The organism is Phyllobacterium calauticae (assembly GCF_019991125.1).
Taxonomy (GTDB): Bacteria; Pseudomonadota; Alphaproteobacteria; order Rhizobiales; family Rhizobiaceae; genus Phyllobacterium; species Phyllobacterium calauticae.
Window position 1 is genome coordinate 113,167 of sequence record NZ_JAGENB010000002.1, and the last position, 57,671, is coordinate 170,837.

The 57,671-nt window shown below is 59.8% G+C and carries 51 protein-coding genes and 2 pseudogenes (1 of these 53 running past the window's edge); 32 read left to right on the forward strand and 21 right to left on the reverse strand.

Features of this window, described 5'->3' with window-relative positions; all coding sequences use genetic code 11:
• Positions 1-134 precede the first annotated feature (134 nt).
• Both J1W56_RS06535 and J1W56_RS06540 read left to right on the forward strand, forming a co-directional pair.
• Positions 135-695 carry a DUF1134 domain-containing protein gene (locus tag J1W56_RS06535; RefSeq protein WP_223613446.1) on the forward strand — a complete coding sequence of 187 codons (561 nt, stop codon included), beginning with the start codon at positions 135-137 and terminating at the stop codon, positions 693-695.
• Between the two features lie 144 nt (positions 696-839).
• Entirely contained in the window at positions 840-1,901 is a 1,062-nt protein-coding gene (locus J1W56_RS06540) for a coiled-coil domain-containing protein (protein WP_223612526.1), read from the forward strand.
• Here J1W56_RS06540 and J1W56_RS06545 read toward each other — a convergent pair.
• The 3 genes from J1W56_RS06545 to J1W56_RS06555 all read right to left on the reverse strand — a co-directional run bounded on the left by J1W56_RS06545 (position 1,872) and on the right by J1W56_RS06555 (position 3,774).
• Positions 1,872-2,708, reverse strand: a complete 837-nt coding sequence (locus tag J1W56_RS06545) for a TrmH family RNA methyltransferase (RefSeq protein ID WP_223612527.1) — start codon at positions 2,706-2,708, stop codon at positions 1,872-1,874. The two genes, J1W56_RS06540 and J1W56_RS06545, sit on opposite strands and share 30 nt — an antisense overlap.
• A gap of 4 nt (positions 2,709-2,712) precedes the next feature.
• A complete protein-coding gene (locus J1W56_RS06550) occupies positions 2,713-3,492 on the reverse strand; it encodes a HugZ family pyridoxamine 5'-phosphate oxidase (RefSeq protein WP_223612528.1) in 780 nt (259 codons plus the stop codon).
• Between the two features lie 90 nt (positions 3,493-3,582).
• On the reverse strand, positions 3,583-3,774 hold the full coding sequence (locus tag J1W56_RS06555; RefSeq protein ID WP_223612529.1) for a hypothetical protein: 192 nt from the start codon (positions 3,772-3,774) through the stop codon (positions 3,583-3,585).
• Positions 3,775-4,013: 239 nt separating this feature from the next.
• Here J1W56_RS06555 and J1W56_RS06560 point away from each other — a divergent pair, with 239 nt between their 5' ends.
• Complete coding sequence (locus tag J1W56_RS06560) at positions 4,014-4,964, forward strand: cell wall hydrolase (RefSeq protein WP_223612530.1); 951 nt, start codon at positions 4,014-4,016, stop codon at positions 4,962-4,964.
• A 54-nt stretch (positions 4,965-5,018) separates the two neighbouring features.
• Here J1W56_RS06560 and J1W56_RS06565 read toward each other — a convergent pair whose 3' ends face one another.
• The 5 genes from J1W56_RS06565 to J1W56_RS06585 all read right to left on the reverse strand — a co-directional run bounded on the left by J1W56_RS06565 (position 5,019) and on the right by J1W56_RS06585 (position 8,975).
• Positions 5,019-5,408, reverse strand: a complete 390-nt coding sequence (locus J1W56_RS06565) for a DUF930 domain-containing protein (RefSeq protein ID WP_223612531.1) — start codon at positions 5,406-5,408, stop codon at positions 5,019-5,021.
• A gap of 108 nt (positions 5,409-5,516) precedes the next feature.
• Positions 5,517-6,200 (reverse strand): hypothetical protein, encoded by a 684-nt coding sequence (locus J1W56_RS06570; RefSeq protein WP_223612532.1) that lies wholly within the window; start codon positions 6,198-6,200, stop codon positions 5,517-5,519.
• 54 nt (positions 6,201-6,254) lie between these two features.
• A complete protein-coding gene (locus J1W56_RS06575; RefSeq protein ID WP_319025522.1) occupies positions 6,255-6,845 on the reverse strand; it encodes a protein-S-isoprenylcysteine O-methyltransferase in 591 nt (196 codons plus the stop codon).
• The gene (locus J1W56_RS06580; protein WP_223612533.1) at positions 6,842-8,035 is read right to left on the reverse strand and encodes a hypothetical protein; all 1,194 of its coding nucleotides are present in this window, start codon (positions 8,033-8,035) and stop codon (positions 6,842-6,844) included. The genes J1W56_RS06575 and J1W56_RS06580 overlap by 4 nt, the downstream gene beginning before the upstream one ends.
• Positions 8,036-8,213: 178 nt before the next feature.
• Positions 8,214-8,975 (reverse strand): 3-hydroxyacyl-CoA dehydrogenase, encoded by a 762-nt coding sequence (locus J1W56_RS06585; protein WP_223612534.1) that lies wholly within the window; start codon positions 8,973-8,975, stop codon positions 8,214-8,216.
• A 333-nt stretch (positions 8,976-9,308) separates the two neighbouring features.
• On the opposite strand from J1W56_RS06585, the gene J1W56_RS06590 reads away from it, so the two are divergent.
• From J1W56_RS06590 to J1W56_RS06615, 6 genes are all read left to right on the forward strand, one after another.
• Positions 9,309-10,913 (forward strand): ABC transporter substrate-binding protein, encoded by a 1,605-nt coding sequence (locus tag J1W56_RS06590; protein WP_223612535.1) that lies wholly within the window; start codon positions 9,309-9,311, stop codon positions 10,911-10,913.
• Between the two features lie 52 nt (positions 10,914-10,965).
• Complete coding sequence (locus J1W56_RS06595) at positions 10,966-11,973, forward strand: ABC transporter permease subunit (RefSeq protein ID WP_223612536.1); 1,008 nt, start codon at positions 10,966-10,968, stop codon at positions 11,971-11,973.
• A gap of 63 nt (positions 11,974-12,036) precedes the next feature.
• Positions 12,037-12,897 carry an ABC transporter permease subunit gene (locus J1W56_RS06600; protein WP_223612537.1) on the forward strand — a complete coding sequence of 287 codons (861 nt, stop codon included), beginning with the start codon at positions 12,037-12,039 and terminating at the stop codon, positions 12,895-12,897.
• Positions 12,898-12,901: 4 nt separating this feature from the next.
• Positions 12,902-13,756, forward strand: a complete 855-nt coding sequence (locus J1W56_RS06605) for an ABC transporter ATP-binding protein (protein ID WP_223612538.1) — start codon at positions 12,902-12,904, stop codon at positions 13,754-13,756.
• On the forward strand, positions 13,753-14,586 hold the full coding sequence (locus J1W56_RS06610) for an ABC transporter ATP-binding protein (protein WP_223612539.1): 834 nt from the start codon (positions 13,753-13,755) through the stop codon (positions 14,584-14,586). The genes J1W56_RS06605 and J1W56_RS06610 overlap by 4 nt, the downstream gene beginning before the upstream one ends.
• 183 nt (positions 14,587-14,769) lie before the next feature.
• The gene (locus tag J1W56_RS06615; protein ID WP_223612540.1) at positions 14,770-15,036 is read left to right on the forward strand and encodes a hypothetical protein; all 267 of its coding nucleotides are present in this window, start codon (positions 14,770-14,772) and stop codon (positions 15,034-15,036) included.
• An 18-nt stretch (positions 15,037-15,054) separates the two neighbouring features.
• Here the strand turns inward: J1W56_RS06615 and choV are convergent, their stop codons facing one another.
• The 3 genes from choV to J1W56_RS06630 all read right to left on the reverse strand — a co-directional run bounded on the left by choV (position 15,055) and on the right by J1W56_RS06630 (position 17,958).
• Entirely contained in the window at positions 15,055-16,098 is a 1,044-nt protein-coding gene (gene choV, locus J1W56_RS06620; RefSeq protein WP_223612541.1) for a choline ABC transporter ATP-binding protein, read from the reverse strand.
• A complete protein-coding gene (choW, locus tag J1W56_RS06625) occupies positions 16,095-16,937 on the reverse strand; it encodes a choline ABC transporter permease subunit (RefSeq protein WP_105731991.1) in 843 nt (280 codons plus the stop codon). The genes choV and choW overlap by 4 nt, the downstream gene beginning before the upstream one ends.
• 79 nt (positions 16,938-17,016) lie before the next feature.
• Positions 17,017-17,958: a choline ABC transporter substrate-binding protein gene (locus J1W56_RS06630; RefSeq protein WP_223612542.1), complete on the reverse strand. Its 942-nt coding sequence runs from the start codon at positions 17,956-17,958 to the stop codon at positions 17,017-17,019.
• A gap of 190 nt (positions 17,959-18,148) precedes the next feature.
• Between J1W56_RS06630 and J1W56_RS06635 the strand changes: the two genes are divergently transcribed.
• The 7 genes and pseudogenes from J1W56_RS06635 to J1W56_RS06665 all read left to right on the forward strand — a co-directional run.
• Complete coding sequence (locus tag J1W56_RS06635) at positions 18,149-18,739, forward strand: thymidine kinase (protein WP_223612543.1); 591 nt, start codon at positions 18,149-18,151, stop codon at positions 18,737-18,739.
• 123 nt (positions 18,740-18,862) lie between these two features.
• Positions 18,863-19,951 (forward strand): hypothetical protein, encoded by a 1,089-nt coding sequence (locus J1W56_RS06640; RefSeq protein ID WP_223612544.1) that lies wholly within the window; start codon positions 18,863-18,865, stop codon positions 19,949-19,951.
• A complete protein-coding gene (locus J1W56_RS06645; protein ID WP_223612545.1) occupies positions 19,951-21,102 on the forward strand; it encodes a hypothetical protein in 1,152 nt (383 codons plus the stop codon). The genes J1W56_RS06640 and J1W56_RS06645 overlap by 1 nt, the downstream gene beginning before the upstream one ends.
• A 12-nt stretch (positions 21,103-21,114) precedes the next feature.
• Complete coding sequence (locus J1W56_RS06650; protein WP_223612546.1) at positions 21,115-23,025, forward strand: AAA family ATPase; 1,911 nt, start codon at positions 21,115-21,117, stop codon at positions 23,023-23,025.
• Positions 23,025-24,311: a DUF6638 family protein gene (locus tag J1W56_RS06655; RefSeq protein WP_223612547.1), complete on the forward strand. Its 1,287-nt coding sequence runs from the start codon at positions 23,025-23,027 to the stop codon at positions 24,309-24,311. The genes J1W56_RS06650 and J1W56_RS06655 overlap by 1 nt, the downstream gene beginning before the upstream one ends.
• A 12-nt stretch (positions 24,312-24,323) precedes the next feature.
• A pseudogene (locus J1W56_RS06660) lies at positions 24,324-25,450 on the forward strand (DUF2333 family protein).
• Positions 25,451-25,848: 398 nt separating this feature from the next.
• Positions 25,849-25,935: pseudogene (locus J1W56_RS06665) on the forward strand (DUF2333 family protein); the annotation flags it as partial.
• 341 nt (positions 25,936-26,276) lie between these two features.
• Here J1W56_RS06665 and J1W56_RS06670 read toward each other — a convergent pair.
• A complete protein-coding gene (locus tag J1W56_RS06670; RefSeq protein ID WP_223612548.1) occupies positions 26,277-26,738 on the reverse strand; it encodes an Lrp/AsnC ligand binding domain-containing protein in 462 nt (153 codons plus the stop codon).
• A 110-nt stretch (positions 26,739-26,848) separates the two neighbouring features.
• On the opposite strand from J1W56_RS06670, the gene putA reads away from it, so the two are divergent.
• From putA to J1W56_RS06710, 8 genes are all read left to right on the forward strand, one after another.
• A complete protein-coding gene (gene putA, locus J1W56_RS06675) occupies positions 26,849-29,941 on the forward strand; it encodes a bifunctional proline dehydrogenase/L-glutamate gamma-semialdehyde dehydrogenase PutA (protein WP_223612549.1) in 3,093 nt (1,030 codons plus the stop codon).
• A gap of 277 nt (positions 29,942-30,218) precedes the next feature.
• Complete coding sequence (locus tag J1W56_RS06680) at positions 30,219-31,898, forward strand: formate--tetrahydrofolate ligase (protein WP_223612550.1); 1,680 nt, start codon at positions 30,219-30,221, stop codon at positions 31,896-31,898.
• Positions 31,899-32,134: 236 nt separating this feature from the next.
• Entirely contained in the window at positions 32,135-34,318 is a 2,184-nt protein-coding gene (locus tag J1W56_RS06685; RefSeq protein ID WP_223612551.1) for an anthranilate synthase, read from the forward strand.
• Positions 34,318-35,226 carry a cation diffusion facilitator family transporter gene (locus J1W56_RS06690; RefSeq protein ID WP_223612552.1) on the forward strand — a complete coding sequence of 303 codons (909 nt, stop codon included), beginning with the start codon at positions 34,318-34,320 and terminating at the stop codon, positions 35,224-35,226. The genes J1W56_RS06685 and J1W56_RS06690 overlap by 1 nt, the downstream gene beginning before the upstream one ends.
• Positions 35,227-35,529: 303 nt before the next feature.
• Positions 35,530-36,474 (forward strand): alpha/beta hydrolase, encoded by a 945-nt coding sequence (locus tag J1W56_RS06695; RefSeq protein ID WP_223612553.1) that lies wholly within the window; start codon positions 35,530-35,532, stop codon positions 36,472-36,474.
• 304 nt (positions 36,475-36,778) lie between these two features.
• On the forward strand, positions 36,779-38,479 hold the full coding sequence (gene leuA, locus J1W56_RS06700; protein ID WP_223612554.1) for a 2-isopropylmalate synthase: 1,701 nt from the start codon (positions 36,779-36,781) through the stop codon (positions 38,477-38,479).
• Positions 38,480-38,535: 56 nt separating this feature from the next.
• A complete protein-coding gene (locus J1W56_RS06705; RefSeq protein ID WP_223612555.1) occupies positions 38,536-39,300 on the forward strand; it encodes an alpha/beta fold hydrolase in 765 nt (254 codons plus the stop codon).
• 75 nt (positions 39,301-39,375) lie between these two features.
• A complete protein-coding gene (locus tag J1W56_RS06710; RefSeq protein WP_223612556.1) occupies positions 39,376-40,008 on the forward strand; it encodes a hypothetical protein in 633 nt (210 codons plus the stop codon).
• 3 nt (positions 40,009-40,011) lie between these two features.
• On the opposite strand, the gene J1W56_RS06715 is transcribed toward J1W56_RS06710, so the two are convergent.
• Positions 40,012-40,935 carry a metallophosphoesterase family protein gene (locus J1W56_RS06715; protein WP_223612557.1) on the reverse strand — a complete coding sequence of 308 codons (924 nt, stop codon included), beginning with the start codon at positions 40,933-40,935 and terminating at the stop codon, positions 40,012-40,014.
• Between the two features lie 85 nt (positions 40,936-41,020).
• Between J1W56_RS06715 and J1W56_RS06720 the strand changes: the two genes are divergently transcribed.
• A complete protein-coding gene (locus J1W56_RS06720) occupies positions 41,021-41,491 on the forward strand; it encodes an NUDIX domain-containing protein (RefSeq protein WP_226904612.1) in 471 nt (156 codons plus the stop codon).
• A 2-nt stretch (positions 41,492-41,493) separates the two neighbouring features.
• Here the strand turns inward: J1W56_RS06720 and J1W56_RS06725 are convergent, their stop codons facing one another.
• Positions 41,494-42,471, reverse strand: coding sequence for a glutathione S-transferase family protein (locus J1W56_RS06725; protein WP_223612558.1), 978 nt, complete (start codon positions 42,469-42,471; stop codon positions 41,494-41,496).
• A gap of 574 nt (positions 42,472-43,045) precedes the next feature.
• Between J1W56_RS06725 and J1W56_RS06730 the strand changes: the two genes are divergently transcribed.
• Positions 43,046-43,558 carry a GNAT family N-acetyltransferase gene (locus J1W56_RS06730; protein ID WP_223612559.1) on the forward strand — a complete coding sequence of 171 codons (513 nt, stop codon included), beginning with the start codon at positions 43,046-43,048 and terminating at the stop codon, positions 43,556-43,558.
• Between the two features lie 8 nt (positions 43,559-43,566).
• Here the strand turns inward: J1W56_RS06730 and J1W56_RS06735 are convergent, their stop codons facing one another.
• The 4 genes from J1W56_RS06735 to J1W56_RS06750 are packed head-to-tail and all read right to left on the reverse strand — an operon-like array spanning position 43,567 to position 50,402.
• Positions 43,567-45,648, reverse strand: a complete 2,082-nt coding sequence (locus J1W56_RS06735) for a hypothetical protein (protein WP_223612560.1) — start codon at positions 45,646-45,648, stop codon at positions 43,567-43,569.
• A gap of 1 nt (position 45,649) precedes the next feature.
• The gene (locus J1W56_RS06740; protein ID WP_223612561.1) at positions 45,650-48,481 is read right to left on the reverse strand and encodes a DUF4159 domain-containing protein; all 2,832 of its coding nucleotides are present in this window, start codon (positions 48,479-48,481) and stop codon (positions 45,650-45,652) included.
• On the reverse strand, positions 48,481-49,395 hold the full coding sequence (locus J1W56_RS06745; RefSeq protein WP_223612562.1) for a DUF58 domain-containing protein: 915 nt from the start codon (positions 49,393-49,395) through the stop codon (positions 48,481-48,483). The genes J1W56_RS06740 and J1W56_RS06745 overlap by 1 nt, the downstream gene beginning before the upstream one ends.
• Positions 49,395-50,402: an AAA family ATPase gene (locus tag J1W56_RS06750; RefSeq protein WP_223612563.1), complete on the reverse strand. Its 1,008-nt coding sequence runs from the start codon at positions 50,400-50,402 to the stop codon at positions 49,395-49,397. The genes J1W56_RS06745 and J1W56_RS06750 overlap by 1 nt, the downstream gene beginning before the upstream one ends.
• Positions 50,403-50,536: 134 nt before the next feature.
• Here J1W56_RS06750 and J1W56_RS06755 point away from each other — a divergent pair, with 134 nt between their 5' ends.
• Genes J1W56_RS06755 through J1W56_RS06765 form a run of 3 tightly spaced genes read left to right on the forward strand, consistent with a single transcriptional unit; the run spans position 50,537 to position 53,054 of the window.
• Positions 50,537-51,145 carry a DUF1285 domain-containing protein gene (locus tag J1W56_RS06755; RefSeq protein ID WP_223612564.1) on the forward strand — a complete coding sequence of 203 codons (609 nt, stop codon included), beginning with the start codon at positions 50,537-50,539 and terminating at the stop codon, positions 51,143-51,145.
• Positions 51,142-51,783, forward strand: a complete 642-nt coding sequence (locus J1W56_RS06760) for a CoA pyrophosphatase (RefSeq protein ID WP_223612565.1) — start codon at positions 51,142-51,144, stop codon at positions 51,781-51,783. Before J1W56_RS06755 ends, J1W56_RS06760 begins: the two co-directional genes overlap by 4 nt.
• Positions 51,784-51,785: 2 nt before the next feature.
• Positions 51,786-53,054 (forward strand): CCA tRNA nucleotidyltransferase, encoded by a 1,269-nt coding sequence (locus tag J1W56_RS06765; RefSeq protein ID WP_223613449.1) that lies wholly within the window; start codon positions 51,786-51,788, stop codon positions 53,052-53,054.
• Here J1W56_RS06765 and J1W56_RS06770 read toward each other — a convergent pair.
• Both J1W56_RS06770 and hemF read right to left on the reverse strand, forming a co-directional pair.
• On the reverse strand, positions 53,051-53,233 hold the full coding sequence (locus J1W56_RS06770) for a DUF1059 domain-containing protein (protein WP_105732019.1): 183 nt from the start codon (positions 53,231-53,233) through the stop codon (positions 53,051-53,053). The two genes, J1W56_RS06765 and J1W56_RS06770, sit on opposite strands and share 4 nt — an antisense overlap.
• Before the next feature lie 124 nt (positions 53,234-53,357).
• A complete protein-coding gene (hemF, locus tag J1W56_RS06775; RefSeq protein ID WP_223612566.1) occupies positions 53,358-54,272 on the reverse strand; it encodes an oxygen-dependent coproporphyrinogen oxidase in 915 nt (304 codons plus the stop codon).
• 147 nt (positions 54,273-54,419) lie between these two features.
• On the opposite strand from hemF, the gene J1W56_RS06780 reads away from it, so the two are divergent.
• On the forward strand, positions 54,420-54,692 hold the full coding sequence (locus J1W56_RS06780; RefSeq protein WP_223612567.1) for a hypothetical protein: 273 nt from the start codon (positions 54,420-54,422) through the stop codon (positions 54,690-54,692).
• A gap of 238 nt (positions 54,693-54,930) precedes the next feature.
• Positions 54,931-56,034: an ABC transporter substrate-binding protein gene (locus tag J1W56_RS06785; protein WP_223612568.1), complete on the forward strand. Its 1,104-nt coding sequence runs from the start codon at positions 54,931-54,933 to the stop codon at positions 56,032-56,034.
• Positions 56,035-56,083: 49 nt separating this feature from the next.
• On the opposite strand, the gene J1W56_RS06790 is transcribed toward J1W56_RS06785, so the two are convergent.
• Positions 56,084-56,557, reverse strand: coding sequence for a tRNA (cytidine(34)-2'-O)-methyltransferase (locus J1W56_RS06790; RefSeq protein ID WP_223613450.1), 474 nt, complete (start codon positions 56,555-56,557; stop codon positions 56,084-56,086).
• A 410-nt stretch (positions 56,558-56,967) separates the two neighbouring features.
• On the opposite strand from J1W56_RS06790, the gene J1W56_RS06795 reads away from it, so the two are divergent.
• On the forward strand, positions 56,968-57,671 hold the 5' end (the start) of the coding sequence (locus J1W56_RS06795) for an ABC transporter ATP-binding protein (RefSeq protein WP_223612569.1). 1,147 nt of this gene lie beyond the right edge of the window; only the first 704 of its 1,851 coding nucleotides appear in the window; the start codon lies at positions 56,968-56,970; its stop codon lies beyond the right edge, outside the window.

Below are 57,671 nucleotides of genomic sequence, written 5' to 3' on the forward strand. Positions count from 1 at the left end.
TTCATAAACTTTTATACAAGGTTTAGACCTTTAAATGGTGCTTCAATTACAAGGCGAACACAAGATTCGCATCTGGCGTCGGACAAAGAAGCGAACAGCCAAAAGGAATTATGATGGCGTCTCTATTCTTGTCTATGAACCGTTTTTTTCTCCTGATCCTGACAATGGTGTCACTGGTTGTCGCACAGCCGCATGCGGCCAATGCAGCGCAGGACCAGTTCTCCATGGACGAGATCGTCAATTCGGGGCAGAGATTCTTCGGATCGACGTCCGGTGGTTTGGCATCGGCGGTCGAGAAGATTTTCCAGAGCTACGGTCTGCCGAACGGCTATATCCTGGGTGAAGAGGGATCGGGCGCCATCATCGGGGGCCTCACCTATGGCGAGGGCACGCTCTATACGAAGAATGCCGGGGATCACAAAAGTTTCTGGCAGGGTCCATCGATCGGATGGGACTTCGGCGGCCAGGGTTCCCGTGTCATGATGCTCGTCTATAATCTCGACGATATACAAAATCTCTATGGCCGCTTTGTCGGCGTCGCAGGTTCAGCCTATCTCTTCGCAGGTGTCGGCTTCAATGTGCTCAAACGCAATCAGGTCTTGCTGGTCCCGATACGCACCGGCGTTGGCGCGCGGCTCGGCGTGAATGTCGGTTATCTCAAGATCACCCAGTCTCCGACCTGGAACCCGTTTTGATCTTTCTCCTTTGCTGACGTTTGGGCAAGACGCGGAAGCCGTTCCGCGTCTTTGCCGTTTGATGCCGGACCGGCATTGTGCCAGATTTGAAGCAGAGGACGTTCCGCTCTATCCTCTGCGCGATCTTCCAACAGGACCCTTATCGTGATCCAGACCGCACTTTATCTCGCCCTCGGATTTTTGAGTGCCGTCCTGCTGGTGCTGATCTTCGCGCCTCCGGTCTGGCGCCGCGCGATGCTGCTGACACGCAGGCGCGTCGAAGCGGAAACACCGCTGACGCTCAACGAAATCCAGGCGCAGCGCGACGGTCTGCGGGCAGAGCACGCCGTCAGTGAACGCAAGCTGGAAATGACCCTGGCAGGCATCAAGGAGAAATCGGCGCAGCAACTGCTGACATTCAGCGAGAAGGAGCGGCAGGTCCGCCTGCTCTCGGCCGATCTCGCTGCCCGCGATGCAACGATTGCTGAACTGCAGGCATCCCTTGCGCAACGCGACCAGGCACTGGAAAAATTGGCGGGGGAACTTGGCGGTACCGTGCAAACCCTCGAGCAGCGTTCGGCAGAGCTTGAACTCCTGCATCGCCGCCTGAACAGCACGGAGACGAAAGCCGACAGCCTGCAGATCGATGTGGCGGCACAGACCACCCGTATCGAGAACCTTTCGGACGAGCTGAAAGACGCACGCCGGGCCAAGCGGGACAGCGAAGAACAGAAACACAAGCTGGAAACCGAGCTCAAGGCATTGCAGCATTCGCTCGAACAGGAAACAAAGCGCGGCAATAGCGCGGAAACACGGGCAAGCGAACTGGTGACGAAATTATCGGACAACGAGGCCAAGCTTTTGCGGCGGGAAAAGGAAGTCGAGCGCCTCAACGAGCGGCTGCGCAGCATCATCGCCGAAGGCCGCAAGCAGGGCGTTGCTGCTGACCACGCGCCACGCGGCAAGCAGGCGCTTGTGCAGGCGGAGGAAAGCAAACGGTTGCGCGAGGAGATGAATGCGCTGGCGTCCCAGGTGGTCGCCATGGTTGCCCGTCTCGAAGGGCCGTCCTCCCAGGTGAACAAGCTCCTGGCAACCGCGGGCGGTGACGTATCGGCGGCCTATGACGAGAACGGCGAGGCAATCATCAGCCTGGCTGATCGCATCCGCGCGCTGCAAAAGGCAGCTTCTCCGGTGGAATCAAATACCGGAGAACCGGCTAAACCGTGACAGCGCTATGCCTGAGGCCGTGGCCACGTTCAGGCTGTCAAATGTTTCGGACATCGGGATTCTGATCGTCTTCAGCGTCTGCATCAGGGCTTTCGGCAAGCCTTCGCCCTCGGTTCCCAACAGCAGTGCCGTGCGCGATCCCGGTTGTGCGGCATAGAGACTTTCCGTGCCGGATGGGCTGAGCGCATAAATGTCGAATCTGGCCTGCTGCAATTTGGCGACGAGATCGTCGATCGAGCCCTCCCGCGCGAACGGAACCTTGAGCGCGGCACCCACCGAGACGCGGATCGCCTTGCGGTAGAGCGGATCGCAGCTGGTTTCGTCCATCAGGATGCAATCGGCTTCGAATGCCGCGGCATTGCGAAAGATCGATCCCATATTGTCATGGTTGGATATGCCGCACAGCACCACGGCAAGCGAGGCTGCCGGCAGGGCATCGATCAGCTGGTCGGCTGAACGGGGTGCGCTGCGCCGGCCGACGGCAAGTATGCCGCGATGCATGGGGAAACCGGCAATCGCATCCATGACGGCGCGCGATACGCAATAGACCGGCACGTCGTCCGGGCAGAGGGCTATTTGCTGCGCGAGGCCGGCAAGCCGGTTTTCCAGGACCAGAAGCGACTCGACCGCGAACGCGGCATTGGCAAGCAGCACGTTGAGCACAACCTTGCCCTCGGCTATGAAACGGCCTTCCCGCCCAACCAGATCGCGTTCGCGGACGTTGCGATAAGGGCTGAGCCGCCCGTCGTCGGCGTCATCGATGCGCGTGATGCGGTGTTCCAGCCAGCCTTCATCCTGTCGCGGCATCGTGTCAGACCGTTTCGCCTGCAGAGGCCAAGCCTGCCCGCGCTTCACCGGCCATGCGCACCAGGCTCATATGCATGTCCCTGGCCGAGGTCAGCGGTGCCGGAAACCAGATGCGCTGGACATCGTCGCCATCGGCGATATCGAAACCATCGGCGTCAATTCCGGTGATACGCCAGTTGCCTGCGGGAGCTTTGGCAAAGAAGCGGGCGTAGAGTGATATGGCGTTGGCATGATCGGCGTTCATGTGCTCGACCGCGGATTTTTCCGCCGCCGCCAGCTCGGCGTTGGCGGGGTTGCCGGTGAGCAAATCCTCGGCGGTCAAGTGATAGGCCTTGCCGAAGCCGCCGTTGAGGCTGGCGCCCGTGGGCTCCAGCCGGAAGAAACGGAAATCACCCAACCCGGCATAGAGTTTCGCCTTGGGTTGGTGCGAGAGGTAGCGCCATTCAATACGGGCGTGTTCCGCAGCGTCGCGGGGAATTTCCCTTGCCAGGGCAAACACGGTCACACGCGGATGGGCAAGAGGATCGCCCTTGCCGGTCTCTCCGGCAAGCAGGGAGCAGCGCGGATCGGCAAGCAGGGCGGGGGTGTGGGCGGAGAGCGCAGAGACCAGAATGACCGGTGTTCCGTCATGGTCGGTGGAGAGGCCGACGCGGGTGGCGATCGGACCGCCTGTCGCGGGATCGAGCGTCGCGATGACGGCATGGCGCGCCTTGCGAATCAATGTTTGCGCGAGCCTGACGGCTTCGGCATCGGTCTCGCGCAATACCTCTTTTTTCTGGGTCACAGCTCATCCCTCGCATTGCTGGTCTCGTGGTGCTGGGCGAGAGATAAGGACTTGGCGGGTGCCCGGCAAGCCATTTTCACGGGGGAGGAATTATGCGGCGATGGACCGGTTGTCGTTGAGGCCCACATCGTTCATGCAATCGGCAAGCAGGTCGAGATCGACCGGTCCGATCGTGCACAGCACGGGCGCAAACTCCTCGGCCGGTACCTCAAGCGCCATCAATTCGACGAGCGCTTCCATCAGTGCTTCACGCGTGTCATACCTTGCGGAATAGTGGGGCATGATTCTGTCTTTCGAGCCGGATCAGTTGCGTAAACCTTACTTCAAATACGGTAAACAAATTCTTAATTTTGCCATTTTTAGAAATTTTTTGCTTCTTTTGTGAATAAAATAACGTCATGATTTCAAACAGATGGTAGATTGTGATCACCCATTAGCTATATCTGCCATTGTTTGGCCCCAAATGACCTCAATCTGTGGGCAACTTCACCAGCAGGAAAAACAGCGATGAGAATTGCTTCGTGATCGGCGCAAGGAAGTGGAAAACCCCCTCGATTGTGGGTGTCATTGCCGCCATTGGCCTCGTCAGTGGCTGTACCACACAGAATGCCCAGCATGCCGGTAAGGTGAAGGCAAATCTGACAAGCAGCAACACGACCGTCTCCAAGACGTCGACCTATGCCTATACGCCGAAGGACAAGGAATGCCTGGAACGGGCAATGTTCTTCGAGTCCAACCGCTCGAGCAAGGATGGCCTGCTCGCGGTGGGTACCGTGGTGATGAACCGTCTCGATTCCGGTAAATATGCCAATACGATTTGCGGCGTGGTGGGCGAGAAGGGGCAGTTTGCTCCCGGCGTTCTTTCGCGGCCCATGCAGTCGGCGGCGCTTCCGGATGTACAGCAGGCGGCGGATGCCGTGCTCAAGGGCCAGCGCCATCCCAAGGTCAAGGAAGCGATGTTCTTCCACACGGCCGGTCTGCGTTTCCCCTATCGCAACATGCACTATACGGTAGTTGCCGGTGGTAACGCTTTCTACGAGAAGCGCGACAGGTACAATTCGCCGGATCTGGGCAACAAGGTTGCCAGTGTTGCCATTGCGAATGCCTATATCGCCAGCATGAAAAATACCAACCCGGCGTCGGTCAACAACATCATGGTTGCCAGCGCGCAGCCGACGACGACAACCGCGACATCCGGGCGTGTGACCAATCAGCCTTTTGCCGTGGCGCAGGCACAGCCGGCGCATGCGGCAGCTCCGCAGCAGCTTGCTTTTGCCAATGTCGCCGTGCCGGTTGATCCGCCAGCACCGGCCATGGTTTTCACGGCGCCCGCACAGGCACCGGCAAAGACGGCAGCGATCCCGCAGAATGCGGAGCAGGCAGTCCTTGCCTTTGAAGCGCCGAAGAGCAAGTCGGTCGATGCCATCGGGCAGATGCTGCTCGCGCAGGACCGTCCGGGCTTCACAAACTAGACAGGCGTGGGATTTGGCTCCGGCGTCGCCCAGGCGGCGCCGGCCGATATTCGTTTACGGCACGAGATAGTGCTGTGCCCACTCGCTGTGGGGAACCATCTGTCCAATCGCATATTGAAACGTCAGCACGGTCATGTGATCGGGCGAGGTCGTGCACGTGTAGGAGAGGTGGTACCACTCACCCTTGCTGCGGAAGGCTGCACCGGTGGACTGGATCTTGTCGCCGGTCACCAGGGGCTCCTTGAAGGCATAGGCGACAAGTTCGTCGGGCACCAGCTTGACCGGATCGTGGTGGATACGCTCCATGGCTTCGAGATCGCAGCGCTGTTCCAGCCGGGTCTCGGGACTCAATCCTTCCAGCTCTTCGGCCTCGGTTGAATCCATGGCTCTGGCTGAGCCCATCATGGCTGCCGTCGCCAAAAGCATGGCCAGAACTGATTTCATCGATGCCGCGCTCTCCGAAAATGGGCAGAAGGACAATGGTCCGTGTCCGGATGCATGGCCGGTTCCGACCCTAATGTCTCCCGGATTGGGACCAAATTATGAAAAACTCTACGTCCGCTTCCGGGCGGCGGGCTTCTTGTCGCCATTGGCTTCGATATAGGCGTAGATATAGGCAAATGACGGCAGGGCGCTGTTCGATGGCTCGACAAGACCGGCCACGCTGCCCAGCGCGGCGGCATAATTGTTGCAGTTGAAACCGAACATCGTCCACTTCGGCGGGTTGGCCAGATTGGCGCGTACCTTGCCGAGAAGGCTCTGATACTGCGCTTCCGTCAGTGAAACGCGATAGGCCGCGCCCGTGGCGAAATGGCAGTCGGCATAACTGGGCTTCAGTTCCGCGGGCATCGGAATGAGGGCGCCGCCATAAAGGCCCAGCAGACTGCCCTTGGGAAAGAGGCCGTTATACTGGCGCGTGACGGGATTGCCATTGGCATCGAGCCTGCCGAAAACCACATACATGTGGCCGCTTGGAATGCCGGGCGACAAGCGCTGGCGGAATTCGATATAGGCCGGATCACCGGGCCTGGTCCGGTTGGCGGTCAGCTTCACCGCGGATCCGCTGACGCTGCCATGGGCGGCGCAGGTCAGTTCCGGCATCTCCGCCGCATAGGCCGATGGGGTAACGGACACGCTGGCTGGCGGGGTCGACTGGCAGGCCGCGAGGGAGAGGGCAAAGGCCGGTGCGAGGAACATCTTGAACGAGGTTGATGCGTTTGAAACGGTGTTCAGCAAGATAATTCTCTTTTCAATCCTGTGACGGCTTTGCCGCGGACAACGGCACAGCTTTCAATAGACCAATGGCAATACGCGCCATGTTCTGGCGCGATATTGGCGATACTCTTCCCCGAAGGCCTCTTCCATCATCTGTTCCTCCGCCCCAATTCTGGAGAAGAACAGGAAACCGAACCCCGCCAGACCCGATAGACCGGCGATATAATTGGGCAAAAGCAAGGCCTGGGTCAATGCCATGAGCCAGAAGGCCGTGTACATGGGATGCCGCAGGCGTTTGTAGATGCCCGTGGTAATAAGTTTGTGATCCCGCTTCAGTTGCAGGGAGACCGACCACATCTGCCCCAGGGCCTTGTGCGTGAGCCGGAACAGCAGCAGCGCGGCAATGCCGGTCAGGATACCCAGGGTGAAGAGAACGGGGCTTGGCGTATAGGATGCGAATCCCGGCCGGCCGGTGGCGACATAGACGGCCGGGATGATGCCGAGACCGGTCAGCGATATGGCAAGCCGCAGCGTGTCGGCGCCCTTGCGGCGGTCGACGGTCAGTTTCGCGCGGCGCGCGCGCCTGTCGAACGGACGGCGCAAGAGATACCAGGCGACGATAAGAACGACCCACAGGGCCTTTCCGGCAACGGCAAGTGACATCATATGGTGGCAGTTTCGGCTATTTTCATGGGTGAGGAGGACTGGGCGGCGCATTCGCATGGCAGCCCGCCGCGTGCGGCGACATCGGCAAAGCTTTCCGGTCCGCAGAGTATCGCATGCCAGGAATAGGCCGAGCGCTTTTCGACGCCATAGACAAATTGCCGGTGCACGCGGAAGAAATTCCGCCGAATGGACCTGTAGGTTTCATCGCATAACTGGCTGCGAAAGCGGACCTTGACCAGAACGGGAGATTCCGCGTCCGCGATGTTCAGATCACGAACGGGATTGGATTTGTAAAAATTCATCGGGTCTGTCAGCGATTGCGCGTCGACCCAGATGGCGCGGCTGCGCGCGACGGTTTCAACGCTTGCCCGCAGGGCTTTGGCGGCCGGATGCAATGCCAGTTTGAGCAGGCTTGAACCCACGGTAAGCAGGCCATAGCGCCGGGAATCATTCTGCTGCAGGGCGGCATCGAGAATATGCAGGGCGCAGATCGCCCCCATGCTGTGGGCGGCAACGACAACCTCGGTCGCTGGCGCCGCCTGACTGATCCGGGCTGCGGCATCGCTGATGACCTGGTGCAGTTTTGCCGTGATGTCGGGGCGGCGGTTGCGTGCCATGTCACGCGCGAATGTCCAGTCGTCCATGATCAGCAGGAAGTGCATCTTTTGTGCCGCCACCACCAGCAGAACCAGGGCCGTCGCCAGGCCGACGGCAACGGCAACTGCCGCCTGCTGCGCCAACCCCAGGGCAATGCGACCTGTGCCGTAGGACAGCGCCGCAATGGCACCCATGATGACGAGCGGATAAAGGAAGAAAAGCGCATAGCGCCAGCTTGTCGACAGGAAGCGAAAGAACGTGCCGCTGACAATGAAATCGATCAATGCGGCGATGCCGCTGACAACGCGAACGGCAGGGTTGCGCGCGGCGTAGAAATGGTTGATGTCACCGAGGCCGTAGAGGACAAAATCAGTTCTGGCGGACCAGTTCGCACCGGCGGTTGCAAGCGTGAACTCTCCCACGCTGACGCCGCCTTCCGCGGACGATATCTTCAACGCGCCATCCTCCTGCAACGACATGTCATAAACAGGCGCTGTCTTGGTTGCCTCCCGCAGGAAGCGCCGATGATGGGCCTCGACCGGCATATGTTCAAAGCCTGGCAAGAGAACGACCAGGCGATTGATAACGGACATCTGCCACCTTTCCAGGTTCCGATTGCGACGGTGTCAGCGCTCTCAACTCAATCGAGCCAAGAAGGAATTTAGATGACCGACGTTAACAGAACGTCGTCAAAGGCAAAGAGTTGCAATGGTTGGTACCATGGCAGCTTTTTGGCGTATTCGCCTTCAACCTGAACCTGTCCAATCGCTGTTATCTAGGGGCCATGCGTATGGCGCCGTCAAGGCGAATCGTTTCACCGTTCAGCATGGGGTTGTCGATGATATGCAGGGCCAGGGCCGCATATTCCTCGGGTCTGCCGAGGCGGGAAGGGAAGGGGATGGAGGCTGCCAGCGAATCCTGAACCTCCTGCGGCATGGCCAAAAGCATGGGTGTGCCGAATATGCCGGGTGCAATCGCCATGACCCTGATGCCGAAACGCGCCAGTTCGCGCGCAGCGGGCAATGTCAGGCCGGCAATGCCTGCCTTCGAGGAAGCATAGGCCGCCTGGCCGATCTGGCCATCGAAGGCGGCAACCGAGGCGGTTGAAATGATCACGCCGCGCTCACCCGTATCCAGCGGCTCGAGCTTGGCGGCCGCGTCGCTGACCAGCCGCAGCATATTGAACGAACCGATGAGATTGACCTCGATGACCCGCCGGTACAGGTCCAGATCATGCGGACCGTCGCGGCCGACAATCCGCCCGGCATTGGCGATGCCCGCGCAGTTCACCAGAATCCGTGCGGTGCCAAGCTTGTTTGCGACATGGGCAACGGCACGCTGGGCATCGTCCGCACTGGACACGTTGCAGGCCACGGCCAGGCCGCCAATGTCATCGGCGACTTTTTGCGCTGCATCAATATTGATGTCGAAAAGGGCAACTTTAGCGCCTTTCTCTGCCAGCGCGCGCGCTGTCGCGGCACCCAGACCCGATCCGCCACCCGTAACAATCGCTGTTTGGCCCTGAACGTTCACAATGCATCTCCTCACTGATTTTCATGCGTTCTGGCACGAGTTTGGGTCCCGATCCAGTCGTTATTTATGATCGGAGCGGGGGGGAAACATGTTCTGGCCGGGATTGTGCGGATATAAAAACGCTGCTTCGCAAAAGTCGCCGGCGTCACATTTAGTGAATTTCGCTATTTTTGTGACTTTGTTAAAAAATTTCCCCAGAATCTTCGTTTCTTCATGAGATGGCAGGTTGACTGCGAATAAATCTGCTTGCATTGCGACATTGCAAAGGCTTCCATGCAATCTCGGTTGCGGGCATGGGGGCCGGCAACACAAAAAACCTCTGAAGGTGGAAAAATGAAGACCTACAAGAAACTCCTTGCGGCGACAGCGCTTGCAATGTTGACGGGTGGGCTGATGGCAGGTGGAGCCTCGGCTAAATCTCTCGTGTACTGCTCTGAAGCTGCTCCCGGCGGTTTCGACCCTGCACTTTATACCGGCGGTGAAACGCTTGATGCGACTGGCCAGGCTGTTTTCAATCCATTGGTTGAATTTACGCCCGGCACATCGACGGTTCGCCCGGCGCTTGCAGAAAGCTGGAAGATCTCGGATGACGGCCTTGAATACACGTTCAAGATCCGCAAGGGCGTCAAGTTCCAGACCACGAGCTATTTCACACCAAGCCGCGAGCTGAATGCCGACGACGTGGTTTTCTCCTTCGAACGTCAGAAGGAAGGCAGCAAGTGGGCCAAGTATGTCGAAGGCGCGACCTACGAATATTTTGAAAGCATGGACTTCCCCAAGCTGATCAAGGAAGTCAAGAAAGTGGACGATCTGACAGTCAAGATCGTGCTGAACAAGCCAAGCGCCCCGATGCTCGCCGGCCTTGCGATGGACTTCTCGTCGATCGTTTCGAAGGAATATGCCGACAAGCTGATGGCTGACGGCACACCGCAGAAATTCAACGAACAGCCGGTCGGTACCGGTCCTTTCCAGTTCGTTGACTATCAGCTCAACACTGCGATCCGCTACGAAGCCAACCCGACCTATTGGAAGGGCAAGGTTAAAGTCGACAACCTGATCTTCGCGGTTACACCGGACGCGGCCGTTCGCGTACAGAAGCTGAAGGCCGGCGAATGCAACCTGACGATCTATCCGGATCCGGCCGATGTTGATGGCCTGAAGGCCGACAAGAACCTGACGGTTATCCAGGAAAGCGGTCTGAACATTGCCTATCTGGGTTACAACACCACCCAGGCGCCTTTCGACAAGCCGGAAGTGCGCAAGGCGCTCAACATGGCCATCGACAAGAAGGCAATCGTTGATGCCGTCTATCTCGGCCAGGCCAAGCCGGCGATCAACCCGATCCCGCCGACAATGTGGTCCTACAACAAGTCGATCAAGGATGACGAATACAATCCTGAAGCGGCAAAGAAGGCCTTGGAAAAGGCTGGCGTGAAGGATCTTTCCATGAAGATCTGGGCGATGCCGGTTGTGCGTCCCTACATGCCGAACGGCCGCCGTACGGCTGAACTGCTGCAGTCCGATTTTGCCAAGGTCGGCGTGAAGGTCGAGATCGTCAGCTATGACTGGCAGGAATACCTGAAGCGCGCTTCCGATCCGAAGCATGACGGTGCGGTCATTCTCGGCTGGACCGGTGACAATGGCGATCCGGACAACTTCCTTGCCGTGCTGCTGTCGTGCCAGGCCGTCGGTCAGGCCAACCGTACCGCATGGTGCAACAAGGAGTTCACTGCACTGATCGACAAGGCTGCTGTGACTGCCGATCAGGCCGAACGCACCAAGCTCTATGAAGAAGCCCAGGTTATCTTCAAGCGCGAAGCTCCATGGGGCACGCTTGCTCACTCGCTCGTAACGACAGCCATGACCAAGAACGTGACCGGCTATGTAGCCAGCCCGTTCGGCGTTCATAACTTCGCTTACGTCGACATCACCGAGTAATTTACTCCTCGCGGTACCGGCTTCGGCCGGTACCGCCTTTTATTGGGTTACCATGTTCCGATACATCGCTTCACGAGTGCTGCTGCTGATTCCGACCTTTATCGGCATCAGCTTTGTGGCTTTTATGTTCATCCGCCTGCTGCCTGGCGATCCTGTCATTGCGCTCGCAGGCGAGCGCGGCATGACGCCGGAGCGTCACCAGATGCTGCTTGAGCAGTTTGGCTTCAACAGGCCGATCTGGGAGCAGTACTTCTCGTTCCTGTGGAATATTTTTCACGGGGATTTTGGTACGTCGATCGCCAGCAAACGTGCGGTCCTTGCGGATTTCCTCACCCTGTTCCCGGCGACGCTTGAGCTTAGCCTCTGTGCCATGCTGTTTGCCGTCATCATCGGCATTCCCGCCGGCATTTTCGCTGCCGTCAAGCGCGGTTCGATCTTCGACCAGTTGAGCATGGGAATCGCATTGGTTGGCTATTCCATGCCGATTTTCTGGTGGGGCATCCTGCTGATCATCCTGTTCGCCGGTATTCTGCACTGGACGCCGGTGTCGGGCCGCATGGATCTGATCTATTTCTTCAAGCCCACGACCGGCTTCATGCTGATTGACAGTCTCATTTCCGGGCCGAAGGGTGCGTTCAAATCCGCATTCTCGCATCTGATCCTGCCGACCATCGTGCTTGGTACCATCCCGCTCGCGGTCATCGCCCGCCAGACACGTTCCGCCATGCTGGAAGTGCTGGGTGAGGATTATGTGCGCACGGCACGGGCCAAGGGTCTCGCGCCGAAGCGGGTCATCGGCATCCATGCCCTGCGCAATGCCATGATCCCCGTCATCACGACGATCGGCCTGCAGATGGGCCTGCTGATGGCCGGCGCCATCCTCACGGAGACGATCTTCTCCTGGCCCGGTATCGGCAAGTGGATGATCGACGCCATCGCGAAACGCGATTACGTCGTCGTTCAAGGCGGCCTGATGCTGGTCGCGCTGATCGTCATGACCGTCAATTTGATTGTCGATCTGCTCTATGCGGTCGTCAACCCGCGTATCCGCGTAAAGTGAGGAACTGTGACTAACGAAGTTTCCCCTCCCGCACCGCTTGCTGCCGCCCCCAAAGAGGGCCGCATGGGCAGGTTTGCAGAATTCTGGTTCTATTTCAGCGTCAACAAAGGCGCTGTCATAGGGCTTGTCACCCTGATTTTTCTGGTCCTCGTTGCCATTCTCGGACCGTTCATTGCGCCGCATGCGCCCTATGAGCAATATCGCGAAGCACTGCTGACGCCACCGGCCTGGCAGGAGGGCGGCAATACGTCATTCCTCCTGGGAACCGATGCTGTTGGCCGCGATCTGCTGTCCCGACTGATCTACGGCGCGCGCTTCTCGCTGTTCATCGGTTTGATTGTCGTGGCCATTTCCATGGTCACCGGCGTCATCCTTGGTGTTCTCGCCGGCTATTTCCGCGGCTGGGTCGATGCGCTGATCATGCGCATCATGGATATCATTCTTGCCTTTCCGCCACTGTTGCTGGCGCTGGTGCTCGTTGCCATCCTGGGACCGGGCCTGTTCAACGCGATGATCGCCATTGCGCTGGTTCTGCAGCCGCACTTTGCGCGTCTGACGCGCGCGGCGGTGATGAGCGAAAAGAACCGCGAATATGTGATTGCCGCCAAGCTTGCCGGTGCGGGCCACATACGGTTGATGTTCAAGACAATCCTGCCGAACTGTCTGGCGCCGCTGATCGTGCAGGGCACGCTGTCCTTCTCGAATGCCATCCTTGAGGCGGCGGCTCTGGGCTTCCTCGGCATGGGTGCGCAGCCGCCCACACCGGAATGGGGCACCATGCTGGCAGAGGCACGCGAATTCATCCTGCGCGCCTGGTGGGTGGTCACATTCCCCGGTCTTGCCATCCTCGTCACCGTGCTTGCGATCAATCTCGTTGGCGACGGTCTGCGCGATGCCCTCGATCCCAAACTGAAGAGGAGCTGAGATCATGGCGCTGCTTGAAATCAAGAATCTCTCGGTTGGATTCGACACGAGCTCGGGTCAGTTCATGGCCGTGCAGGGGATCGACCTGCACGTCGATGCCAGCGAAGTGCTGGCCATTGTCGGCGAATCCGGCTCGGGCAAGTCGGTTGCCATGCTTGCTGTCATGGGGCTGCTGCCGAACACGGCTACTGTCACGGCGGACAAGATGGTCTTCAACGGCCACGACATGCTGACGATGACGACCAAACAGCGGCGGCAGATCGTCGGCCGCGATGTGGCGATGATCTTTCAGGAACCCATGGCAAGCCTCAATCCGTGCTTCACGGTTGGCTTCCAGCTGGAAGAAGTTCTGCGTTTTCATATGAAAATGGATGCCAGGACCCGGCGCACGCGGGCGATCGAATTGCTGAAGCAGGTCGGTATTCCCACACCGGAGGAACGGCTGAACTCGTTCCCGCACCAGATGTCCGGCGGTCAGTGCCAGCGCGTCATGATTGCCATCGCCATCGCCTGCAATCCGAAGCTGCTGATTGCCGACGAACCGACGACAGCGCTCGACGTGACCATCCAGAAGCAGATTCTCGATCTGCTGGTCAGCCTGCAGGCCAAGCATGGCATGGGGCTGATCATGATCACCCATGACATGGGCGTTGTCGCGGAAACGGCCGACCGGGTGATCGTCCAGTACAAGGGCCGCAAGATGGAGGAAGCCGACGTGCTGTCTCTGTTTGAAACACCGAAGAGCCCCTATACGCGCGCCCTTCTTTCCGCCTTGCCGGAAAATGCGACGGGTGACCGTCTGTCCACGGTCGCAGACTTCATGAAGAACGAGGCCGCCAATGCAGGAGCAGCAACATGAGCGAGATCGTTCTTGAAGGGCGCAACATTGTCCGCGATTACCACGTCAGCGGCGGCCTGTTCGGCAAGCCGAAGACGGTGCGCGCGGTCAAGGGTGTCAGCTTCACGCTGGAAAAGGGCAAGACCCTTGCCATCGTCGGCGAAAGCGGCTGCGGAAAGTCGACGCTCGGCCGCATCCTGACCCTCATTGATCCGCAGTCGGAAGGCGAACTGCTGATCGACGGCAAGCCCATCAATATCGCCAAGGACAGGGTGACGCCGGAAATGCGCCGCAAGGTGCAGATCATTTTCCAGAACCCCTATGGCTCGCTCAACCCGCGCCAGAAGATCGGCGAGGTTCTCGGCGAACCGCTGCTGCTCAATACCAACAAGACGGCGGCGGAGCGGCGGGAACTCGCCATGCAGATGCTGGTGAAAGTCGGCCTGGGTCCGGAGCATTACAACCGCTATCCGCACATGTTCTCCGGCGGCCAGCGTCAGCGTATCGCCATTGCCCGTGCATTGATGCTGAGCCCGAGCCTGCTTGTGCTCGACGAACCGGTCTCCGCGCTTGACCTTTCGGTGCAGGCACAGGTGCTCAACCTGCTGGCTGATCTTCAGGACGAATTCAACCTGACCTATGTGTTCATCAGCCATGACCTCTCGGTTGTGCGCTACATCGCCGATGAGGTGATGGTGATGTATTACGGCGAAGTGGTTGAGTACGGCACGCGCGACGAGGTGTTTTCGAACCCGCAGCACAGCTATACCAAGACGCTGTTTGCGGCGACGCCGAAATCCGATGTCGCCAGCATCCGCGCCCGTCTGGAGAAGAAAAAAGCCGCCGCTTGATTTTAGCGCGCGGTTCGTGGTTCGACAAGCTCACCATGAGGGAGAGTGAGGATTGCAGGGAGCCGTACTCTGCAAGACCGTTCAAACTGCAATGTTTCCGATTGGCGTGCAGCACCACTCTCCCTCATGGTGAGCTTGTCGAACCACGAACCACGCACAGCACGATTTGCAGGAGGAACTGTTATGAGTGGACGCCAGCCGATTGCAACTGCCCCAAAGGACGGCAGCAAGGTCCAGGTTTTCTGGAAAGACGAGGACGGGCAGGAGAACGAATCCCTGGCGCAGTACCGGTCGCTGGACCGCCTGAAGGCGACCGGCGGCCAGTGGGATGAAACCGATGCGGGCTGGTGGATCTTTACCGATTCAAACACGCAGAAGAAAGTCAGGCCGCATGCATGGCAACCGGCCGGCAAAAGCGGCGATGACGATGAGGACGGCGACGACAAGTAAGGCGTGCGGGGTAGTCGTTTAATTTCTCTGATGCTTTAGTAGCCCCCGCACGATGTCGTCGGCGGAGATCATGCCGAGAATGGCGCCATTCTCGACAATGCCGACATCGCCGCCATTTTTCGACACCGCCTGCATGATCTGGCGCACGGGGGTGGCCAGGCGTGCCGTTGCGGCGAAGGGACGGTTGGCAGGCCGGCTGCGGTCCAGCGGCACCATGATGTCGCCGGCGGTCAGCACACCCAGCGGATTCATGTTGGCGACGAAGTCGGCGACATAGTCATCGGCCGGGTTGAGCAGGATGTCCTGCGCCGTGCCGCACTGGATGATGCGGCCGCCTTCCATGATGGCGATGCGGTTGCCGATCTTCATCGCTTCGTCGAGATCGTGGCTGACGAAAACGATGGTCTTCTTCAGCCGTTCCTGCAGGCTGAGCAGCTCATCCTGCAGACGGGTGCGAATGAGTGGATCGAGCGCCGAAAACGGCTCGTCCATCAGCAGGATCGGCGCGCCGGTGGCGAAGGCGCGGGCAAGGCCGACGCGCTGCTGCATGCCGCCGGAAAGCTCGCTGACCTTGCGCTTGGCCCAGTCCTTGAGATTGACCAGCGCCAATTGCTGTTCCACGGCTTCCGCGCGCTCTTCTTTGGACACGCCCGACAATTCGAGGCCGAAGCCGACATTTTCCTCGACCGTGCGCCACGGCAAAAGGCCGAACTGCTGGAAAACCATGGAGACAAGATGCTTGCGCAGATCGCGCAGCGTATTTTTGTCCGCCTTGCCGACATCGACCGAACGGCCGCCGTGATGCACGACGACGGACCCGCGCGAAATCGGGTTGAGGCGGTTGATGGCGCGCAGAAGCGTGGATTTGCCCGAGCCGGACAGGCCCATGAGCACGAGGATTTCGCCTTCGGCAATGGTGAGCGAACAATTATGGACACCGAGCACATGGCCGGTTTCCGCCTGGATGTCCGACCGGCTCTTGCCCTGGTCGGCAAGCGCCAATGCGCCGTCCGTCTTCTTGCCGAAAATGATGCAGACGTTTTCAAGGGTGATCGCGGTCATTCACCAGGCTCCTTGCCGGGACGGAAGATACGGTCAAGCACGATGGCGACGACCACGATGACAAGCCCGGCTTCGAAACCCAGCGCCGTATTGACCGAGTTGAGCGCGCGGACAACCGGAACGCCGAGCCCGTCCGCACCGACCAGGGCGGCAATGACCACCATGGACAGGGACAGCATGATGGTCTGGGTCAGGCCCGCCAGAATCTGCGGCATGGCGTAGGGCAGCTCGATCTTCCACAGAAGCTGGCGCGACGACGCGCCGAAGGCTTCGCCCGCCTCGACCAGATGCTGCGGGGTGGAGGACACGCCGAGATGCGTCAGGCGGATCGGGGCAGGGAGAACGAAGATCGCCGTTGCGATCAGGCCGGGAACCATGCCGATGCCGAAGAACACGATGGCCGGGATGAGATAGACGAAGGTCGGCAATGTCTGCATCAGATCGAGGACAGGCCGGATCGCCGCGTAGAACCGGGGGCGATGGGCTGCGATGATGCCGACGGGGACACCGATGCCCATGCACAGGATGCAGGAAGAGAGCACCAGCGTCAGGGTCTCCATGGTTTCCTTCCAGTAGCCTTGATTGAGGATGAACAGGAAGCCGAACAGGGTGAGCAGGGTCACGGCAATCGAGCGGCGGAGTGCATAGGCAACCGCGGAAAAGATGGCGACCATGATCAGCGGGTGCGGGTATTTCAGAACGAACATGAGGCCGTCGATGAACGACTGCATGACGAAGGCGAGCCCATCGAAAAACCCGGCGAAATTGTTCGTGAGCCAGTCGACGACGGCCTTTGCCGTCTTGCCTACCGGAATCTTGTCTTGTGTCAGCCAGTCCAAGCGAAAATTCCTCTGTCGGTTGCAGTATCAGGCGAAAGAATCGCCCGGTGCGTACACCGGGCGACAATATCGGCAGGCCTTAAAGACCGAGCGACTTCTTGACGGCTGGCAGACCGTCCTTGCCGTCAACCGTCGTCACGCCGGCAAGCCAGGTGTCGAGAATGGCAGGATTGGCCTTCAGCCATTCGGAGGCTGCCTTCGGGCCGTCTTCGCCACCGTCGAGAATCTTGCCCATGATCTCATTCTCCATTTTCAGGTCGAACTTGAGATTGGCCAGAAGTTTGCCAACATTCGGGCATTCGGTCGTGTAGCCGGCGCGAACATTGGTATGAACGGTTGCACCGCCGAAGTCGGGGCCGAAGAAATCATCGCCGCCGGAAAGGTACTGAATCTTGAAGTTGGTGTTCATCGGATGCGGCGCCCAGCCGAGGAAGACGATGGGGCCCTTGGTCTTCGTCTGCTTGGCAACCTGCGCCAGCATTCCCTGCTCGGATGATTCGGCGACCTCGAAGCCCTTCAGGCCGAAGGCGTTCTTGGCGATCATGTCGAGGATCAGGCGGTTGCCGTCATTGCCCGGCTCGATCCCATAGATCTTGCCGCCGAGATCGCCCTTGAACGTGACGATATCCTTGAAGTCTTTCAGGCCCTTGTCGTAGAGATACTGCGGCACGGCCAGTGTATATTTTGCGCCGGTGAGGTTCACGCCGAGATCTTCAACCGTCTTGTTGTCGAGATAGGGCTTGAGGTCGGCGGCCATGCTGGGTGTCCAGTTGCCGAGGAATACGTCGATGTCCTTCTTGCCAAGGGACGCATAGGTCACGGGAACCGACAGGACCTTCGTATCGGTGGAATAACCCAGTCCCTTGAGCACGGCGCTTGCCGCTGCCGTGGTCGAGGTAATGTCGGTCCAGCCGACATCGGCGAATCGAACGGACTTGCAACTCGCGGGTTCCGCGGCGAAGGCGGTGCCGGCGGTCAGCGTGAGAGCCAGTGAAATGGTCAGTTTGGTCAACATTTTCATCGATTGTTCTCCCTCTCCGGTTTTCTACCGGCTGTTAAGGGCATGAACCAAGCACCAATTTCGCAGGGGTTCAAGCATAGCCGCGCATAAATCCGGTCAATTCGCGACAGTTGTTGATATTCCGGCAAAAGTTGCACCCTCTACACGGGAGAGGCTTCAAGCCTGGCCTCAACTCTGATTAAACGCCCTTATGGCAAAACTCTATTTCAGCTACTCCACGATGAACGCCGGCAAGTCCACCATGCTGCTGCAGGCATCCTACAATTACCAGGAACGCGGCATGCGGACGATGATGTTCACGGCTGCGCATTATGCGGAAAACGGCGTCGGCGTTATATCTTCACGCCTCGGTGTGACGGCGGCCGCCGAGCTTTACCGTGACGAGGACAATCTTTTCGACCGCATCGCATCGGCGCATGGCGCGAATGCACTAAGCTGTGTTTTCGTGGATGAGGCGCAGTTCCTCACCCGGGACCAGGTCTGGCAACTGGCACGCGTTGCCGACCGGCTGCATCTGCCCGTGATGTGTTTCGGGCTTCGCACGGACTTTCAGGGCAAGCTCTTTCCCGGTTCGGCCGAATTGCTGGCCATCGCCGATACGCTGCGGGAGATCAGGACCATCTGTCATTGCGGCTCGAAGGCGACCATGGTGGTCCGGCACGATTCGACGGGCAAGGCGATCACTGAAGGAGACCAGGTATCCATCGAAAAATCCGTTTATGTCTCCCTTTGCCGCAAGCATTGGGAAGAAGAAACCGGGCGGATTGTTTCGGACCAATAGAGCTTGTTCCGGCCTAATATAGCCTGTCATTTTTCTATAGGCTTTTTTTCGTTAAATGCCGTGTCTATATTCGAACGGCAGATATATTTATGATTTTATCTTGGGCATCTAGGGGAGACACCAATGGCGAGCTTGCAGAGCTTTGATACCGAGATCGAAAAGACCCGGAATATGGTCAATGAGATGCGGACGAAAATTGACCAGTCCAGTGTCGTTCTCGACAAGTTCGCCAAGGCTGATGCTGCGATCGGAAATCCTGACTTCGATATCGAAAATGCCCGCATCGATGATGTCCTGCGCCAGCAGAAAGTCATGGAAGGCAATATTGCCGACCTGATCATCGGTCTGGAAGACGCGACCAATGTGTTCGGTTCCGAATTTGAAAGCATGAAAAGCTATTCCGGCTGGGAAAAGCTGGTCGGCGTTTTCTCCAAGGACAAGATGCAGCGCCTGCGGACGGATCGCGTGCGCAACATGTCTCTGGCCGGCAACCTGCAGGAACTGCTGTCGAAATCCGACCGGATCGTTGGCATTCTCAAAGAGCAGAAGACCATTCTCGATGCGCGCTACAAGACGTCGGAAGCCAGCCTTTCCAACGTGATCGAGCGCCGCAAGACGGCAGTGGCGACACTCGAAGCCACGCAGAAGCGCATCGAAGAGCTGAACCCGCTGCTGCTCGACATTGAAAACCGGATTGCCGCCTCCACCGATCAGGGCACCCGCGCCACGCTGGAAGGTGACCGCTCGAAACTGGCGACGGAATATAATGAGCGCCAGGCGAAGGAGCAGGAGCTCCTGGCGGAAAGCCAGACGCTGGAACGCTATACCTCGATGTTCCAGACATTCGTCGATTCGCTCAACAACCAAATCGCCGCGCAGAGCACGCTGATCAACAAGCTGTCGATCGATACGGAACAGCGCATCGTTCTCTACAAGGCGCTGGAAGATTCCTTGAAGACGGCGGCTCAGCAGGACGTGGCCCACAAGATCAATACCCTTGGCAGCCGGGTCGATACGGCGGCGGAAGAGACCATGGCCGGTGTCGGCGCCGCCGCGCAGAAACACATTGGCGACCTGCTCGAGATGCACGAGAAGAACATGGTCAGCACCCAGGATATCCAGCGCCGCAAGAAGCTTGCCGACGATGCTTTCTCGCGCCGTTTCTCGGAAGTCCTGAAGAAACACAATTCCGCTGACTACGTGCAGAATTAATGGCCGGGAATGCTGATCTGACCGCCGCCGAACGCTATTTCGGTGCGATCCGTGCTGCGCTGGACGGGCTGGATATCTTTCTCAACAACCAGCAGTCGCCGCTCTACAAGCACGATCTGGTTGCGCAGACCGTATCGGAATATCTGCGGCGGCTGGAAGCCTCCTTCGAATGCTGGCGCAACCGGATCGGTTTCACCGACCGGTTCCAGATTTCGCGCGCTGAAAGCGGCTTTCCGGTTTTCCAGAACGTGCTGGAACTGGAAAACGACAAGCGGGACACCAGGGCCCGGCTGGCAGCCATTCCGCCAGCGGCAGCGCTGCGCAATGAAATGGCCGATTTTATCCTGCGGCACCGCGCATTTCCGCGCGATCTGCAGAAATCGATGGCGGAGCGGATTTATCTGGAAACGGTCGAGCAGGGAGAGGTTTTCTCGCCTTTCATCCTGCCGGTGACCATCCGCGTTTCGGTCAATCCGAAGACCATGCGTCCGCTCTACGTGGTGCACTGGGGCGCCTTTGACGGCGCTTCCAACCTGCCGCTGATCTATATGGCGATCATCGAGGATTCGTCGCAGGGCCTCGTGGAAACTCTCGTGGGCAAAGACGGCAAGCTCAATCCCGGCGTGCGGATACCGCTGCCCGTCGGCGGCCTGCTCAATCCGGAGCTGGCACGGCGCTTTGACGATTTCGCCGCCAAGAATTCGGCCTATTCGCTGTCGCCGATCACGATTGCGACAAGCCTCGATACGGATTTTCCGGAACTCCACCCCAAGCAGCTGCGGCGCGTGGTTCTCGGTCCTTTCTATACGACGGGTATTACCGAACATAACCAGAAGGTTGCCGATGTCCTGGAACGCGTGCGCAAGCCGGAAGATGCCTGGCTTCTGACCTGGACCATGCAGGAGGTTTTCTCCAAGGCGGAACGGCCGGGCAAGCGCGGGCTCTGGTCTTCGGAGCCCTCGCGCGAGGAGTTCTACATCAATACGGATGATCTGGAGGCGGCCCGGCAAGGTGTCAGCAGCTACGAACAGCATGCGCTGGTGCCGCACGAGGCCTATCAGGCGCTCTATGCCTCGGGCGAGGCCAACCGTATTTTCAGCGGGTTCAAAACCCATATCCTGTCCAACGGCCAGGTCATCAGCGACATTTAGGGGAGCACGATCATGGATGTCGGTTTGACCACCATCGACGAGAAGGACATCACCAAGCATCTGCCGGTGGCGCAGGCCATGGTGACGCGTTTTGTCGTGCTGGAATCAGGCGATGCGAAATCCGGGACCGAGCTTGCCGGTACCGGGCGGCGGTTCGTCTCGACGGTTTCGACCGGCGGTCTGCGCTCAACGCGTGAAGTGGACCTGACCAGGACGATCCAGTCCGTGCGTCCCGATGACCAGATGCTGTCCATCGCCCAGCACACCCTGTTGTTCCGGGTGCGCCGTGGCGCGGCAGTCGCATTGGCCGTTGCCGATGTTTTTGGCCGCCAGAGCGATCTGGAGAACCTTCTGGCGCGCAATGCCTCGGCGCCCCTGCAGGGGGAGGATGCCAGCCATTTCAAGAAGCTTTTGTCCGCCGCCGCCTATGTCTCGGCTTTTGCGCTTGCTGCCTACCTCTCGCAACTGATCGAAGCGGATAGCCAGGCCGCCAATGACGTGACGGTTCCGGAATTCAATTTCGATACGGCGCAGGATGCATTGAAATCGATCGTCGGCGGTTTGGACCGGGCCATTGCCGGTGCCGCCGATGAACAGACCATGCTGGCGCGGGCGAAAGCCTATGCTGCTGCGGCCATTGAAGGCCTGCTGCAGCGCAAGGGGCGTTTTGACGGGCTCGGCAGCTTTGAAGACATGCATCTGCGGCTTGATAGCGACGATTTCACGCTTGACGGCTTCGATGTGGCGCCGGGCAAGAAGCGCGCGCCGCTGGTCATGACGTTCAAAAAGCCCGATGAAGTCATCGGCAATCACATTGCCAAATATCAGGCGCTGAAGCTGTCAAAGATGCTGATGGCTTATGATTTCGACCGGCAGCTCAACCCATTCGTTGAACTTGGCGGTTTCCTGTTCACATTCATCGGCGACGGCGCACCGGGGACGGGCAAGACGACGCTGATCCAGATGATTGCCGGTCTCGTCAACGATTACTGCCAGGTGGCGGGCTATGCCTTCCATTACGAGAATTTCGGTGTCGATCAGATTTCCTCCTATCAGGGAAAATCCGGGCAGAACTGCCGGCAATTCGTCAACAATGTGCTCAATCCGCGTGTGATCGGCTTCGGCACCATCGATGATATCGATCAGGTTGCCGCGCGGCGTTCCGATGACCGGGCATCTGCCGGCCAGCAGGAAATCACCGGCGTGCTGATGGAAGCGTTTGCGGGCGCCTCCACCGTGGTGCGCGGCAACTGCGCGTTCGGCATGTTCTCCAACTATCCGGAGAATGTCGACGATGCGCTGCGCCAGCGCGCCGGAGCGCGCTGGCTGGTGGACGGGCCGCAGACCCGCAACGATTACATCGATATCTTTGCACTGCTCGCCGGCAAGAACCACAGGATTCCGCTCGGCGAACACAGGCTGTTCGAAGACCAGCAGATCGAACGCGCCGTGGATGCCGCCTATGAACAATTGTCGAAGCCGCAGGAAGACGGGCTGAAAGCGGTGTATGAGCGCTTCATTTCTGAGAACGGCGAGCCGGAAACGCTTGCCGATATCGGTACCTATCTGCACATGATCAAGGAACGCGAGCCGCGTTTCACCGGCCGCGCCATCAAGAACGTGACGGATGCGATCAAGATGCGCGCCATGGACATCGAACTGCCGGATGCATGGTTCGAAAAGCCCGAGACCTTCATGCACAAGCCCTATGATGAGAAAAAGGCGATGGTGGAGGAACTGCGCAAGCCCTTCACCATGGAGATGGTGCTGCAGGAAACCAACCGTTATGCGGATTCGGAATTCCGCTATGCCGACAAGTCGGACGATGCCGCCGTGGAAAAGATCGTCCGCGATGCGCGCCTGCGCGAACGGGCGATCCGGGAAGTGGAAGCCCTGAAAGCCAGGGGGCAGTGGGACGCCTGATGGACCTTCTCTACGAAAACGAACTGATCTACGGGCGTCTGCTGACGATCGACCAGCCGCATCTGATCGAACGCTATAACCGGGCACTGACGGCTTTTGGATTCAAGGCAACCGAACTCACCCGGTTCAATATTGACCGGACGGGTTTCTCGCCGGAAATCGCCGCTGAGCTGAAGGACCCGTCCTATCTCGATCCCAATGGCGTCAACCGCCGCTTCATCATTCTGACGCCGGATCAGGCGATGCTGCCGGTGGTTCACACGCAGTTCTCCAACACGTCGCAGCTGATGTACGAGTTCTTCAGCAGCAATGCGCGGGCGATCAACGCGCTGACCATCAAGGATGTGATCTTCGGCGAGATCGAGGACAGTGTTTCCATTGTCAACGACATCGAGGATCTGCTGTCGATCAACCAGGTCGAGTTCCGCGTCCTTTCGGCAGAAAACGTCATGGGGCAGGCGGCGGAACTGCGTCTGCTGGTGGACCGGCTGCAGAACGAGCCCAACATCTGGCGCGACGACGATCTCATCAACCGGATGGTCGAACTTGCCAAGGTCACCGGCGATATCCGCGAGAATTCACTGGTGCCCGACAAGGTGGTGTTCCGCCACAGCGCCTTCTGGACCAGCCATTTCGGCGGTATCTATATCTTTGTCGATGACAATACGACGACGGTCATCGGCGATCCCGCCGCTCCCGGCTTCCGGCGCTCGCGTCCCTGGCAGGTCAATTACATCTCGATCAAGGACGCCGATCAGGTGTTCCAGTTTCTTGCCGCGACGGGGCGCATCGAGTTGCCGCGCGGCTCGTGGATCGAGCAGTCGGGCTATCTGGAAAACCGCGGCGAGATGATCATCCGCCATCTCATCCGGACGCTTGAACCGGAACGCAATCTGAGCGGCATTGATCGTATCTGGCTGCAGACCTGGATTCATGCCAATGCCAGCCTGATCAATCATGACGGGACATGGCCGTTCCTGAACGCCGTGAAACGTGAAATTGCCCAGACAGGGCAGATCAACCTCTCCGAGATTGATCCGGCACGCCGGTTTCTCGTTGTGCGGGCGCTGCCAAGCCATCCCGATGCCTGGCTGGTCAATCAGCTGATCAGTGATTTTGTCCCATGGGATTTCCTGTCGCGGTACATCTTCAACAAGCAGGGCTTCTACGCCGACTACGGCCGCTGGAGCCCCACCTATCAGGAACACGTTGTCGATATACTCAAAACAACCTATTTGAAGGACAAGGAAGGGTTGCGCAGGCGGCTCTACGGTCTCACCTCCTAGCAAGGATGCACAATGCTCGATCCCGTCATCAACTTCTTCAGCCGGATTTTCTATCTGATCGGACGTGGCATCGGCTATGCGGTCGGTATCATCCTGTGGCCGCTCCTGTGGGCAGGGCGCTGGTACACCCAGCGCGGCTGGATCCTGAAGACAGTCGTGGGTGCGATGCTCATTCTCTGGGTCGGGCTTTACGGCTATTTCTTCTGGGTCACGCAGGTCTGGACGAATTTCAATCCGGATTACGTCGCCGTCTATAATTTCGATAAGCGTGACGTTGCCGCTGGCGAACCGGTTGCTGCGCAAGCCATGGGAACGGCACCCAAGAGCTGCGCCCGTTCGGCCATTGTCGAAGTTACGGCTGACCTCACCGATTTCAACGTGAACCAGAATGCCTGGATTTCCTCCATGCTGCTGTTCAAGCTCGGTTTCTTCGGCATGTCATGGGACGATACGCCTTTCCTTGACAACAAGGCGGCGTTCCAGCGCGGCATCAACTCCGCCGTGCGCCGGACAGCTGTCGAGCTTGTCGACACGCTTGGCCGTATCCGCGGCACATCGCAGATCGACAACGATCTGCAGAAGGCCCGCGGCAATCTGCAATTCACCGAGGATGCATGGTATTTTGGCCTGAACCCGTTTGGCCCCAAGACCCCGACCCCGAGCTATTACCGTTCGGCGGTCAAAGACCTCAGGACTTTCAATTCGAAGCTGGAAGCCTGCAATGCCGTATTCGATGCGCGCGCCGACAATCTCATGCAGTTCATCGACCGTATTGCCAATGATATCGGCTCCACCTCCGCCATCCTGAAGGATCGCTCGGAGAAGAACAATTATGGCTGGTTCGATACCCGTGCGGATGACCGGTTCTGGTTCGCCTATGGCCAGCTCTACGCCTATTACGGCCTGATGAATGCGGCAAAGGTCGACTTCAAGCAGGTCGTGCAGCAGAAGAACCTGGCCCCCCTATGGGATGGCATGGACGGACAGCTCCGTTCGGCACTCAACATAACGCCATGGATCATCGCCAATGGCAGCGAGGGCGGTTGGTTGTTGCCCAACCATCTGACAACCATGGGTTTCTATATATCCTGCGCGTGCGTTCCAACCTGATCGATATCAAGCAGGTGCTGCAGCAATAAGTGGACTTGGGCGGGTAAAATGCTATATTTAGCCTTGGAGTGAGGGCGAGCTTTCGCCCACCCTCTTTCCTGGTTACATGAAACGGATCCGGATGGTCACCTGCCAGTGAGTCCGGATCCTTTTCATTTCCAGGGTGATGCTGAAGGGTTTAAACCACATAGCTCCACCTCCAAGTTTGAGAGCATGGCTGATGCCGCAGCCGGAGCAGCCCATCTCCTCCGATACACCGCTGGCCCGGTGCTGTTGCTTTTGCCCTCAACACATCCATTGATGACGAAGTGCGACCGCTTCGGCAACGAACGGGGAGTTGTGTCGCAATAGGTATCCAGTTGCAGGTCGATCAAACCGGCAGGTATGTGGTTTCCTTGACTTTTTTGGCAACGAGGGCGGATGGTCGTTGCCCAACCACCTGACAACCATGGGTTTTTATATCCTGCGCGTGCGTTCCAACCTGATCGATATCAAGCAGGTGCTGCAGCAATAAGTGGACTTGGGCGGGTAAAATGCTATATTTAGCCTTGGAGTGAGGGCGAGCTTTCGCCCACCCTCTTTCCTGGCTACTTGAAAAGAACCCGGATAGTGACTTGCCAGCCAGTCCGGGTTTTTTTCATTTCCAGGGTGATGCTGAAGGGCTTAAGCCACATCATATCACCTCCAAGATTGAGAGCATGGCTGATGCCGCAGCCGGAGCAGCCCATCTCCTCCGATACACCGCTGGCCCGGTGCTGTTGCTTTTGCCCTCAACACGTCCATTGATGATGAAGTGCGACCGGTTCGGCAACGAACGGGGAGTTGTATGGCGATAGGTATCCGGTTGCAGGTCGGTCAAACCGGCAGGTGGGTGGTTTCCTTGACTTCCTCCATAACGGCATAGGTATGCGTCTCGCGCACGCCCGGCAGCGACAGCAGGGCATCGGAGAGAAAGCGGCGGTAGTGCTCCATGTCCGCGACGCGCGCCTTGATCAGATAGTCGAAACCACCGGCGACCATGTGGCATTCCATCACGTCGGGGTTGCGCCGTGTCGCAGCCGCAAAGGTGGCAAAAACATCCGGGGTGGTGCGGTCCAGCTTGATTTCCACGAAGACCAGCATTGCGCGGTCGAGCTTTTTCGGCGACAGTCTGGCGGTATAACCAAGGATATAGCCGTCTCTTGTCAGGCGCTTGACCCGTTCCGTAGTCGCCGTTTGCGACAGGTTGATACGCTCGGATAACTCGGTGTTGGAGAGCCGCCCGTCCTTCTGCAGCTCGCGCAAGATGCGCCGGTCAAGGCTGTCCAAGTTTTTCATCTCTAAAATACCCCATATTTTTAGTTTTTTGCGCTGCTTTGTGAGCGTTCATTGGTGAGAAGAACCAAGTGGAATAGATTATATGGGAAAAATCAATAAGGGGAAGCCTGATGACCAGACCATTGCCGTCTTCAAACGATTTTACTGCGCCATATGCTGTCGATGATCAGCAACTGGTGGCATCTTTGCTGAAAACCATCGCCCTGCCGGAAGACGTCAACCGCCGTATCGATGCACGTGCCAGCAAATACATCGCCACGATTCGCAAGGAAGCGAGTGGTATCGGCGGTGTCGAGGATTTCCTGCGCGAGTATGGCTTGTCCACACGTGAAGGGCTGGCGCTGATGGTTCTCGCCGAAGCCCTGCTGCGCGTGCCGGATGCGGCAACGCAGGACAAGCTGATCGAGGACAAGCTGAAGCAGGGCAAGTGGTCGGAACACGAGCCGAGCGGCGATACGTGGTTTGTATCGGCATCGGCTTGGGCGCTCGGCCTTTCCGCCAAGGTGATCAAGCCGGGCGAGACGCCGGAAGGGGTGATTTCCTCGCTGGTCAAGCGTATCGGCCTTCCCACGGTCCGCACCGCCACCAAGCAGGCCATGCGTTATCTCGGCCACCATTTCGTTCTCGGCGAAACCATCAAGGATGCTCTGAAGCGCGCTGCTTCCAACGAAGCCAAGGGTTATCGCCATTCCTTCGATATGCTGGGTGAGGGTGCCCGCACACGCAAGGACGCGCGCGGCTATTTCAAATCCTATTCCGATGCCATCGACGCGATCGGCCGGGCCACGGGCAACAAGAAGCTGCCGGATCGCATGGGCATTTCCGTCAAGCTCTCGGCCCTGCATCCGCGTTATCTCGCCACGCATCATGATCAGGTCATGGCCGAACTGGTGCCGGACCTCCTGGCATTGGCGCAGAAGGCCAAATCCTACGATCTCAATTTCACCGTCGATGCCGAAGAAGCCGACCGGCTTGAGCTGTCGCTGGATGTCATCGACCGCGTCTTTGCCGATCCGTCGCTGGATGGCTGGGACGGGTTCGGACTGGCCATTCAGGCCTATCAGAAGCGTGCGCTTGAGGTGATCGACCACATCGACCGGCTGGCGGCGCGCCACAACCGCAAGATGATGGTGCGTCTGGTCAAGGGGGCCTATTGGGATACGGAAGTGAAGCGGACGCAGGAGCGCGGTCTGCCCGATTACCCGGTGTTCACCCGCAAGCCTGCAACCGATGCGTCCTACATGGCCTGCGCCAAGCGCATGCTGGACGCCCGGCCCCGCATATTCCCGCAGTTTGCCACCCACAATGCGCTGACGGTCGCCATGATCCTGGAAATGGCCGGCGACGACAAGACCGGTTTTGAGTTCCAGCGGCTGCATGGCATGGGTGAAAGCCTCTACAAGCAGATCACAGAAAAGGACGAGAAAATCGCCTGCCGCATCTATGCACCTGTTGGCGGCTACCGCGACCTCCTGGCCTATCTGGTTCGTCGCCTGCTCGAAAACGGCGCCAACTCGTCTTTCGTGTCGGTGGTCGGTGACAGCAATGTACCGATTGCGGACCTGCTGGTGCGTCCGGCGGAAAAGCTCAACGACGGCAAAGGCTATCGTCACCCGCATATCCCGCTGCCTGCCAAAATCTATGGCAAGCGTACCAATTCGGCCGGCGTGGAACTGGGTGACCGCAAGGAACTGGCCGCCCTTTTGGGCGGGATCGCCAAGGCATCCCGCACGGTCAACGCTGTTCCGCTGATCGACGGCGTGAAAGCTGCGGGCAAGGCCCAGAATGTGATTTCGCCGGTCAACGGCGCGACCGTCGGAACGGTTGTGTTTGCGACGGCGGACGAAGCGGCAAAGGCGGTCGGCATTGCCAAAAGGGCTTTCGTCTCATGGTCGCGTGTTCCGGTGGAAATCCGCGCCAAGGCGCTGGAAAAGGCGGGCGACCTTCTGGAGAACAATCGTGATTTGCTGATGGACCTTCTCTCCCGTGAAGCGGGCAAGACGCTCGATGACGGCATTGCCGAAATTCGCGAGGCAGTGGATTTCTGCCGCTACTACGCTGCCGAGGCGCGTCGTCAGTTTGCAACCGACAAGGCCATGCCCGGCCCGACAGGTGAAGACAACAAGCTGCGTCATCGCGGGCGTGGTGCCTTCGTCTGCATCAGCCCGTGGAATTTCCCGCTGGCGATTTTCCTGGGTCAGGTCACGGCGGCCCTTGCTGCGGGGAACACCGTGGTGGCGAAACCTGCGGAACAGACGCCGCTGATCGCCTATGAAGCCATCCGGCTTCTGCACGAAGCGGGTGTGCCGAACGATGCTGTGCTTTATGTCCCGGGTGACGGCTCGGTGGGTGCGGCGTTGACATCCCATGCGGATATTGCGGGCGTGGCCTTCACCGGCTCGACCGATACGGCCTGGGCCATCAACCGTACGCTGGCGGCGAAGAAAGGCCCGATCGTTCCGCTGATCGCCGAAACCGGCGGCCTCAACGGGATGATCGTCGATGCCACAGCCTTGTCGGAACAGGTTGCCGACGATGTTGTCATGTCGGCGTTCCGTTCGGCAGGCCAGCGCTGTTCTGCGTTGCGAATCCTCTACCTGCAAGAGGATATCGCCGACAACATGCTTGAGATGATCGAAGGCGCGGCACGTGAGTTGACGCTTGGCGATCCCTCGCTGGCCTCCACCGATATCGGCCCGATCATCGATCAGACGCAGCGCGACATGCTCGCGGCCCACATTGCCGCGATGCGAAAGAGCCAGAAGGTTCGCTATGCCGGTACTGCACCGGACGAAGGCCTGTTCTTTGCACCGCATATCGTTGAACTCAATCATGCGGAAGCATTGGAGAAGGAGGTGTTCGGGCCGGTTCTGCACGTGGTGCGCTGGAAGGCCAAGGATCTGGACAAGGTGCTCGACCAGATCGCCTCGACCGGATACGGCCTGACCTTTGGTCTGCACACGCGCATCGAAGCGACAGTTGCCAAGGTCATCGACCGGCTCGATGTCGGCAATGTCTATGTCAACCGCAACACGATCGGCGCGGTTGTCGGGACACAGCCCTTCGGCGGTTCGGGTCTTTCCGGTACAGGTCCCAAGGCAGGCGGGCCGTCATACCTGACACGTTTTGCGCTGGAACAGGTGGTCTCGGTCAATACGGCCGCAGCCGGGGGCAATGCCAGCCTGATCGCGATGGGCGAATAAGCGGGAAAACCGCCGAAAAAAGATGTGCATCTGGGGATAGTGAGGCACTCACTATCCCCATTTCGCTTCTGCGATGCTATTTGGCGTATCTACGCGAGTGGAACGAATTTGACATTCGCACCCCATTTGACATCACGCGGAACATGCGAATGTCAAATTCAAAGTTCCACTGGAGTCACATACTTGCTAGTGGTCCTTTGATTCTGACATTTGCCTCCATGGCTTGTATCAAAGGGATGCAAATGTCAGAATCGGACCACTAGGGGAGGACATGCCGATGGCTGTCGTTAAGTCCGATATTGAGATCGCCCGCGCTGCAACCAAGAAACCGATTTTCGAGATAGGTGCAAAGATTGGCATTGCGCCGGAACACCTCGTTCCCTACGGGCACGACAAGGCAAAACTCTCGGCGGAATTCATCCGCTCGAAGCGCGGTGCTCCCGATGGCAAGCTGATCCTCGTGACGGCGGTCAGCCCGACACCGGCCGGCGAAGGCAAGACGACGACGACCGTCGGTCTCGGCGATGGTCTCAACCGCATCGGCAAGAGCGCGATTATCTGCATCCGCGAGGCGTCGCTCGGGCCCTGTTTCGGCGTGAAAGGCGGCGCTGCGGGCGGCGGCTATGCGCAGGTCATCCCGATGGAAGACATCAACCTGCATTTCACAGGCGATTTTCACGCCATCACCGCAGCGCACAATCTGCTGGCAGCCCTGATCGACAATCATGTCTATTGGGGGAATGAACTCAATCTCGATACGCGCCGCGTGACCTGGCGGCGGGTGATGGACATGAACGACCGCGCGCTGCGCGACATCGCGTCTTCCCTGGGCGGCGTTGCCAACGGCTTTCCGCGGGAGTCGGGGTTTGACATCACGGTGGCGTCGGAAGTCATGGCCATTCTCTGTCTTGCAACCGATCTCGAAGATCTCGAGCGGCGGCTGGGCGATATCATTATCGGCTATCGTTTCGACAAGACCGCTGTCTATGCCCGGGATCTGAAGGCCGACAAGGCGATGGCCGTCCTCCTGAAGGATGCCATGCAGCCCAATCTGGTGCAGACGCTGGAAAACAATCCGGCCTTTGTGCATGGCGGCCCCTTCGCCAATATTGCCCACGGCTGCAACTCCGTCGTTGCCACGACGACCGCGCTCAAGCTTGCGGATTACGTGGTGACGGAAGCCGGTTTCGGTGCCGATCTCGGCGCAGAGAAATTCTTCAACATCAAATGCCGCAAGGCGGGATTGAAACCGGCCGCCGCCGTCATCGTTGCCACGGTCCGCGCCATGAAGATGCATGGCGGCGTTGCCAGGGACGATCTCGGTCTTGAGAATGTTGCTGCGGTGAAGGCGGGCTGTGCCAATCTTGGCCGCCACATGGAAAATGTGCGGCAGTTCGGTGTGCCTGTTGTCGTGGCGATCAATCATTTCAGCGCCGATACCGATGCCGAGATCGAAACCGTGAAGAACTTCGTCGCGGCCCATGGCGCGCAAGCCATCCTGTGCAAACACTGGGCGCTGGGATCGGCCGGGATCGAAGAGCTGGCGCACAAGGTGGTGTCTCTCGCCGAGAGCGGTTCGGCTCAGTTCTCGCCGCTCTATGAGGATGAGCTCTCCCTGTTCGACAAGATCGAGACGGTGGTCAAGCGCATCTATCGCGGTGCGGAGGCGGATGCCGATGCCAGCGTGCGGGAGCAGTTGCGGCAATGGGAGGCCGCCGGATACGGCCATCTTCCCGTCTGCATGGCAAAGACGCAATATTCGTTCTCGACGGATTCGCACCTGCGCGGGGCACCGGTCAATCATGTGGTGCATGTGCGGGAGGTGCGCCTTTCGGCTGGCGCCGGTTTCGTCGTCGCGATCTGCGGTGAGATCATGACCATGCCGGGTCTGCCGAAATCGCCTTCGGCGGAACGCATTCATCTCAACGCGCAAGGTTTGATCGAAGGGTTGTTCTGAGCGATTTTCAGGCCGGTGATTTTTGCTGTTGCAAGCGCCGCCGCGTAACGCTAACAATCACCGCCATGAACACGCGCGTTATTATGTCAAATGGCTGGTGGTGGGCTCGCTGATCGCGGCCACGCAGCCTTTTGCACGCACGTAAAGGGATCAGGGCCGCAACGGGTTTTCCGGGCGGCCTTTTTGTTTGACCGCCAGAAGCCCGCAAAGCCAAATGCAACGGAGTGGAAATGATGATGCATAGAATTGAGGGCGACGTGGAAATATTCGACACGGCAGGCGGTGTTACCATCTCCCGGTCACGCATTGCGACTGCCTATGCCAGCGCTATCGACAGCTATGTCGACGGGCTGGATGAACGGCGCGGGGCAGTTTTCTCGTCCAATTATGAATATCCCGGCCGTTACACGCGCTGGGATACGGCCATTATCGATCCTCCGGTTGTCATCACCTCCAACGGCCGGCATATGACGATCGAGGCGCTGAACAAGCGCGGTGAAATCCTGTTGCGCCCGATCCACAAAGCGGTTTCGGCCCTTGCCGAAGTGTCGATTTCCGCTGCGGGCGCAACGAAGCTCGACCTTGAAATCGCCCTGCCGAGCCGTCCGTTCACCGAAGAAGAACGCTCGCGCATTCCTTCGGTTTTTACGGTGTTGCGTGGCATCGTCGCCCTGTTCTTCAGCGAGGAGGATGCCAATCTCGGCCTGTATGGCGCGTTCGGCTATGATCTCGCGTTCCAGTTCGATCCGATCCAGTACAAGTTGAAGCGGCCGGATGACCAGCGCGACATCGTGCTCTACCTCCCGGACGAAATTCTGGTTGTCGATCACCACGCCGCCAAGGCATGGCTGGACCGGTATGAATACGCGTTCGAGGGTGCTTCCACGGAAGGCCTGTCGCGCGAAACCGAAGCCAGAGCATTCAAGCCGACGAGCACGATTCCGGGTCGCGGCGATCACAATCCCGGCGACTATGCGGAACTCGTCAAGAAAGCCAAGGAAAGCTTCAAGCGCGGCGATCTCTTCGAAGTGGTGCCGGGCCAGACATTCTACGAGCGCTGCGAGACCAAGCCTTCGGTCATTTCGCGCCGTCTCAAGGCCATCAACCCGTCGCCCTATTCCTTCTACATCAATCTGGGCGACAATGAATATCTCGTCGGCGCTTCGCCGGAGATGTTCGTGCGCGTGGTTGGCCGCCGCATCGAGACCTGCCCGATTTCGGGAACGATCAAGCGCGGCGAAGATGCGATTGCCGATGCCGAGCAGATCATCAAGCTGCTCAATTCCAAGAAGGACGAGTCCGAACTCACCATGTGCTCTGACGTGGACCGCAATGACAAGAGCCGGGTGTGCGAGCCGGGTTCCGTGCGCGTCATCGGCCGCCGCCAGATCGAAATGTATTCCCGGCTCATTCACACCGTGGACCATATCGAGGGCCGTTTGCGCGAGGATATGGACGCCTTTGACGGTTTCCTGTCGCATGCATGGGCCGTGACGGTGACGGGAGCGCCAAAGCTCTGGGCCATGCGCTTCATCGAAGAGAACGAGCGCAGTCCGCGCGCCTGGTACGGCGGTGCCATCGGCATGGTCAACTTCAATGGCGATATGAACACCGGCCTGACCCTGCGCACCATCCGCATCAAGGATGGCATCGCACAGGTGCGGGCGGGAGCAACGCTGCTGTTCGATTCCATTCCGGAAGAGGAAGAGGCGGAAACCGAACTCAAGGCTTCCGCGATGATTGCGGCGGTGCGCGAGGCGCACAAGAGCAATATCCCCGTGGAAGAACGTGCCGTTGCGCGGGTCGGCGAGGGACTGTCGATCCTGCTTGTCGACCACGAGGATTCGTTCGTCCATACGCTCGCCAATTATTTCCGGCAGACGGGCGCCACCGTGACCACCGTTCGCACGCCGGTGCCCGATGAAATCTTCGACCGGTTGAAACCTGATCTGGTGGTGCTTTCGCCGGGGCCGGGCACGCCGGAGGATTTCGACTGCAAGGCAACGATCAAGAACGCACGCAAGCGCGACCTGCCGATCTTCGGTGTCTGCCTCGGCTTGCAGGCGCTGGCGGAAGCCTATGGCGGCACGCTGCGGCAGCTGCACGTTCCGATGCATGGAAAACCGTCACGTATCCGGATTACAAAGCAGGGCAGGATTTTTTCGGGCCTGCCCAAGGAAATCACCGTTGGCCGGTATCACTCGATCTTTGCCGATCCGGTGCGCTTGCCGGATGAATTCGTTGTAACGGCGGAGACCGAAGATGGGGTCATCATGGCCTTCGAACACAAGAGCGAACCGATTGCGGCGGTGCAATTCCATCCGGAATCGATTATGACCCTCGGGCATAATGCGGGCATGCGCATGATTGAAAACATCGTGGCGCACCTGCCGCGCAAGGCCAAGGAGCGAGCTGCCTGATGGAAGGTGAAAACGTCGTCCAGCGACTGGCATTCTGGTCGATTTTCGTCGGCATGGGCGTGCTGGCACTGAAATATGCCGCCTATCACGTCACCGGTTCCGTTGCGCTCTACTCCGACGCACTGGAATCGATCGTGAATGTCGTGGCGGCGCTTGCCGCCTGGTGGGCGATCCGTGTCAGCCACAAGCCAGCCGACCAGAATCACCCGTTCGGGCACCACAAGGCCGAGTATTTTTCGGCGGTGCTCGAGGGCGTGCTGATCGTTGTGGCGGCGCTCCTGATCCTGCGGGAAGTCTGGTCCGCCTGGGAGATGCCCAAGGTCATGGAGGAACCATGGCTGGGTCTGGCGATCAATGGCGGTGCCTCGCTCGTGAACGCCCTGTGGGCCACGCTGCTGATCAGCCGTGCCCGCCGCTACAAATCGCCGGCTTTGCTCGCGGATGGCAAGCACATCATGACCGATGTGGTGACCTCCATCGGTGTGTTCATCGGTCTCGTCGGTGCCGTGATCACCGGCTGGACGTTCCTCGATCCGCTGCTTGCGGTGATCGTTGCGCTCAACATCCTCTGGCAAGGCTGGAGTGTGATCGGGTCGTCCGTGCAGGGCCTGATGGATGTGGGTGTTCCCACCGAGGAAACCATGCGCATCCGCGACATCATCTCGGCCAATGCCGGCGGTGCGCTGGAGGTGCATGACCTGAAGACGCGCATTGCCGGGCGGGTGACGTTCATCGAGTTTCATCTGGTCGTACATGCCAGCATGAGCGTCGGGGACGCCCATGTCATCTGCGACCGCATGGAAAATGCGTTGATGCAGCAGATTCCCGATTCGAGTGTCGTCATTCACGTCGAACCGGAAGAAGAGGCCAAGCTGCCGATCGGCACGGCTGCCGTTCCCTTCGCCTGACATGTCATACCGCCGCATTGGAGAAACCGGTGCACGGCAGCAACATTTGTCACGCAATGTTTCGAGCTGTCATGATTTTGTTACAATTATATTGACATAGCAGAGCCGCTGAATGACACCATCATCAAGCAAGGCAACTTCTCCATCAATGATGCAGCGCCGGGGGCGTCAGTCAGGGGACACAGGATTTGGCGGCAAGCATCCATTCTCCAGGGAATCGAGCGCCGAAAACGCAGGCAGCGCCGGGCGGACAACCGCTGCTATTTACAAAATTAGTTAACCTTCAACTGTCAGGATTAACTTATGGGTAAACCGACCCTCTACGCACTTCTCGCCGGACTTTCATTGATCGCTGCGGCCTATCCCGCCAGCGCACGGATCATCATCGACTGTGAGAAGCCGGCGGCAGCGAAGGTACCGGCCCCGGCGAACCCGGTTGATCCGCTTGCGGTTACCGGTAAAACTAGCACGGCCGCCTGCGGGCAGAAGCTGCAGGCAGTGGTGCCCGCGCCAGAGAAGGCGCAGCCCATCAATATCGTTGCAACAGGCGGTGCAGGCATGTTGAAAAAGGCAGTGAAGGGCGAGATTCTTCCACAGGGCGAGAGCGCGCTGCGGGATGATCTTGCGTTCAAATACCGGCTCTACCGGCCGGATGAGCCCAATGGCGATGCGATGGTTCTCCTGCACGGTTCGGGCCAGGACGAAACCAGCCTTGTTTCCCTCGCCACCAAGATCGCGCCGCATGCGCTTCTGCTCGCCGTTCGCGGCCGGATCATGCAGGATGGCACCAGCCGGTGGTACCGCCGTCTGACGGCGGTCAGCTTCGACCAGAAGGACATTCACGTCGAGGCCAAGGCCTTCGCCGGTTTCCTGAAGCAGGCGACGGAGAAGTACAAGATCGATCTCAACCGCACGACATTCCTCGGCTATTCGAACGGCGCAAACCTGGTTGGCGCGGTGATGATGCTCTATCCGGATATGGTCAAGCAGGCGGTGCTGCTGCGCTCCATGCCGGTTCTGACGGAAAATACCGATGCCAATCTCGCGGGTGCGCGGGTCCTGACGGTTTCCGGCGTTGCCGACCAGACCTATGCGCCGTTCGCACCGGCGCTTGCGACCCTGCTGCGCGCGCACGGGGCAACGGTCGAGGCGAAGTCGATCAAATCCGATCATGGCCTCGGTAATGACGACGTGCGGGTTGTCAGCGAGTGGCTTTCGGGAACGAGCGCCGAGTTGAAGAAGAACTGAGTTCCCTGCGAACACCTCTTGCATCCGGCCGGACAGTCGTTTAATTGTCTGGCCCATGGAAACGCGCCAGACACATTTGTCGTCTTTTGCCAAATCCGCTTTTGCGGGTTTGACCAGCCGCGCCTATCTCCTTCCGCTTCTTCTCGACCTTATCGGCGATCGCCGGGCTCGTTGAGAGGAGCGTCCGGCGGTCGAAAGTGCCGCCAGGCTTTTTGCTCCTTACCCCTTTACAAGACCATTCCAACGCTTGAAAAAGTGCCGCACGAGCGCCAGAGATGCGCAGACGGCCGGAAACGAGAAGCAAATGACCGATATGACCGCTCCCCGCACCATGGGCATGCCCGATGCTCGCAAGAAATATGAACCTTATCCGCTGGTTGATCTGAAGGACCGCCAATGGCCGTCCAAACGCATCGAAAAGGCACCGATCTGGTGTTCCGTCGATTTGCGCGATGGCAACCAGGCATTGATTGACCCGATGGGCCACGACCGCAAGGTGCGGATGTTCGCCTTGTTGCTCGACATGGGTTTCAAGGAAATCGAGATCGGCTTTCCCTCGGCGTCGCAGACGGATTTCGACTTTGCCCGCTGGTGCGTCGAGGAAGGCAATATTTCCGACGATGTCTCCCTGCAGGTTCTGGTGCAGTGCCGTCCCGAATTGATCACCCGTACCTTTGAATCGCTGCAGGGCGCGACCAAGCCGATCATCCATTTCTACAACTCGACCAGCGAATTGCAGCGCCGGGTTGTGTTCAACAAGGATGTCGGCGGCATCAAAACCATTGCCACCGATGCGGCCAAGATGATCACCGACATGGCGGCAAAGGCCGGCGGCGGTTTCCGCTTCGAATACTCGCCGGAAAGCTTTACCGGAACGGAACTTGACGTGGCGCTGGAGATCTGCAATGCGGTCACGGAAATCGTCAAGCCGACCCCTGACAACAAGCTGATCATCAATCTGCCGTCGACGGTCGAGATGTCGACGCCGAATGTCTATGCGGACCGCATCGAGTGGATGTGCCGCCAGCTCGACAACCGTGAAAACCTGATCATTTCATTGCATCCGCACAATGATCGCGGAACGGGTATCGCCACGACGGAACTCGGCCTGATGGCGGGTGCCGACCGCGTGGAAGGCACCCTGTTCGGCAACGGCGAACGGACGGGCAATGTCGACATCGTGACTTTGGCGCTGAACATGTTCACGCAGGGCGTCGATCCGGAAATCGACTGCTCCGATATCAACCGGATGAAGGAAGTCTACGAATATTCCAATCAGCTGGTGATTCCGGAACGTCACCCCTATGTGGGCGAGCTGGTCTATACGGCGTTTTCCGGTTCGCATCAGGATGCGATCAACAAGGGCATGAAGGCGATCAAGCAGGCCAACAAGACCCTGTGGGAAGTGCCTTACCTGCCCATCGATCCGCAGGACGTCGGCCGCAGCTACGAGGCGATCATCCGCATCAATTCCCAGTCCGGCAAGGGCGGCATCGCCTATATTCTTCAGGCTGACTACGGCTTGAACCTGCCGCGTGGCATGCAGGTGGAGTTCCGCGAGGACATCCAGCAGATCACCGATGAAGAGGGCAAGGAAATGCCGTCCAAGCGGATCTATGAACGGTTCATCGAGCTTTATGTCGATCAGCCGGATGCCCGCCTGAAATTCGTGGATCACCACACCTATCCCGATACGGAGCACAAGGGCATGCGCATCCTCTCGGCCGAGATCACCGATCGTGGCGAGACAAAGCGGATCGAGGGAAGGGGGACGGGCCCGGTTGACGGCTTCATCGATGCCCTGTCGCACTATCTCGGTTTCAGGCTCTCGGTCGTCAATTATTCCGAACATTCGCTCCAGCACGGTTCCGATGCGGCGGCTATCAGCTACATGGAAATCGAGCATCCGAACGGCAAGATTTTCGGTGCCGGCATCAACAAGAGCATTGTTGCCGCCTCGCTTGAGGGCATTGTCTCGGCGGCCAACCGCATCATCGGCAAATAAGCCGGACATCTGCAAAAGGCCGCTGTGAAGCGGCCTTTTTCTGTTGGGAGCGTTTCATGCACCAGTTGCACGCAATCGAGATGGGTGAGGGGAAGGGAACACCCGTCGTCTTCCTGCACGGGTTTGGCGGAACCGCCGCCGGCTGGCATGCCGTCCAAACGGCGATTTCCGCTGATCATCCGACCCTTGCATTCGATCTGCCCGGCCATGGTGTATCGCTGGATTACCCCGATGCCGTGACCGCCCGCCATTTCGCGCAGGCGGTTGTTGAGGACCTCGACAGGCGCGATATTCCAAGGGTTCATCTGGTCGGCCACTCCATGGGCGGCGCAACCGCCGCGCTGGTTGCCGCCTTTGCCGCTGAAAAAGTGGCCTCGCTGACTTTGCTGGCTCCGGGCGGCTTCGGTCCCGATATCAATGGCCGGCTGCTTCGGCATTATGCGGCGGCCCGAACATATGACGCGCTTCAGGTGGCGTTGGAGGGCATGTTCGGCTGGCGCAATCCTGTTCCTGAAGAGATGATCCGGCGCGACGTGGACCTGCGCCGGATCCCGGGACAGATCGAACGGCTCGATGCCATTCTCGCGCGAATGATGAAAGACGGTTTGCAGGGGACCATTCCCAGAGATTTCCTGCAGGCTTTCGCCATGCCGGTCACCGTTGCATGGGGGCGGCTGGACAATGTTTTGCCGGTGTATCAATCGGAAGGGCTGCCGCCGCGTTTTTCGATACATCGTTTTGACGGGGCCGGACATATGCTGGTCGAGGAGATTCCGGGCGAGGTCATCCATCTCATTTCGACAACTGTGCGCACAGGCTGAATTCGGACAAGTTTGTGATGCAACGACGGACGCATATTGTTAATGATGCCTTAACCCCACTTGCCGGAAACGCCTATGAGTGAGATGCACGACAAGATCAGCCCGATGGACGCCAGGCGCAGGCTCGGCGATGCCATTCGCGGTGCGCAGGTGGCAGCGGCCGACCGCGGCGATGTCGTCATCGACATGAAGGAAGCGGATCTCGCCCGGATCGAAATCCTGGCGCAGGATCTGCAGCCGGTTTTCGATGAAGTCCCTGCGGATGACGAGCAGTGGGATTTTGCCATTTCCACCGGCTTGCAGCCGCGCCTGTGGATCGATGCCACCGCGCATGTGATGATGGGCCGGGACAGGCGCACCTATCGCTTTGTCAGGGATACAAGGCTTGGGCGGAGCGTTCTGGCGGAGTCGCCCGAGGTGAAGCCGATCTCCGACGCGGTCACCACCTACATTGCCGAGCGGATCGTCGAACGGCAGCGCATGATGGAGGGCGAACGGGTCAGCCTGCGCTCCCCGGCTGTTGCTGCGCCATCCGGCCCGGCCGAGCCCGCCCCGCAATCGGCGGCGGCACCGGCGGTCCAGTTTCGGCAGCAGCGGTCGATGGCCAATGATTTCGTCAATGCGGTCATCTGGCTGCTGATCGGTGCTTTCGCGGGTGCTGGCGCACTGCTCGCCTTTTTCTGGGACCGGCTTTCACCCTATTTCTGACGCTCAGACGGGCGCGGAAACAGCGCCGACGTGAAGCTCGTGCTCGGCTATCGTCTCGATGGTCATGGCGGCATCCACGATGCCGCGCTCCGTCATGCGGCATGACCAGCCGGATGCCGTCTTCGCGATGGCAAAGATGTTGAAACGGGCCGCCGGCTTGTGGCCGCCGAAGCTTTGGCTGGCGGAAGGCACGCAAACAACGGGTATCTTCCAGCCGGGGCCGTCGATTGCGTAGCGTGTCGCCAGATGCGTATGGCCATGCAGGACAAGCTCCGCCCCGTGCCGCCGCACGGTCCGCTGGAACAGGCCGATGCCGAGCAGGCGCTTGTGCGACGGCGCTGCGCCGCGCACCGGCGGGTGATGGATCATGATTACCCGGAACAGGCCGCGCTTGGCGGTTTCATCGAGAATTTCGCCGAGGCGGCGTGCCTGCCGGTCGCGCAGATCGCCGGTCGCCATGAACGGTGCGGTGGCGCGGGCCGATGACACCCCGATCAGGGCGATATCGCCGCGAACCCGCAGGTAAGGGAATTCAACCGGGCGCTGTTCGGCTGCCTCGCGGTCGCCCAGCATCCATGGTGCCCAGTAGCGCCTGGTTTTTTTCAAAGCGCCGGGCACATAAGCGTCGTGATTGCCGGGGACAACGGACACGTCATGCGGATTGCCCAGGGTTTTCAGCCAGCGTTCGGCGGTCTCCAGTTCCTCATCCAGCGCCAGGTTGACGAGATCACCCGTCACTGCCAGATGGTCCGGCGCCTGCGCCTTCAGATCGGCAACCAGGGTATCGAGCGTACCGCCGGTCATCGAGCCCTTGCGGTTGGACCGCCAGTTGATATAGCCGGTGATGCGTTTTGACACGAGCTCGCGCAGGCTCAGCGCGGGCAGGGGCGACAGGTGAATGTCGGAGATATGTGCAAGACGGAACATTATTTCAGCTTTAAGAGAGTGTAGCGTAGGAATCCAGTGTTAGAACCTTTGTATCGTTACTGGGTTCCCATTTAGGACCGGTGAAATGGCTGACAAAAGCGTGAAATGGCGACATCGCCTGTTTCACACCTATTTTCTCCTGCGGCGCCCGATGACGTTGGGCGCGCGTGGCGTGATCCTTGACGAAGCGGCGCGGTCGGTCTTTCTCATCAGGCATACCTATGTGCCCGGCTGGCAGTTTCCCGGCGGCGGCGTGGAAACCGGCCATACGATCGAGCACACGCTGGCGAAAGAGTTGATGGAAGAAGGCAATATCGAACTGACGGCCAGGCCGCAGCTTTTTGCCATCTATCACAATGCGCATGCCTCAAAGCGCGACCACGTCGCGCTCTATGTCTGCCGTTCGTTCCGGCAGACCGCAGCGCGGCTGCCGGACCGCGAAATCGCCGAGGCCGGATTTTTCCGGCTCGATGCCCTGCCGGAAGGCACCACCGCCGCGACGCGGCGGCGGCTGGCCGAAATTCTCGACGGCGCCGAGATATCGCTCACCTGGTGAGTTCAGAACCGGTCGCGGTCATGGGGCGCGGCAAAATCCAGCTGCGGCCCCTTGGGGATGATGCCCGTCGGGTTGATGGTTTTGTGGCTGCCGTAATAATGCGCCTTGATGTGCAGCATGTTCACGGTCCCGGCCACATCAGGCACCTGATAGAGATCGCGGGTATAGTTGGACAGGTTCGGATAGTCGGCAATGCGCTGCCGGTTGCATTTGAAATGCCCGACATAAACCGGATCGAAGCGCAGCAGGGTGGTGAACAGCCGCCAGTCCGCCTCGGTAACCCGATTGCCCGCGAGATAGCGCTGCCTGCCGAGACGCTCTTCCAGCTGGTCGAGCGTGGCAAACAGCTGGTCGAACGCTTCCCCGTAGGCTTCCTGCGTGGTGGCAAAGCCTGCGCGGTACACGCCATTGTTGATATTGGGATAGACCAGCGCATTGACGGCGTCGATCTCGCCACGCAGGGCTTCGGGGTAGAAATCCTGTGAGGCATCGCCAAAGGCATCGAACGCCGTGTTGAGCATGCGGATGATTTCGGAGGACTCGTTCGAAACAATGGTGTTCTGCTGCTTGTCCCACAGAACTGGTACGGTCACGCGGCCGGAATAGGAAGGGTCCGCGCGCGTGTAGATTTCGTGGAGCCGTTTCGAACCGAACAGATGATCCGGTGTGGCTCCATCCACGGCATGGAAGGTCCAGCCTTCGGCGCCCATGAAGTGATCGACGACCGAAACGGAAATGACATCCTCGAGCTTCTTCAACGCGCGAAAGATCAGCGTGCGGTGCGCCCAGGGGCAGGCATAGGAAACATAGAGGTGATAGCGCCCGGCCTCGGCCTTGAAGCCGCCCTTGCCGGAAGGGCCGGCAGAGCCGTCCGCCGTCACCCAGTTGCGGAACTGCGACTCCGAACGGATGAAGCGCCCGCCGCTGTCCTTGGTGTCGTACCACTGGTCGTGCCACTTGCCGTCAATCAGAAGACCCATTTCATGCTCCTTGGCTCGCAAACCTGCGTGCAACGGTAACTGCGTTTATTGCCGATTGCCTATACCTAGGGTCAGGGCCCATTAATATGATCGAAATGGCGCCTGAAACGGCAAGAAGATGCGAGGAGAGATGCGAAGGGCGGGGTCTTCCCCCGGCCGAGCAGCTCGACACTGCAGCTTGCAGCCGTTTCGGCGTCCGTAGGATACGGTCCATTTGCCCGGCTACATCGTCGCAAAGGACTTGAGAATGGATAAACATTCCCATCGCCTTCGCTCCTTGTATCCAAACAAATGGCCGCGTACCATTTCGACCAGATTAATGGGTCCTGACCCTAGACACAAATGCCGTCCAAACCACCCCGGTCCAGGTGAACAGAGTGTCACTTTTTGCCATGGGCGCACGAAAATCGGTTTACGGCGGGCGGCTGAGATGCTACGCGGAAAAAAAGGAGACATTTTGTGACAGGATTCCTCTTCATCCGACGATGAAACCCGAACCGGCGCTTGAACAGCGCGGCGGACTTTCCTGTGTTGGCCAAAGGCCATTGTCTACTCCTTTATGAAGATACCCAGCATGCTGACCCATGTCGTGACCTACGCGCCGGAAGAACCGGTGCATGACGCTGCCATCGAAGACATCAACAAGGAAGCATTCGGCCCCGGCCGTTTCACCCGTGCCGCCTATCGCATCCGCGAAGGCGGTCCGCATGACCGCACCCTGTCCTTTGTCGCGCTGAACGGCGAGCATGTCGTGGGGTCGGTGCGGTTGACGCCCATCCTGATCGGCAAGACACCGGCGATGCTGCTCGGTCCGCTGGCGGTCCGGCCGGCCTGGAAGAAGCAGGGCATCGGCGCGGCGCTCATGCGCATGTCCATGGAAGCCGCCCGGCTTGCCGGACACAAGCTTGTCATCCTGGTGGGCGACGAGCCCTATTATGCGCCATTCGGTTTCCGCCCCATTGTCGGGCATCAGATCGAAATGCCCGCGCCGGTCGAACCATCGCGGTTCCTTGCCTGCGAACTCACGCCGCGCGCCCTGAAAGACGTGCAGGGCCGGGTCCGGCATGCGGGGATTGACGGTCAGTAGCCCGGTATTCACCGGCCTTCGCGGTACCACATGCTGCCAAGGACAAGGATCATCGCGGCAAGGCCGAGGAAGCCGGAGAACAGCGGCAGGCGGTTGACGCTTTTCAGCACCGTTTCACTGGTTGGGCGCAAGCCGATCCAGTTGTCGCCGCTGGCACTGGCAAAGCTGCGCGAGGCGACGATGCTGGGCACCTCAATCGATGTCTGGTCTGCGGTTGCCCGCAGGCGGCGGGCACCGCCGCCGGTTTCGCGGGCGAAGCCGTCGAGCTTGGCTGTCGTCGATATGTAATCGGCAAACTCCGGCGCATCGACCGGCCCGACATGGGCCAGCGTCGTCAGATCGCCATTGGCAACCTGAAACAAGCCGATTTCCGTTGTCGGTATCGCGGCGGTGAACACGCCGGGTTCGGTCTCGGTGAGCGGGATGTCCTGTTTTTTGCCGGATGGCGTGATGATGCTGGCCTGCTGGGCGGTCTTCTTCATCGTCTGGCGGCGGATTTCGAGATTGCGGCCACTGCCCGTTGCGGTCAGGGCTTCCTCTTCCAGTTCAGGTTCCTTCATCAGCCAATGGGCAATCCGGCGGTAGAGCGCGGCATGCGGGCCGCCGCCTTCAAAGCCGCGCGCCCACAGCCAGCCCTGATCGGACAGGAACATGCCGACCCGGCCTTCGCCGATACGGTTGAGCACGAGCAACGGCTTGTCGCCGGCATTCATCACGACCGTGCCATCCGGCTTGTTGACATCGATGACACGGAACCAGCGGCTCCACTGCGGCGGTTCCTGCGTGCTGCCTTCAAGGCCGCGCGTCACGGGATGGCGTTTGCCATCGTCGCTCAGGCGCGGATAGAAAGCTTTCTCGGTGACATCGCCCGTCGGCGTAGCCGGCAGGATGGTCAGGAGCGGTGTGTTGGCGATGGAGACGTTGCCCGCATATTCGGGACCGGCGGCAATCAGCAATGCGCCGCCCTTCTGCACATAGTCGTTGATATAGTCGTAATAGAGCAGCGGCAGCACGTCGCGGTGCTGATAGCGATCGAAGATGATGAGATCGAACTGGTCGATCTTCTCGACGAACAATTCCCGCGTCGGGAAAGCGATCAGCGACAGTTCATTGATCGGCGTGCTGTCCTGTTTTTCCGGCGGGCGCAGAATGGTGAAGTGGACGAGATCCACCGAAGCATCGGATTTCAGCAGGTTGCGCCATGTGCGCTCGCCATTGTGCGGCTCGCCGGAAACCAGCAGTACTTTCAGGTTCTCGCGGATGCCATCGACCATGGCGACGGCGCGGTTGTTGATTTCGGTCAGCTCGTTGGGAACGGCATCGACCGCCAGCTCGACAATATTGACGCCGGCGCGCGGCAGCGTCACCGCAAGCGGCATTTCCTTGCCGATGACGGCATCCTGCGACAATACCTCGTTGCCGTTCACCCGCACGGTGACGCGCGCCCGGCCGCCCTGGGGTTCACCGGCGGCCGTGACCTTGTAGGTCATCTGCTGCGGTTTGCCGGTGATGCCGAAGCGCGGCGCCCGGACAAACTGGATGCGCCGGTCGATCTCGCCCGGCCTGCCGGTGATCAGGCCATGGACCGGCGCGTTGAAACCCAGCGCCGCAACATTGTTCGGGATATCGTGGATCTGCCCGTCGGTGATCATGATGGCGCCGCCGATGCGCGAGGGCGGAACATCGCGGAATGCACCGTTCATGGCCTGGAACAGCCGCGTGGCCGTGGCATCGTCGGTTTCGCTGGCGCGGTTGGTCTCGACGGTCCGCACCTCGAACTGCGGCAGGCGCGCCAGCGCGGCCTGGACCTGCTTGAGCGCCTCGGTCGTATCGGCGGTGCGGTCGCCGATATCCTGGCTCTGGCTGCGGTCGGCAATCACGGCGACGACGCTTTTGAGCGGCTCGCGTTCCTCGTTGATGACAACGGGATTGAACAGGGCCATGGCCAGCGCGGCCACGGCCAGCAGGCGGATCACGCTGCCGCGCTGGCGCAGATACAGGCCTGCCAGTGCAAGCGCCAGCAAAGGCAGGAGCAGCAATGCCAGAAGTGAGGTCGAGAGCAGGGGCTGGAAGTCGAGGGAGAGATACATGTCAGTTCGCCAGCCGCTTCAGGAGATCGGGCACGTGCACCTGATCGGATTTGTAGTTGCCGGTCAGCATGTACATGACGATGTTGATGCCCGCGCGATAGGCGAGAACCCGCTGATCCGGATCATTGGGGATCGTCGGGAGCAGGGGAGCGCCGCTGGCGTTGACGGCCCAGGCGCCCGCGAGATCATTGCCGGTTATCATGATGGGCGAAACGCCGTCGCCGACCCGCACCGGGCGGTCCTTGTTGGCTTCGGGTGCCTGCGAGGCCTGCACCCAGAGCTGGCTGCCGCGGAACCGGCCGGGGAAATCCTGCAGGATATAGAAGGCCTTGGTCAGCACATGGTCATTGGGCACCGGTTCCAGCGCCGGTATGTTCATGCCGGAAAGAATGTCGCGCAGGCGCGCATTGGCCGGTGTCGAGCTGTTGTCGAAGCTGATGGCGGCCGCATCCTGATCGCGCGTGTCGAACAGAACGGTTCCGCCCTGCTGCATATAGGCATCGATCTTGGCAATCGCGGCCTGCGACGGCATTTTGGCCGCGGGGTCGACGGGCCAATAGATCAGCGGAAAGAAGGCGAGCTCATCGGTTTCCGGGTTGACGCCTATGGGTTCGCCGGGCTCCAGCGCGGTGCTGTCGGCAAGTGCCCTGGAAAGCCCGAAAAGGCCCGCTTTGCTGATGTCGTCAACGGCACGATCCCCGGTGATGATATAGGCGAGGTGCGTGGCATTGACCGCGTCCAGGATCGTCTGGTCGCCCGGTTTGCTGTCGTTCTGCTGGGCATGCGCCGGAGAGGGACCGAATGCCAGGATGGCGGGAATGAGCAGGATCGCCAGGGAGGCGGCGGTAACCGTCTTGAAGCGGCGGCGCAAATGCCCGCCAAGCCAGAGAATGGCAAGCGCATCGAGCGCCAGCAGCAGGGCGGCGAGCCCGAAGAGCGGTCCACGCAGCGGCACCGATTCATCGACGGCATAGCGTGCCGTGGTCACGGGAATGGCAAGCTCGGGACGGACCAGAGGCTTGATGCCGCTGTCTGGCTTGAAGAGGTTGAGGGCGCTCATGGAATCCTCGACGCCATAAAAGCCGGGCGGATTGTCAAAGCTCACCGTGCCGGTTTCGCCTGTTTTGAGGATAAGCGGCTTGGCATCCGCACCCGGAGGGGTCAAAGCCCCTTCGGCGTTCAATGTCAGATAGGGCGGAAAGGCGCGGGAAGCCCCGGCGCCATTTTCCTGCGGCGACGGTCCGGTGTTGCGCGACAGGGTGACGATGCGGTGCAGCATGTCGACAAAACTGCCGCTGATCGGCAGGTTCGACCATGTGGCTTCCGGCGTGACGTGGAAGAGGACGAGCTGCCCGCGCCCGCGGGTCTCGCCCGTCACCAGCGGCGTGCCGTCGGCAAGATTGGCCCAGCTCTTCTCGAAGAGGTCGATGGCGGGCTCTGCCAGAACCTGGCGGTTGACGGTGACATCCTGCGGCGTCGGCAGCCCGGCAAACGGACCAGTATCCGGGAATGCGGCAACCGGCTGGGATTCCTTCCACGACAGGGCACCGCCCAGAGAACGTTCGCCCTTGCGCAGGTTGACCGGCAGAAGCGGGTCATGCTCGCTGTTGCCGGCAAGGCGCGGCCCGGCAAAGCGGATCAGTGTCCCGCCCTTGGCAACCCAGTCCACCATGGCCTGTTCGGTCTCGCCGGGCAGTTTGCCGATATCGGCCATGATGATGACGGACGGCTTCTGCTCCAGAAGTTCGGGGATGGCCTTGATCAGCTCCGCATTGCGCGGCCGCAGGAGATCGGCGAAGGGCTCAAGCGCGCGTGAAATGTAATAGAGCGGCGACAGCAGGGGCTGCGACAGATCCGCTTCGGAACCGGACAGCAGGGCGACGCGGCGGCGCTTGTTGTTGTCGTCGACAAGGAACGTGGCGCCCGCATGCGGGGCGTTGTCGATGCGCAGGCTGTGAAAGTCGTTGCGCAGCTCGTAGGGCGCCGTAATGACGGCTTCGCCGGTCGCTTCATTGGCCCGGAAAACCAGTCCGGTTTCGGCGATGCGGCGGCCTTTTTCATCATAGGCGCCGATGGTGATGCCGCCCGAGGCGCGGCTGTCATCGGAACGCACGGCGTGGACGGTGAGCCCGTTCGCATTGTTCTCCACCTGCCGGATGGCAGAAAGGGCTGCGATCGACGGCTGATACCAGATTACCGAAGCGATCCCGCTCCCCTCCATGGATTTGATGGCCGTCGCCGCCTGCGGGGTGTCGACACCGTCGTTGAGATAGGCGACGCGCACGCCTTTGACATTGGCAAGGACGGCCTTCAGCCGGTCGAAGGCAGCGCTGCGGTTGACGGGAATCGGCCGGACATTCAGCGCACGCAGCCGCTCGAGCGCGGTTGCGGCATCGAACGGGCCGACATCGGCATTCAGTTTCTCGGCCGTACCCAGGATGTAGATCAGCGCGCCGGAGGCATTGGCATCGGCGATGAGCCGTTCCGCCGTTTCCTTGCGCGCGGTCCATTCCTCATTGGAGGACCAGCCATTGTCGAGCACGATGGCGACCGGCTCCTTGCCGCTCAAAGTCTCGGCGCGCGGATTCCATACGGGTTCGGCGAGCGCGAGAATGACGAGCGCTGCCAGCACAAGCCGCAGCAGGGTCAGCCACCACGGGCTGCGGTCCGGCGTTTCCTCTTTCTTGAGGATCTGGGCCAGAATTTTCAGCGGCGGGAAGGATTCCCGGACCGGCCGCGGCGGCGTCGCCCGCAGCAGCCACCAGATAACGGGCAGGGCCAGAAGCCCCAGAAGAATTGCCGGTGCGCCGAGGGCAAGGGGAAAGGCACCCATCATAGGCCCGTCCTCTGATACCCGGCATCGGCGGTCATGTTCAGGTGCACGGAAACCAGCGCTTCGGAGGCAAGGCGGTCGGTGCGGTTGGCGGTGTAGCTCCAGCCGATCCGGCGGCAATAGGCGCTGAGTGTTTCACGCCGGGCAAGGAACAGGCGCTTGTATTCCTCGGCATAGTCCTGCGCCCGGCCGACGGTCAGCATCGCGCCGGATTCCGGATCGACGAATTCCGTGCGCCGCTTGTAGGGGAAATCCGCTTCGGCCGGATCGTAGATTTCGACCAGATGCGCGCGGGCGCCGCGCTGGGCAATCTGCTCAAGCAGGGCAAGCGTCTCGTTGACCGGCTCGAGAAAATCGCTGACCAGCACGACATCGGAAAAGCGCCGCACCTTGCTGAAATCCGGCTGCTTCGGCAGGTCGATCACGTGCGACAGCGCAACCGCCAGTCGCTCAGCGCCATTGGCGGCAGAGGTCGGATCGGTCACGTCGGGAAAGGCAATGCGCTCGCCGCTGCGCGACAAAAGCTCGGCCAATGCCAGGATGAGCACAAGCGCGCGCGATTCCTTCGATACCTGCGCCATATCCGATTTGTAGAGCATGGAGGCCGAGGAATCGGCCCACAGCCAAACCGTATGGGCGGCTTCCCATTCCTGATCCCTGACATAGGTGCGGTCATCGCGTGCCGAACGGCGCCAGTCGATGCGCGCGATGGCTTCGCCGTCCGTGTAGGGCCGGAACTGCCAGAACGTCTCGCCGACGCCGCTCTTGCGGCGGCCATGCCAGCCGGTATTCGTGGTGTTGGCGATGCGGCGGGCTTCGACCAGAAGATCGGGCAACAAAGCGGCGCGCTGGCGTGCACGCGCCAGCGCCTCGCGTGTCGCGGTCTTCTGGACCTGCGCGCCGATGGCTGCCATCAGAGTGCGGCCTTGGTCAGATTGGCGATGACCTCGCGCACGTTCATGCCGTCGGCGCGGGCGGCGAAGGTCAGTGCCATGCGGTGCTGCAGGACCGGTTCCGCGAGTGCCCTGACATCGTCAATCGACGGCGCGAGACGCCCGTCATAGAGCGCGCGGGCGCGGGCGCACAGCATCAGCGCCTGGCTCGCACGGGGGCCGGGACCCCAGGCGATGAATTTTTGCGCGATATCGTTGTCCGCACCGGGGCGGGCCGAACGCACGAGCTTGAGGATGGCTTCGACAACGCCTTCCGCCACGGGAATCCGGCGGATCAGCTGCTGCATTTCGCGCAGGCGCTCGGCAGTGATGGTCTTGGCCGCCCGGGCTTCCGAGGTGCCGGTGGTTTCGAGAAGGACGCGGCGCTCCGCCTCCAGTTCCGGATAAAGGATATCGATCTGCATGAGGAAGCGGTCAAGCTGCGCCTCGGGCAGGGGATAGGTGCCTTCCTGCTCCAGCGGATTTTGCGTCGCCAGCACGTGGAACGGCGATGGCAGGTCGTGCCGTTCACCGGCAACGGTCACATGGTATTCCTGCATGGACTGCAGCAAGGCCGACTGGGTGCGCGGCGAGGCGCGGTTGATTTCGTCGGCCATCAGCAGCTGCGCAAAGATCGGGCCTTTGACATAGCGGAACGAGCGCTTGCCATGGTCGTCCTGTTCCATGACTTCCGAGCCGATGATGTCCGACGGCATCAGGTCGGGCGTGAACTGCACGCGGCGCTCGTCGAGGCCGAGCACGGTACCGAGGGTTTCGACCAGCTTGGTCTTGGCAAGGCCGGGAACACCGACGAGAAGGGCATGGCCGCCGGCAAGCAGCGCGACAAGCGTGCGCTCGATCACGCTTTCCTGGCCGAAGATGACAGTGCCGATGGCAGCGCGTACCCTGGAGATATCGGCCAGAGCCTTTTCGGCCTCTGCTATCATGGCCTTCGGATCGGACGGTTCCCCGGTTTTGATGATTGTCATGGTTTACCTCGTCTCTGGCCTGCGGAGCTGGTTTATGGTCAGCTTCACACTTAAATGAGTCTAGATCACTATGACATGCAGACAAGCGGTTTAACGGTGACTATTTCGTGACGAATGAACAAAAAGGTCTTGGTATGGCACAGTCAGAGGGCACGTTGCGCGATGCGGCAGGGCTTGAAGCGCTGATTTCGCGCGCCGCGGCGCAAGGCAAGGGCCTGCCGCCGGTGGAAAAGTGGAACCCCGACTTCTGCGGCGATCTCGATATGGAGATCAAGGCGGATGGCACCTGGTTCTACATGGGAACACCCATCGGTCGCGCACCGCTGGTCCGGCTGTTCTCCACGGTCCTGCGCCGGGATGCCGATGGCAAGACCTATCTTGTCACGCCCGTCGAGAAAGTCGGTATCCGCGTCGAGGATGCGCCCTTCCTTGGTGTCGAGCTCAATGTGTCCGGTGAAGGCGATGACCAGATCATGACGTTCCGCACTAATGTCGGCGATATCGTCGAGGCAAATGCCGACAATCCCTTGCGCTTTGTCATCGATCCGGCCAATGGCGGGCTTAAGCCCTATGTGCTGGTGCGCGGACGGCTGGAAGCCTTGCTGGCGCGCCCGGTCATGTACGAACTGGTCAGCCATGGCGAAGACCTTGTGATCGACGGCAAGTCCATGTTTGCCGTGCGCTCCGGGGGAGTGGTCTTTCCCATCATGCCGTCCGATGAGCTGGAAGAGCAAAGCCTATGAGCCAGACCCTGCGGCATGAAGATGGCTTTTCCGCCCGGGCCTTTGCGCAGCGCGTCGCCGCGAAGGGCCATGAGACGCTGAGCGTCGATCATGGCGACCACCTGCTTAATCCCGACCTCGATGCCCTGATCGCGGCGACCAAACTGCGCGAGGCGGCGGTGCTGATCCCCATCGTCGATCACGGGGATGAAGCGGGCGTCATTCTCACCCTGCGCAATGCCAACATGCGCAAGCATTCGGGCCAGGTGGCGTTTCCCGGCGGCGCCATCGATCCGGAAGACGATTTCCAGCCGGAAAAGGCGGCGCTGCGGGAAGCGCATGAGGAGATCGGCCTGGAAGGGCGGCATGTCGAGCTGCTCGGCCGTCTGCCGCGCTATCTCACCACGACAGGTTATTCCATCACCCCGGTGCTCGGGCTCGTTCATCCGCCATTCGACCTGACGCCCAATCCGGATGAGGTGGCCGATGTGTTCGAAGTGCCATTGTCCTTTCTGATGAATCCTGCCAACCACCGCAGGGAAAGCCGGATATGGCAGGACAAGGAACGCTTCTATTATACGATGCCGTTCGGCGACCGCTTCATCTGGGGCGTTACGGCGGGCATCATCCGCACACTTTATGAAAGGCTCTATTCTTGAGCATGACAGTATCGATTGCCGGCAAGGCCCCATGGCTGAAGAACGAGGCTTTGCAAAGGCTGCTCGCCGCCCTTTCCGCCGATGGAGAGGGCGCACGCATCGTCGGCGGCGCGGTGCGCAATGCGCTTCTCGGGCAAGAGGTGTCCGATCTCGATATCGCAACCACCTGTGTGCCGGATGAAACGATTCACCGGGCGCAGGCGGCGGGGTTCAAGACCGTGCCGACCGGTATCAGCCATGGCACGGTGACCGTTGTCGCCGACAAGCGGCCGTTCGAGGTGACCACGCTGCGCGCCGATCTCGAGACTGACGGGCGCCACGCATCCGTTGCCTTCGGCCGCGACTGGCAGGTCGATGCGGACCGGCGCGATTTCACCATCAATGCGCTCTACGTCGAAGCGGATGGCACGATCGTCGATCTGGTTGGCGGTCTTGCCGATATTGAAAGCCGGACCCTGCGCTTCATCGGCGATGCGGAACAGCGCATCCGCGAGGATTACCTGCGCATCCTGCGCTTCTTCCGGTTTTTTGCCTGGTATGGCCATGGCCGTCCCGAGAGCGAAGGCCTGAAGGCCTGCGCCCGCCTGAAGGACGGCTTGGCGCAGCTGTCGGCGGAGCGTATCTGGTCGGAGCTGAAGAAGATGCTGGCAGCGCCGGATCCTTCGCGCGCCCTGTTGTGGATGCGTCAGGCGGGCGTGCTGACGGCGGTTCTGCCCGAGAGCGAGAAATGGGGCATCGATGCGATCCATGGTCTCGTCAAAACGGAAAAGGAACTTGGCTGGCCGGCTGATCCGCTGCTGCGCCTTGCCAGCATGATCCCGCCCGATGCGGAGCGCACCCATGCCATGGCGGTGCGCCTCAAGCTTTCCAATCACGAGCGCGAGCGGCTGGAAGCCTGGGCTGGTGCCGTCCTGCCCAGTGCCGAAATTTCCGAGGCGGGTTTTGCCAAGCGGCTTTATCGCAGCGACCGGCAGGGCATGATGGACCGCCTGCGCCTTGCGCTGGTTTCCGCGCGCATGCAGGCGCTCAACGACAATGCCGCCATGATGCGTGCCGGTCATCTGTCAAAACTGCTGGAATTTGCCGGGCGGTACGAGAAGCCCAAATTCCCCGTTTCCGGCGGCGATCTCATCGCTGCCGGTCTGGAAAAGGGCCCCGATGTGGGCAAGCTGCAACGCGCGCTCGAGGATGCGTGGATTGACTCGGGCTTTACGCTGGACCGTGATGCGCTGCTTGCCAGAATTCCCGACCTGACAGGAAAGCCTGTCTAGGCAGCCTTGCCCTTTTCAGGCTGGATATTGGCCTTGATCGTTTCGAGCATGGCTTCGCGGATGGCCGTCTCGCCGTGGGTTTCGCGAAGGTGCTCGGTGGCGCGGCGGATGATCTCGGCTTCGGTGTCGTGACGGGTATGCCACTGGCAACCGGGAACGATGCAATGAAGTTCTTTCATGGCCTTTTCTCCCTGTTGTGGGCCCGGTGTGACGCGGGCCCTCTCCATCGAGATACGGCTTCAGATACCGTACCGGCAGCACCATAACGCATGAAAGCCGGGATTGATCCCTGAAAAAATCACATCACGGCCATTTGACCGTTGGTGGCATGGACGAAAGGATCGAATCCACGTTGCCGCCGGTCTTCAGGCCGAAGATCGTGCCGCGGTCGTAGAGCAGGTTGAATTCAACGTAGCGTCCGCGCCGGACCAGCTGTTCCTGCCGGTCTTCGGAACTCCAGTCCCGGTTGAAATTCTGCCGGACGAGATAAGGGTAGACCACCGAAAAGGCCCGGCCGACGTCGCGGGTGAAGGCAAAGTCGGCATCCCAGCCGCCATTTTCGTCGGAAGAATGCAGCCAGTCATAGAAAATGCCGCCCGTGCCGCGCGGCTCCTTGCGGTGCGGCAGATAAAAATACTCGTCGCACCAGTCCTTGAATTTCTCGTGGCTGGCGACCGCCGCATGCTTGTCGCAGACGAATTTCATCGCCTTGTGGAAGGCGGCGGTATCCGGGTCTTCCTGCGTCCGTTTGCGGTCGAGAACGGGCGTCAGGTCAGCGCCGCCGCCGAACCACTGGCGGGTGGTGACAACCATGCGCGTGTTCATGTGCACCGCCGGGACGAACGGGTTCTGCGGATGGGCAATCAGCGAGATGCCCGAGGCCCAGAAGCGCGGATCCTCATCCGCACCGGGTATCTGCTTGCGGAATTCCTGGGAAAATTCGCCATGGACGGTGGAGGTGTGGACCCCGACCTTCTCGAAGACCCGGCCATGCATGATGGACATGATCCCGCCGCCGCCGTTGCCTTCGTCGCGCTGCCATGGCGTCTGCACGAAACGGCCCGCCGGCCGGTCGGAGAGAGGGCCTTCCAGATCATCCTCGAGCTGCTCGAAACTGGCGCAGATCTTGTCGCGCAATTCGGCAAACCACGCGGTGGCGGCTGTCTTCTTGTCTTCAAGCGCTTCGGGCAGGATGGCGGGAATATCCGGGCGGTCCATATTAGCGATTCCTTCTTGCTGTGTACTTTATCACATCCGGGGCGCGGCAAAGGAAGGTGGTGTTTGGGCTATCCCAAAAAAATGACTCGTTTTCAGGGCGGGGTTTGATCTACTCTCTGCCGTACAGGGTTCAGGAAGGGATGCAAAATGGTCTCCAAAGTACCCAGGACACACTTTCCCAAGCCGCCGCTCGACGGCTTGCGCAAGCAGCTGAAGGAAAGCCGGGGCGAAGCCCCCAGGCAGCGTGGCGCATTCATCCGCGAGAGCTTCCGCCTGCCGCGTCTTGCCGCCCGGGAGAAGGCGAAGGAGTGGTTCGACCAATACCCGAAAGCGGCCTACTGGACGGAAATCGAAAGCTGGTACGAACGGCCTGGCGACATCATCGAATTCACCATGCGCCGTTTGCCGAATGCCGACTAAAATCGGCTGAAAAGACCGCTGCGCGAGCGGAAATCTCGAATTTCCAGGAAAAATCGGCGTGAATTGTCAACAGCCGAACACTTTTCTTCATAAATGGCATCAAATTATTTCAATGATGGATTCAGGATTGTCATGAATCGTGGCTGACAGCCTGCCATAAAGACAGTAGAACTTTTTGCAGCGCCGGAGAATCTTCCGGCCGCGCAATCCGCGCAATAAAAAATTCAAGGAGGACACTATGCGCTTATCGTTGATCTCTGGCGTGGCGTTGACGGCTGTCATGGCGATGACTTCATTCGCCCGTGCTGACATCGTCATCGGCAACATCGCGCCTGTAACCGGCCCTGTGGCTGCCTATGGCATACAGGTGAAGAACGGTGTTGCTGCGGCTGCGGAAGCCATCAATGCCGAAGGCGGCATCAAGGGCGAGAAGATCGTCATCAAGCTTTTCGATGATGCCGGCGAGCCGAAGCAGGGCGTGTCGGTTGCCAACCAGGTGGTCGGCGAAGGCATCAAGTTCGTGGTCGGTCCGGTCACATCAGGTGTTTCGATGCCGGTTTCCGATGTGCTGGCTGAAAACGGCATCCTGATGATCACCCCGACCTCCACCACGCCGGATCTGACGACGCGTGGCCTGGACACCGTGTTCCGCACCTGCGGCCGCGATGACCAGCAGGCCGAAGTTGCTGCCCAGTACATTCTCAAGCACTACAAGGACAAGCGCGTCGCGGTTGTCTATGACAAGAACACCTATGGCACGGGTCTGGCCAACAATCTGAAGGCAACGCTCAACAAGGGCGGCGTCAAGGAAGTTGTCGATCAGGGCATCAATGCCGGTGAAAAGGACTACAGCGCGCTCATTACCCGCCTGAAGTCGGAAAAAGCCGACGTGATCTATTTCGGCGGTTACCATCCGGAAGGCGGCCTGATTGCCCGCCAGCTGGCGGATCAGGGCATCAAGGCCCAGATCATCGGTGCCGAAGGCCTGTCGAACACGGAATATTGGGCCATTGGCGGCGCTGCCGCTGCCGGTACGCTGTTCACCAACAGTGCCGATCCGACAAAGAACCCGTCCGCTGCGAAGATCATGGAAGCTTTGAAGGCCAAGAACATTCCGGCTGAAGCCTTCACGCTCAATGCCTATGCGGCGCTGCAGGTCATCAAGGCCGGCATTGAAAAGGCTGGTTCTGCCGATCCGGCAGCGGTTGCTGCGGCACTGCATTCCGGCGCACCGGTTTCGACCGTCGTCGGCGATCTGACCTATGCAAAGACCGGCGATCTGACGACGCCGACCTTCGTTCTCTACAAGTGGGAAGACGGCAAGGCAGCTGAAGTCAAGTAAGCTTCCTGTCAGGTGAATGAGGACGCCGGTCAGAAATGGCCGGCGTTTTTCATGCGGGCAGCGAGAACTGCCGCAAGGCTTCACCGGTAGCGATGGCCGCGGACAGCGCCAGATTGAGCGACCGCGCCCCCGGCACCATCGGGATGATCAACCTGGCATCGGCCGACTGGTGCACCTCATCCGGCACGCCGGCCGATTCGCGTCCAAGCAGCAGGATGTCGCCCTGTCGAAAGGTGAATTGCGTGTAGGGCATGGCCGCCTTGGTGGAAAACAGCAGCAGGCGCCGCTGTTCGCCCTGGCGCCAGTTCTGAAAGTGCTGCCAGTCGGCATGGCGCGTGAGCGCAGCCTGTTCGAGGTAATCCATCCCGGCGCGTTTGAGCGACCGGTCGGATACATCGAAGCCCGCGGGCTCGATGAGATCGACCCCGATCCCGAAACAGGCAGCCATGCGCAGGATCGTGCCGGTATTGCCCGGAATATCCGGCTGGTAAAGTGCAATGCGCAGGTCGGGTTTGTCTTCAATCACAACCGGTGGGCTCCGTTGGCAATATTTCGCTCAGGCGCATGTATTTCCTGAGAATAGGCTCTCGCTTTTTCCGTTCATAATAGGTATAGGGTTTCGACCGCAACGCTAACTTTGCCAACACAAACTTTGGAGGTGTCGATGACTGAATTTTTCCGACTTCTTCCAAACCGGATGGCTTCTCCCGATGAAGCCGTGCCCGGTGTCGTTGGCGGTCTTGTGTCTGTTCTTTCCGCGTAGTTTTTTTCCCTGACACAAGTCGCAATCGTCCCATGGTTGGCGTTTGCATGTTTGTCTTCTTCTGTTTCCATCATGCTCCGGCAACCCAAGCGCAGTAACCGCCACGCTGCGTCGGAATCATTTTCGTCTCGCATGTCATGCCGAGACCGTCGCCCGAAAGAGGTTTGATAATGTTTCGCTGGTTTGAAAAAAGGCTCGAGGCGTTTCCATCCGCCGAGCCCAGTGAGCCACCCAAGACACTGGTTGCATTCTGTTTGCACTACACGCGCGGCGTCTGGCCATGGCTCGCCGTCATGGCGGCGTGCACGGCATCGATCGCCGTCCTTGAAGTGTCGATGTATGCCTTCATGGGCAATGTCGTCGACTGGCTGTCCAGCCAGTCGCGCGAAACCTTCATTGCGCAGGAAGGCTGGAAGCTTGCATTGCTTGCCGGCGTCGTGCTGATCGTCATGCCCGGTATCGTGCTGCTCGACTCGCTGGTCATTCACCAGACCCTTTTGAGCAATTACCCCATGCGCATCCGCTGGATGGTGCATCGCTATGTCGTCCGCCAGTCCATGACGTTCTTCCAGGACGAGTTTGCCGGGCGGATTTCCACCAAGCTGATGCAGACATCGCTCGCCGTGCGCGAAGCGGTGATGAAGCTGCTCGACGTCTTGAACTATGTGATCGTCTATTTCAGCGGCACGCTGATCATCGCCGCCGCTGCCGATCTGCGTCTCATGATACCGTTCCTGATCTGGCTGGCCGCCTATGTCGGGCTGATGTGGTATTTCATCCCGAAGCTGCAGGTGGCGTCCAAGGCGCAGGCGGATTCGCGCTCGTCGATGACCGGCCGTATCGTCGACAGCTACACGAACATCGCCACGGTCAA

Bases quoted from the DNA above. Each gene is read 5' to 3' on its own strand.
- J1W56_RS06695 (WP_223612553.1), top strand. From the start codon at position 35,530: ATGGGTAAACCGACCCTCTACGCACTTCTCGCCGGACTTTCATTGATC.
- leuA (WP_223612554.1), top strand. From the start codon at position 36,779: ATGACCGATATGACCGCTCCCCGCACCATGGGCATGCCCGATGCTCGC.
- hemF (WP_223612566.1), bottom strand. From the start codon at position 54,272: ATGGACCGCCCGGATATTCCCGCCATCCTGCCCGAAGCGCTTGAAGAC.
- J1W56_RS06595 (WP_223612536.1), top strand. From the start codon at position 10,966: ATGTTCCGATACATCGCTTCACGAGTGCTGCTGCTGATTCCGACCTTT.
- J1W56_RS06640 (WP_223612544.1), top strand. From the start codon at position 18,863: ATGGCGAGCTTGCAGAGCTTTGATACCGAGATCGAAAAGACCCGGAAT.
- J1W56_RS06690 (WP_223612552.1), top strand. From the start codon at position 34,318: ATGGAAGGTGAAAACGTCGTCCAGCGACTGGCATTCTGGTCGATTTTC.
- J1W56_RS06750 (WP_223612563.1), bottom strand. From the start codon at position 50,402: ATGACAATCATCAAAACCGGGGAACCGTCCGATCCGAAGGCCATGATA.
- J1W56_RS06715 (WP_223612557.1), bottom strand. From the start codon at position 40,935: ATGTTCCGTCTTGCACATATCTCCGACATTCACCTGTCGCCCCTGCCC.
- J1W56_RS06565 (WP_223612531.1), bottom strand. From the start codon at position 5,408: ATGAAATCAGTTCTGGCCATGCTTTTGGCGACGGCAGCCATGATGGGC.
- J1W56_RS06655 (WP_223612547.1), top strand. From the start codon at position 23,025: ATGGACCTTCTCTACGAAAACGAACTGATCTACGGGCGTCTGCTGACG.
- J1W56_RS06535 (WP_223613446.1), top strand. From the start codon at position 135: ATGAACCGTTTTTTTCTCCTGATCCTGACAATGGTGTCACTGGTTGTC.
- J1W56_RS06730 (WP_223612559.1), top strand. From the start codon at position 43,046: ATGCTGACCCATGTCGTGACCTACGCGCCGGAAGAACCGGTGCATGAC.
- J1W56_RS06685 (WP_223612551.1), top strand. From the start codon at position 32,135: ATGCATAGAATTGAGGGCGACGTGGAAATATTCGACACGGCAGGCGGT.
- J1W56_RS06745 (WP_223612562.1), bottom strand. From the start codon at position 49,395: ATGGCAGCCATCGGCGCGCAGGTCCAGAAGACCGCGACACGCGAGGCG.
- J1W56_RS06710 (WP_223612556.1), top strand. From the start codon at position 39,376: ATGAGTGAGATGCACGACAAGATCAGCCCGATGGACGCCAGGCGCAGG.
- J1W56_RS06780 (WP_223612567.1), top strand. From the start codon at position 54,420: ATGGTCTCCAAAGTACCCAGGACACACTTTCCCAAGCCGCCGCTCGAC.
- J1W56_RS06720 (WP_226904612.1), top strand. From the start codon at position 41,021: ATGGCTGACAAAAGCGTGAAATGGCGACATCGCCTGTTTCACACCTAT.
- J1W56_RS06590 (WP_223612535.1), top strand. From the start codon at position 9,309: ATGAAGACCTACAAGAAACTCCTTGCGGCGACAGCGCTTGCAATGTTG.
- J1W56_RS06605 (WP_223612538.1), top strand. From the start codon at position 12,902: ATGGCGCTGCTTGAAATCAAGAATCTCTCGGTTGGATTCGACACGAGC.
- J1W56_RS06630 (WP_223612542.1), bottom strand. From the start codon at position 17,958: ATGAAAATGTTGACCAAACTGACCATTTCACTGGCTCTCACGCTGACC.
- choV (WP_223612541.1), bottom strand. From the start codon at position 16,098: ATGACCGCGATCACCCTTGAAAACGTCTGCATCATTTTCGGCAAGAAG.
- J1W56_RS06650 (WP_223612546.1), top strand. From the start codon at position 21,115: ATGGATGTCGGTTTGACCACCATCGACGAGAAGGACATCACCAAGCAT.
- J1W56_RS06765 (WP_223613449.1), top strand. From the start codon at position 51,786: ATGACAGTATCGATTGCCGGCAAGGCCCCATGGCTGAAGAACGAGGCT.
- J1W56_RS06575 (WP_319025522.1), bottom strand. From the start codon at position 6,845: ATGATGTCACTTGCCGTTGCCGGAAAGGCCCTGTGGGTCGTTCTTATC.
- J1W56_RS06635 (WP_223612543.1), top strand. From the start codon at position 18,149: ATGGCAAAACTCTATTTCAGCTACTCCACGATGAACGCCGGCAAGTCC.
- J1W56_RS06545 (WP_223612527.1), bottom strand. From the start codon at position 2,708: ATGCCGCGACAGGATGAAGGCTGGCTGGAACACCGCATCACGCGCATC.
- J1W56_RS06705 (WP_223612555.1), top strand. From the start codon at position 38,536: ATGCACCAGTTGCACGCAATCGAGATGGGTGAGGGGAAGGGAACACCC.
- J1W56_RS06735 (WP_223612560.1), bottom strand. From the start codon at position 45,648: ATGTATCTCTCCCTCGACTTCCAGCCCCTGCTCTCGACCTCACTTCTG.
- J1W56_RS06680 (WP_223612550.1), top strand. From the start codon at position 30,219: ATGGCTGTCGTTAAGTCCGATATTGAGATCGCCCGCGCTGCAACCAAG.
- J1W56_RS06770 (WP_105732019.1), bottom strand. From the start codon at position 53,233: ATGAAAGAACTTCATTGCATCGTTCCCGGTTGCCAGTGGCATACCCGT.
- J1W56_RS06670 (WP_223612548.1), bottom strand. From the start codon at position 26,738: ATGAAAAACTTGGACAGCCTTGACCGGCGCATCTTGCGCGAGCTGCAG.
- putA (WP_223612549.1), top strand. From the start codon at position 26,849: ATGACCAGACCATTGCCGTCTTCAAACGATTTTACTGCGCCATATGCT.
- J1W56_RS06610 (WP_223612539.1), top strand. From the start codon at position 13,753: ATGAGCGAGATCGTTCTTGAAGGGCGCAACATTGTCCGCGATTACCAC.
- J1W56_RS06725 (WP_223612558.1), bottom strand. From the start codon at position 42,471: ATGGGTCTTCTGATTGACGGCAAGTGGCACGACCAGTGGTACGACACC.
- J1W56_RS06580 (WP_223612533.1), bottom strand. From the start codon at position 8,035: ATGTCCGTTATCAATCGCCTGGTCGTTCTCTTGCCAGGCTTTGAACAT.
- J1W56_RS06615 (WP_223612540.1), top strand. From the start codon at position 14,770: ATGAGTGGACGCCAGCCGATTGCAACTGCCCCAAAGGACGGCAGCAAG.
- J1W56_RS06760 (WP_223612565.1), top strand. From the start codon at position 51,142: ATGAGCCAGACCCTGCGGCATGAAGATGGCTTTTCCGCCCGGGCCTTT.
- J1W56_RS06755 (WP_223612564.1), top strand. From the start codon at position 50,537: ATGGCACAGTCAGAGGGCACGTTGCGCGATGCGGCAGGGCTTGAAGCG.
- J1W56_RS06645 (WP_223612545.1), top strand. From the start codon at position 19,951: ATGGCCGGGAATGCTGATCTGACCGCCGCCGAACGCTATTTCGGTGCG.
- J1W56_RS06600 (WP_223612537.1), top strand. From the start codon at position 12,037: ATGGGCAGGTTTGCAGAATTCTGGTTCTATTTCAGCGTCAACAAAGGC.
- J1W56_RS06740 (WP_223612561.1), bottom strand. From the start codon at position 48,481: ATGGGTGCCTTTCCCCTTGCCCTCGGCGCACCGGCAATTCTTCTGGGG.
- J1W56_RS06785 (WP_223612568.1), top strand. From the start codon at position 54,931: ATGCGCTTATCGTTGATCTCTGGCGTGGCGTTGACGGCTGTCATGGCG.
- J1W56_RS06555 (WP_223612529.1), bottom strand. From the start codon at position 3,774: ATGCCCCACTATTCCGCAAGGTATGACACGCGTGAAGCACTGATGGAA.